This window comes from Neisseria sp. P0008.S002 (assembly GCF_051962805.1).
GTDB classification, from domain to species: Bacteria; Pseudomonadota; Gammaproteobacteria; order Burkholderiales; family Neisseriaceae; genus Neisseria; species Neisseria perflava.
Genome location: NZ_JBQCUY010000008.1, coordinates 57,672 through 114,831 on the forward strand (window position 1 = coordinate 57,672; position 57,160 = coordinate 114,831).

Below are 57,160 nucleotides of genomic sequence, written 5' to 3' on the forward strand. Positions count from 1 at the left end.
CAGACGGCCTGACAGATTTTATCGCTTGAGTTTTTCTGTAAAACCGCTATAATGCGTTTCTTCTATGGCGGGTCTCCCCGCATGGTAATTCGGAACACCGGGTCAGGGGCGGAAGCCAGCAGCCCACTCTGATGAGCCAGTGCCGGGGGTTCGGCTCGCCACCTTATTCAAAAATGCCGGAGATGGTTAAGTCTCCGGCATTTTTCATTGTATAAAGCGTAATAAAAAGGCCGTCTGAAATCTCATTTTCAGACGGCCTTTGAGTTTATGAGCCAGCTATTTATGCTTCTTCTGATTTTGTATTGGGCAAAACGCAGTTCAGGATAATGGCCAATACGGCGCATAAACCTACACCGGCGAAGCTCAAAGTACCTACTTTGATAATCATGCCGCCGATACCTGTCGTCAATACGGAACTGACGATAACCAGATTTTTCGGCTGCATCAAATCGACTTTCGCATCAATCAATGTTTTGATGCCCAAAGAGGCGATTGTACCGAACAGCAGCAACATAATGCCGCCCATAACCGGCATAGGAATCGAAGCCAAAAACGCGTTGAACTTACCGAAAAATGCCATGAAAATCGCAAAAATTGCCGCCCAAGTCATGATAACGGGGTTGCTGTTTTTGGTAATCATCACCGCGCCGGTCACTTCACCGTAAGTGGTCACAGGCGGGCCGCCGATCAAACCGGCCACGCACACGCCCAAGCCGTCGCCGGCGAGGGTTTTGTCCAAGCCCGGGTCTTTAGTGTAGTTTTTGCCGGTTACATTACCGATGGCCATAATGCCGCCGATGTGTTCGATGGCCGGGGCGATGGCAACGGGCAACATAAACAAGGCAGCCTGCCAGTTGACTTGAGGCGTTTCAAAATGAGGGACGGCAAACCAAGGAGCGTTGATGATGGCGCTGGTATCGACCAAGCCCATGATCAAAGCCAACACATAGCCTGAAGCCACGCCGATCAGAATCGGAATCAGCTTCATCATTTTGCTGCCGAAGACAGAAACAATGACGGTTACCGCAAAGGTAAAGCCGGACAGAATCAGCGAGTCGATATAGTCGATGACCTGTTTTCCATCCGCCTGACCCATGGCCATGCTGCTGGCTGCAGCGGCCACGGACAAACCGATTACCATAATCACCGGACCGATAACCACGGGCGGCAACAGCTTGTGTACCGCATCTAGACCGCGCCATCTAATTAGCGCGGCAAAGACAAAGTACATGAAACCTGCCGCAAACAGGCCGAACATGGTAGAAGGCAGGCCCCATTCGCCGATGGAGTAGATAATCGGTGCAATAAAGGCAAAAGAAGAGCCGAGGAAAATCGGCACTTTACGTTTGGTAACCAATTGGAACAACAAAGTGCCCAAGCCTGCGCCCAATAATGCCAAAGCCGGGTTCAGTCCCGTCAGAAGCGGCACAAGCACCATGGCACCGAATGCGACAAACAAAATCTGCGCACCGGCTACCGCCGTTTTAAGCTGATTCATAAAAGCTCCGAAGAAAATTCAAATGGCGCAGATTATACTGATTTATCCTAATTGTGAACATTTATTTACAAAAGGCCGTCTGAACATATGTAACGATGACACCTGTTCAGACGGCCTTATTCGATAGCGAATTGTTAATAACTTATCAAAATCGATTAGGAAAATTTTCAGCCGCGTGTTTCGCGCCAAACCAAATAATCGCGCAGGGGTGGCATGGGCGGATTGATGCAGTGCGGACAGATGCCGGTTGTGTCTTCATCGTCGCTGTCGATATGGTAGTCGTTTGGATCGAAGCGCACCTGCTGCATCACAGCTTGCGCCAATGCTTGTTCCTGTACGACATCAAATTCAAATTTTTCCAAAATCTCATTCAATAGGCAGATTTCGCCGTCGCTGAAAGATTCGCTGTGTTTGACAATGAGGCGTTGATAATCTTTATTGCTGATTTTTTCGTGAAGTAAATTGGTCTGGATAGTCATGATTTTATTGTTGAAATAAGATGGTTAAGGTGCGGATTATAGCGGATATCGTGTCGGCTGTTTCAAAGGGCGTCTTTAAGTTGACGGGCTTTGGCGAATGTGGGGATAAATCTGTTCAATTCAATATTGACTGCCTGAAAATCGCGGCTATCAAAAAAATCGCCGATACGTATGGTTTTTCCCTGATAATCGAAAGACCATGCACCTTGTACACATTTTTGGATACGTAAAATATTGGGGACATTGTGAATTTTTCGTTTCATACCATTTTGGTAGAGGTTTTCGTTTGGCAACCTCTGTTTCCTTCCTTGTGCAACAGGAGCTTGGGGAATATGGTCACGAGAATGCCATTCGGAGATTTCTGACAACGGGAAACTACGCCAACGCCCAATGGAAAACAAGGTATAACCATGAGACAGCGTATGGTTACGGATCTTGATGTTTTCACGTCCGAAAAGTTGCCAAAGAAGGCCGTAAACAAGTGAACCGACTAAGTAGAAAGTAAAAAGTAAAGGGATGAGAATGGCTTCTAAATTAGTGAAATAGTGCTCTTCAAGGTAAAACGGCGCGATGCATGTAAGAACAAAGGAAAACATAAGAAATACCGCGGTAAAACCGATTTCCTGCGAGTCATGTACAACACGAGCAGATACGGCAATGCCGTCGGGCATGCGTTCGATTTTATAACGCGAAGATGCCATCAATAGCCTCCTATTTTTTCAGCCTGATACGCTTTTTGCAGCGGCCTAATTTGCGCCAAGCGGGCATGATCGATTTGTTCGGCAATTAAATGGGCTTTGCCTTGTGCGCGGCACTCGGCGGCAATTTTGCCTGCATCTACTTGATTGGCGGCCTCAAGTAAGGCCAGCCAGTGTTCACGTTGCGGATAAGGCGTGTTTTCAAGATTCAGACGGCCTTGTTTGTCGGCCACGCAGACGTTTAAGGCCGTCTGAAAACGTTCGGGGCGGCGGAATGCGTCGGTTTTTTTCAAAACATTCAAAATAGTTTTACTTTTGAACTGCCCGACTTGATGGAGCATGATGTGCCAACGGCAGACGAGTTCGGCAAGCTCGGCGCAGTGTTTGGGCGCGCGCAGGCGTTGATTGACTTCGCGGACGGGTTCGACGCCGTTAAGGTCGTGTCCGTAGTGTTTCGGCAGTATATCGGCCGGTGTTTTTGCCTTGCCCAAGTCGTGCAATAAGGCAGCATAGCGTTCAGCGAGGGACAGGTTCATCTCGGCGGCTCGTTGTACAACCATCAGCGTATGAATACCGCTGTCGATTTCGGGATGATAGTCGGCGCGTTGCGGTACGCCGAAAAGGGCATCGACTTCTGGCAGTAAAACTTTGAGTGCGCCGCATTCGCGCAAAACTTCAATCATTCGGCGCGGATTTTTCTCCATCAAGCCTTTGGCCAATTCCTGCCAGACACGTTCGGCAACCAAGGCATCCGCTTCGCCGTTTTCTACCATTTGCCGCATCAGCGACATGGTTTCATCGGCAATTTGAAAACCATAACGCGCGGCAAAACGGGCGATACGCAAAATCCGCACAGGGTCTTCGGCAAAGGCAGGCGAAACGTGGCGCAGGATGCCGGCCGCCAAATCTTGTTGTCCGCCAAAAGGATCGATGATCGTGCCGTCTGAATCCTGAGCCATGGAATTGATGGTCAGGTCGCGGCGCATTAGGTCTTGTTCCAGCGTAACGTCTTTATCGGCATGAAAACTGAATCCGGCATAGCCTTTGGCAGTTTTACGCTCGGTACGGGCGAGGGCGTATTCTTCGTGGCTGTCCGGGTGGAGAAAGACGGGAAAATCCTTGCCAACAGGTTGATAGCCTTGAGCCAACATGGTTTGCGCATCTGCACCGACGACTACCCAGTCGCGGTCTTTGACGGGCAGGCCTAAAAGATGGTCGCGGACAGCGCCGCCGACAAGATAGGTTTTGATGGTTTGTGTATTCATATAAAAATCGAACGATATAAAAAGGCCGTCTGAAAAGCCGTATTGGGTTTTCAGACGGCCTGAGTCAGAACGCTATTATGACGCTTTAGGTTTGTTGCTGTCGATAATCTTCAGTCCTGCGGCGACAACAAACCATATCGTTATGCGGCATATCCTTTATAATAAGCCCATTCAAATACGGAGCGGCAAATAATGCAGACTTGGCACGAGGCAATTGGTGCGGAAAAAGAAAAGGCGTATTTTCAAACGATTTTGGAGAAGGTGCGCCATGAAAGGCAGGCGGGGATAACCGTTTATCCGCCCGAGCGCGATGTATTCAATGCCTTTCGGACGACTGAATTCGGAAATGTAAAGGTAGTGATTTTAGGGCAAGACCCGTATCACGGTGCGGGTCAGGCGCATGGTTTGGCGTTTTCCGTCCAGCCTGAAATTGCGGTGCCGCCGTCGCTGGTCAATATTTATAAAGAGTTGGCGACGGATATTGAGGGTTTTCAGATTCCGCAACACGGCTATTTGCAGCATTGGGCGGAACAGGGCGTGTTGCTGTTGAACACGGTATTGACTGTCCGTGCCGGTTCAGCGCATTCCCATGCGACTTTTGGCTGGGAGGCGTTTACCGATGAAGTCATCCGACAATTGGATAAGGAACGCGAGCATTTAGTCTTTATGCTGTGGGGCAGCCATGCGCAGAAGAAAGGCGCGTTTATCGACCGCAATCGCCATTTGGTGCTGACCGCGCCGCACCCTTCGCCTTTATCGGCATATCGCGGCTTTTTTGGCTGCAAACATTTTTCGCAGGCAAACGCTTATTTGCAGGCACATGGTTTAGAGCCGATTGATTGGCAGGTTTAAATAAGATGAAAGGCCGTCTGAAAGCAGATTTTCAGACGGCCTTATGCTTTAGTCTCAAATCGAATATTCAATCAGCTCGTTTTGAGAAAAGACATAAACCTGTTTCGGAATCAGCCTCAATTCTTTGCCTTCGGCGATTTGGTAACGCGCGGCATCGCTGCCTGCCAGCGTGATATGCACGTCTTGTTTGTCGTGTTTTACCACAATATGCGTCAATGCGCCGACGGCGTGGATTTTTTCGATTTTGGCGCGGATCATCGGGGTTTCGTTTTCGGCGGCAAGCTGCCATTCGTGCGGACGGATGTAGCCGATAGCGGTTTGTTCCTGCCATTTGTAGTGCGTGTCCAATTTCCACGCGAAGCCGTTGTAATGCCAGATGCCTTTTTCGATTCTGCCTTCGAAGGCGTCGGTTTCGCCGAGAAATTCGGTAACGAAGGCGTTTTCAGGTTTGCGGTAAATGGCTTCGGCACTGCCGGTTTGCTCGATTTTGCCGTGGTTCATGACGACGATTTCGTCGGAAACTTCAAGGGCTTCTTCTTGGTCGTGCGTCACCAGAATGCTGGTTACGCCTAGGTTGTGATGGATGTCGCGCAGCCAGGTGCGCAATTCTTTGCGCACTTTGGCATCCAGCGCGCCGAAGGGTTCGTCCAAGAGCAGAAGTTTGGGTTCGACGGCGAGGGCGCGGGCGAGGGCGATGCGTTGGCGTTGGCCGCCGGAGAGCTGGTGCGGATAGGATTTGGCGAGTTGGGAAAGCTGCACGAGTTTGAGCAATTCTTCGACTTTGGCGCGGATTTGTTCTTTGGACGGGCGTTCGGACTTGGGCAATACGGTCAAACCGAAGGCGACGTTGTCAAACACGTTCATGTGGCGGAAGAGGGCGTAGTGTTGGAATACGAAGCCGACTTTGCGCTCGCGCACATGCTTGGCGGTTACGTCTTGGCCGTCAAAGAGAATTTGGCCGCCATCGGCGTTTTCCAGTCCGGCGATAATGCGCAGGAGCGTGGTTTTGCCGCAGCCGGATGGGCCGAGCAGGGAAACGAGTTTGCCGGTGGGGACGTTGAGGTTGATGTTTTTCAGCGCGTGGAACGCTCCGAAGTGTTTGTTTAGATTTTGAATAGTAATGCTCATGCTGCGTTCCTTTCAGCGGCGGCGAGTTTTTTGTCTTGTAATTTTGTGATGATGTTTTGCACCAGCAATGTGGCCAAGGCTAAAAGTGCCAATACGCCGGAGAGGGCGAATGCGCCGGTGAAGTTGTATTCGTTGTAGAAGATTTCAACCAAAAGCGGGATGGTGTTGGTTTCGCCGCGGATGTGTCCCGATACCACGCTGACCGCGCCGAATTCGCCCATCGCGCGGGCGTTGGTGAGGATGATGCCGTAGAGCAGCGCCCATTTGATGTTGGGTAGGGTAACGCGCCAAAACATCTGCCAGCCGCTTGCGCCGAGTATTAGCGCGGCCTGTTCTTCGCTGTCGCCCTGCGCCTGCATTAAAGGAATGATTTCGCGCGCGACAAAGGGGAAGGTAACGAACAGCGTCGCCAAAATAATGCCGGGGATGGCGAAGATAATCTGTATGCCTTGCGCTTCAAGCCAGCCGCCCAATGCCGTATGCGTGCCGAACAATAAGACGAACATCAAACCGGCCACCACGGGCGATACGGAAAACGGCAAATCGAGCAGGGTGGTCAGCAACTGCTTGCCGCGAAAGTCGAAACGGGTCAACAGCCACGCCATCGCCACACCCAATACGGCATTGATAGGAACAACAATCAGAGCGGTAATCAGGGTTAATTTGATGGCAGACCATGCTTCGGGATCGGTCAAGGATTGCAGGTATAAATCCCAACCGCCTTTTAAGGCCTCGTAGAATACGGCAACCAAAGGCACGACCAGCATCAGCAGCAGAAAGCCCAAGGCGGTAGCAGTCAGCAATACGCGCAGCCAACGCGGTTCGCTCAGGTTTGGATTGGTAGAATGGGTTTTCATGTTAGTGAAGTCTCTATTTATTCTTGTATCCGTTTAGGCCGTCTAAAAAATGTTTGCTTGATGTTTCAGACGGCCTATTGTTTGTTAAACCTTCGCTCCGGCACGGCGGCTCAAAGTCCATTGCATAATGTTTAAAATCAGCAGGATGACAAACGAAATCATCAGCATAAACAGAGCAACGGCAGACGCGCCCTGAGCATCGTATTGCTCCAGTTTGCCGGTAATAATCAAGGGCAGGATTTCAGACACCATCGGAATATTGCCCGCGATGAAAATGACCGAGCCGTATTCGCCGGTAGAGCGGGCAAACATCATGCCTGCACCGGTCAACAAGGCCGGTGTGATTTCAGGCAAGAGAACACGGCGGAACGTAGTCCAACGGCTTGCGCCCAAAGTTGCCGCTGCTTCTTCATACTCGCCCGACAATTCTTCCAATACCGGTTGTACGGCGCGGACGATAAAGGGCAGGCTGACGACAATCAGCGCAATCCAAATACCGATGGGCGTAAAGGCGATTTTGATACCCAAAGGCTCGAAAAAACGGCCTATCCAGCCATTGGGCGCATACAGGGTTGCCAACGCAATGCCTGTTACCGCTGTCGGCAGCGCAAACGGCAAATCGACCAAAGCGTTTACCAACCCTTTGCCCGGAAATTCATAGCGCACCAATACCCAGGCGACCAACGTGCCGAACACGATATTGGTTAACATCGCATAAAACGACATCCGCAAGCTCAGCCAGACGGCCGCCAAGACATTGGGTTCGGTAATCGTGTTCCAAAATCCGCTCCAGCCGATTTCTGCTGCTTTGGCCGCCATCATCGCAAACGGCAAAACCACCAAAAGCGACAGGCATAAAACCGTCAAACCCAAACTGAGCTTGAAACCCGGCAATACAGAAGGCGTTTTGAGTAACAACATAATGGCAACCGTCAGAATTTAATACACGCTTACTTTAACAAGGCAGTCTGAAAACTGGAAAGAATGCTTTGTTTGGTATAAAGACGATTTTGTTATATTGAAGACATGAAAAGGCCGTCTGAAAACCAAATTTCAGACGGCCTTGCTGGTGTGGTAAGGATCAATAGGCAACAGGATCTTGAGATGCAGGCTGGTGTTGCGCCGCGTCATAGTTTTCCTGAGCCGAGCGGACGGCTTTTTCCAAACCCTTGATCCGTTCGAGATAGCGGGCATAGTTGCGTTCATTGCCATAACGCACTTTTTTGCCTTCTTCCAAGTTTTTCTTGGCGGTATCCAAAGCACGCTTGGCTGCGCCGACGTCAGCCGGATTGACCGGGGCGACAGCTTCTTCCGCTTGCTCGGTTTTGCTTGGGGAAATTGGCGTTGCCGGTGTTGAAACAGGCGCAGAAGTATAGACGGACGGTTTGCCGATATTGCTGGCTTTGCAGTTTTTGCCGCCGGCTTGGGTATAGACTTTGCGGCCGGCAGAATCGGTACATTCAAAAATAGGCGCGGCGGAAATTGCAGTTGTCAAAGTGAGTAGTAATGTACTGATCCAAATTTTGTTCATTTTTATTTTTCCTTAAAACCATTTCCACCAAACAAGCAAAGCCGCAATCATGATGATGTTGGCGAAGAGGATGGGCTTCCACTGTCTGGGCGCACGTCGTAATTCAGCGCCAGATCGTGTGCGGCGGATATAGAAAAACGGGCTGAGCAGCATGGAAGCGGCGCATACCAAAATAATCACGGCGTAATAGATTTTGTGCGTTTCCATATTGTTTCTCCGTTTCAGACGGCCTGAAATGCTGCCTACAACGCATTTTTGCGTGAAGCGCTGTCTGTTTTTATCTTGCATAGGCATTGGGCACACTTGCTATGGCCTCAATCCTGAGGTCTTTGCAAAAATATGCTACAATCGCGTCCGATTATAACATTCTATTTATAAAGGTTTTACGAATAATGATTTCTACCAACGGCATCACCATGCAGTTCGGCGCAAAGCCGCTGTTTGAAAACGTATCCGTCAAATTTGGCGAAGGCAACCGTTACGGCTTGATCGGCGCCAACGGCTCAGGCAAGTCCACCTTCATGAAAATCCTCGGCGGCGATTTGGAACAGACTGCCGGCGAAGTAGCGATTGAAAACGGCGTGCGTTTGGGTAAATTGCGCCAAGACCAGTTTGCCTACGAAGACATGCGCGTGCTGGACGTAGTGATGATGGGCCATACCGAAATGTGGGCGGCGATGACCGAGCGTGATGCGATTTACGCCAACCCCGAAGCTACCGAAGACGACTACATGAAAGCCGCCGAACTGGAAGCTAAGTTTGCCGAATACGACGGCTACACTGCCGAAGCACGCGCTGCCGAATTGTTGAGCGGCGTGGGCATTTCCGAAGATTTGCACAATGCGACCATGGCAGAAGTCGCCCCGGGCTTCAAGCTGCGCGTATTGCTGGCGCAAGCCCTGTTCTCCAAGCCAGATGTATTGCTTTTGGACGAACCGACCAATAACTTGGACATTAATACCATCCGCTGGTTGGAAGGCGTGTTGAACCAATACGACTCCACCATGATCATCATCTCGCACGACCGTCACTTTTTGAACGAAGTCTGCACACACATGGCGGATTTGGACTACAACACCATCACCATCTATCCGGGCAACTACGACGACTATATGCTCGCTTCTGCCCAGTCGCGTGAGCGCGCCCTGAAAGACAACGCCAAAGCCAAAGAGAAGCTGCAAGAGCTGCAAGAGTTTGTCGCACGCTTCTCTGCCAACAAATCCAAAGCCCGTCAGGCAACCAGCCGTCTGAAACAGGCAGACAAAATCAAATCGGAAATGGTCGAAGTCAAACCTTCTACCCGTCAAAACCCATATATCCGTTTTGAAGCCGACGAAAAAGCCAAGTTGCACCGTCAGGCTGTGGAAGTTGAAAAACTGGCCAAACGCTTTGAAACCCAGTTGTTTAAAAACCTGAACTTCATCCTTGAAGCAGGCCAACGCCTTGCCATCATCGGCCCGAACGGCGCGGGTAAATCTACCTTGCTGAAACTCTTGGCAGGTGCATACAACCCCGAATATTCAGACGACCTGTTGCCGGACGAAGGCACCATCAAATGGGCGGAAAAAGCCAGTGTCGGTTACTATCCGCAAGACCATGAAAACGACTTCGACGTTGATATGGATTTGACTGAATGGATGCGCCAATGGGGCCAGGAAGGCGATGACGAACAAATCATCCGCGGAACTTTGGGCCGCTTGCTTTTCGGCAGCAACGATGTCGTGAAAAAAGTGAAGGTTCTCTCCGGTGGTGAAAAAGGCCGTATGCTTTACGGCAAACTGTTGCTGTTGAAACCCAATGTCTTGGTTATGGACGAACCGACCAACCACATGGATATGGAAAGCATCGAATCCTTGAACATGGCGCTGGAAAAATACAACGGCACGCTGATTTTTGTCTCGCACGACCGTCAGTTTGTATCTTCATTGGCTACCCAAATCATCGAATTGGATGGCAAAGGCGGATATGAACACTACTTGGGCGATTACGAAAGCTATCTGGAGAAAAAAGGTTTTGTTTAAATCTTTACCAACAATCTAATAAGGCATTGAGATGCCGTCTGAAAATTTCTATATTTTCAGACGGCATTTTCTTTTCAAAATTAAACAATAGTATATTGAACTTTTATGCCAAAATTATGACTAATAAAAGCCTTTTACAAAAGAATAATTCAATATTACGATATTTTTGAAGGAATATATTAAATGGTAAACATTAAAACAGCAGTACCCAATGCCTCTCAATATGGTGCCAAACTTGGCTATACGACTTATGAGGCAGAACAAAGTGAACTGAAAAACGGCGTTGTTAAAAATGCCTCTTCTTCAGAGGCAGAACGCGCAACTGCCCGTGAAGCAAGCGGTCAGGCATATGTTGATTTGCCTACTAATGCATCTGTGTCATTTATTGCACAAGCAGATGCCAATGCCGTAACCATCCGTTATACCGTTCCTGACGGTGAAAGCGGTAAAGTTGAAGTCAAAGTCAATAATACAGTGATCGGTACTTTGGATTTGTCTTCCAAATCTAACTGGCAATATTTGGATAACTATACATATCATCCGAATGACGATATTAAAGTTCATGATACGCCTGCGGCAGATAGGCTTGCCCGCTTCCAATTTGACGAAGTCAGCCAATTATTTAAAGATGCCCATATCAATAAAGGAGATACAGTTACCATCACTAATCTCGACAGCACGCCCGTAGGCATTGACTTGATTGATTTGGAAAAGGCATCGGATGCCATTAGACAGCCTGAAAACAGTGTCAGCATTACTGATTTCGGCGCAATTGCCAATGACGGCTCGGATGATTACCAAGCATTTATGGCTGCGATTGAATCTGCCAAAGCGTCTAAAAAATCTGTTTACATTCCTGAAGGTCAATTTGATTTTTCACGACCGATTTCTCTTTATGTTCCTGATGGTATTAAGATTACCGGTGCAGGGCAATGGCACACTAAGTTACATTTTTTGAATACAGAAGCTGCTAAATACGATGATAAGGGTTATGCGAGCGGTGGCGGTGGTATTACTTTTGAACCCGGTAGTAAAGATATAGATTTGGGCAATCTCTCTATGGATTCAAATCTAAATTCAAGACATGATGAGAAAGCCAATTATAAAGGGATATCCGGCACTTTAGGTACTGGCTCTTCTATTCACGATATCAAAATTGAACATTTTGAAGTAGGTGTATGGATTGGGGATTATTCTAAAAACAAACCTTTAAATTACACTGATGGTTTGACTATCTCCAATGCCATTATTCGCAACAACTTTGCAGACGGCGTTAACTTTGCGCAAGGTACCAGTAATTCTACCGTTATCAATTCCAATATCCGCGGCAATGGTGATGATGGCTTAGCAACATGGTCAAGTCATCATGAGAATACCAATGCCCATGTTGCTGAAAATAACCACTTTTTAAACAATACCGTTGAATTAGGCTGGCGTGCGGCAGGTATTGGTATCTTTGGCGGCAAAGGTCATGAAGTAGCCAATAACCTTATCAAAGATAATGCCAATTGGGGTGGCGTACGCTTAAACACTGTATTCAAAAACAGCCATAATTTTGATTTCAATGATACGGGTATTTCCGTTCACGATAACTTACTGGTAAACAACGGGACTAATGCCGACACATATGGTCGTGTTAAAGGTTCTATCGATTTGGAAGAAGGCAGGGATTATGCTACTCCCGAAAAAGATATTTTGGGAGAACTCAACAATATCAAAATTGAAAATAACACTATTGTGAATAATCTTTCCGACCAAGAGATTACCAAAACCCGTAATCCTAAAGAAGGCAATATTCCGGAGCCTGTAAACGAGACTACATTAACCATCGAAAATAATCATAGCCTTTCGGTAGCAGAAAATACTTCTGCAAAAAATGTAGCGGAAATAGATGATCACAGTCTTACCCAAGCTGCGAATCATTTAGGTGCTGATAATATCATCACAATTACAGACAGCAGCCATGCTCTTGTCAGCGGCGGCGATGGCAATGACCGTATCAGAGGCGGTTTGGGCAATGATACGATTAACGGTGATTCAGGTAATGACATTATTTTTGGCTATGATGGAAACGATCGTCTCAATGGCGGTATGGGTAATGATTCTATACATGGAGGTAACGGCAACGATACTTTATGGGGTGAAAGTGGCAATGACCGTTTGAATGGCGGCGATGGCAACGATGTTTTATTTGGCGGACAAGGAACCGATTACTTGGTAGGCGGTAAGGGTGCCGATACTTATGTTTTCAGCCTTGGAGAAGGTAAGGATACGATTACCGATAATGTGGGCGAACATAATGCACTGCAATTTGGCCAAAATATCTCTGTTAATGACCTGCATATTGATGCCATCACTGATGTTCGAGGCAATATCGATTGGAAAATTACCGTTAAGGGATCAGAAGGGGACAGCATTACCATCAATGACCAATTCGTTTCCGGTAACACTAACAATGCCGTGATTGATACCTTCCGTTTCGATGAAGGCACATTGAGCCTGCAAGAGTTGATGGGTAGGTTGTCAGGTAATGACAATATCAGTAATTTGTCAGACGTCAATACGCATACTGACCGCATGAGCTACTCGTCTGTCGATACGGTTGATGTTCACGATGACACAGCATCTACCGCCAACGCTGGAATTATCTAATTAGCTGTCTTTTAGGCTGAATAAAGGCCGTCTGAAATCTGGCAAACAGGTTTCAGACGGCCTTTTTGTGGCTTATTTTGTTATGGTTGATTGTTTAACTGAATAAACCTTTAAACCACAACACAATCGCGTCCCACATACGGCGCAACCAGCTGCCTTCTTCCACGCCGGTTAGGGCGACGACGTCTTTTTCGGCAATGATTTTGCCGTCTTTCATGACTTTCAGTTTGCCCAATACTTGACCTTTTTCAATCGGGGCGAGGACGGGCTGAAGCGTTTCTAAGATTGGTTTGACGTTTTTGCCGGTATCGTGGGGAATGGTAATGTAAACATCGTCCAAGAAACCGATGTCTACGGCTTTGGTGCTGCCTTTGTAAACTTTGACTTGGGAAATCACTTCTCCGCCGTTGTAAAGTTTAGGCGTATCAAATGCCTGCAATGACCAGTTGAGCAGTTTGCTGCTTTCGCTTGCGCGCGCTTCGGTGGATTCGGCACCGGCAAGGATGGAAACAATACGGCGGTTGTTACGTTTGCTGGAAGCAGCAAGATGATAGCCTGCGCCTTCAGAATAGCCGGTTTTCAAACCGTCGATACTGCTGTCGCGATAGAGCAGAAGATTGCGGTTGGGCTGCTCGATATTATTGTATTTGAAAGATTTATTTGCAAACAAAGGATAGTATTTCGGATAGTCGTTGATCAGCGCGGCTGCCAAAATGGCCAAGTCGCCAACGGTTGAAACATGGCCGTTAGAAGAAATGCCGGTCGGGTTGTTGAAGTGGGTGTGCTTCATGCCCAAGCGTTTGGCTTCTTCATTCATTTGTTTGACGAATTCATCGATAGAGCCGTTACCGATGGCTTCTGCAAGGGTGATGGCGGCATCGTTGGCCGATTGGATGGTTGTCCCCTTAATTAAGGAGCTGACGCTGACAGGCACTTTTGGGTCGAGGAACATACGCGAACCTTCGACTTTCCATGCGGCATTGGAAACGGTCAGCATTTGGCTTGCTTCAAGTGTACCGTTTTCTAATGCTTTAAAGGCAAGGTAGGCAGTCATCATTTGCGTCAACGCGGCAGGTTCGATAGGCGCGTCGGCATTGTTGGATGCCAAGGTTTGCTTGCTGTGCAGGTCGGTAACGATGTAGGCGGTTGCCGCGATTTCCGGAGGCGTTGTCGGACTGTTGATGCTGTGCAACAATGGCTGCGGCTGTGCCTCGCCTTGTACGGCAGGTGCGGAGGCAACCGGGTCGGCGGCAAGGGCGTGGGTATTCAGGAGGGCAGCAAAAATTAAGCTAAGTAGCGTTTTTTTCATCATTGTTTGTAAATTTGAATATGGGTGGATACTGTTATCGAGTAAACAGTTTGGCATACTAAATAGATAGTAAGCGGACATTATACCGTTTCATTCAGGCTTTGCTAAGATTTTTCTTGCCTTCAGACGGCCTCAGGGGTATGGTTTTAACTTTTTCCTCAGGCCGATTCGGCCGAATGACAATTTATTTTCGAACACTGAATACCATGAACCATCCTCTTCCTCTTTCCGATTATCTGACCCGTATTTTGACCGCTTCCGTTTATGATGTAGCCGTAGAAACGCCTTTGGATTTGGCACGCAGTCTGTCAGGCCGTCTGAACAATCAGGTTTTGCTCAAACGTGAAGATTTGCAGCCGGTGTTTTCGTTCAAAATCCGCGGTGCGTACAACAAAATGGCGAAGCTGCCGAAAGAAGCTTTGGATTGCGGCGTGATTGCTGCCAGCGCGGGCAACCATGCGCAGGGTGTGGCTTTATCGGCGCAGTATTTGGGTTGCCGCGCCGTCATCGTGATGCCGGAAACAACGCCTAAAATCAAAATTGACGCGGTAAAGAGCCGTGGCGGCGAAGTGGTATTGAAAGGCGTGTCTTACAATGATGCCTATGATTATGCGATGGAGTTGGCCGAAAAGGAAAAGCTGACTTATATTGCGCCTTTTGATGATCCGGATGTGATTGCCGGCCAGGGAACCATCGGCATGGAAATCCTCCGTCAACACCGCAATATCAATGCGATTTTTGTTCCGATTGGTGGAGGCGGCTTGGCAGCAGGCGTAGCGGCGTTTATCAAACAAGTTTGTCCTGAAATTAAAGTGATTGGCGTGCAAACTGATGATTCTTGCTGTATGAAGCAATCGGTTGAGGCAGGGAAAATCGTACATTTGAAAGATGTCGGCCTGTTTTCAGACGGCACGGCGGTTAAAGTGGTGGGCGAGGAAACCTTCCGCCTGTGTAAAGAGCTGTTGGACGAAATTATTACGGTCAATACGGATATGTTGTGCGGCGCGATTAAAGATATTTTTGACGATACGCGTAGCATTACTGAGCCTGCGGGCGCATTGGCTCTTGCCGGCCTGAAGGCTTACGTTGCGAAAAACAATATCCAAGGTCAAAATTTGGTTGCCGTCACCAGTGGCGCCAATATGAACTTCCACCGCTTACGCCACGTTTCGGAGCGCAGTGAGCTGGGCGAGGGCAACGAAGGTATTTTCGCCGTTACCATTCCCGAAGAAAAGGGCAGCTTCCTGAAGTTTATCAATTTGCTGGGAAGCCGGAACATTACTGAGTTCAACTATCGCTACGGCAGCGATAAAAATGCGCATATTTTTGTCGGCTTGCAAACCGCCGGTGCGCAAGACTTGGCCGTCATCAGCAAACAACTGGCTGACGCAGGTTTGCCCAATGTCGATCTGACCAATGACGAAATCGCCAAAATCCATATCCGTTACATGGTCGGCGGACGTACGGAAAAAGTATCCAGCGAACGCTTGGTCAGCTTTGAATTTCCGGAGCGTCCCGGCGCATTGTCCCGCTTCTTGAACCATATGCGCGCCGAATGGAATATTACTTTGTTCCATTATCGCAATCATGGTGCGGACTACGGCCGTATTTTGGTCGGTATCGATGTACCTGAAAGCGACAATGAAGCCTTTGCCGACTTCTTGGAGAGCTTGGGTTATGTTTATAAAGAAGAAACCGATAATCCGGCTTATAAACTTTTCTTGGCTTAATCAGTAAGATAAAAGGCCGTCTGAAAAATTTCAGACGGCCTTGTGTTTTATGTTCGGCTTTATTTTTTACGGAACACCAAGTCCCAAACGCCATGACCCAATCGTTTGCCTCGGGCTTCAAATTTGGTTTCAGGACGATAATCGGGCGTAGGGGCGTAATCGGCAGCCGTGTTTTGCAAAGCGTCGAAACTGCTCAAAACCTCCAGCATTTGCACGGCGTATTCTTCCCAGTCGGTCGCCATATGGACATAGCCGCCGCTTTTGAGTTTGGGCAGCAGCTTTTCAACAAACGGCACTTGTACCAAGCGGCGTTTATTGTGACGTTTTTTGTGCCAAGGGTCAGGGAAGAAAATATGAATGCCGTCTAAAGAACCGTCTTCCAGCATCTTTTCCACTACTTCCACCGCATCATGACGCATTACGCGGATATTGGAAATGTGTTCTTCCTCAATCAGCTTCAAGATATTGCCGACGCCCGGGCCGTGAACATCAATTGCTAAAAAGTCGGTATCGGGCAGACGTTTGGCGATTTCCACTGTCGCGACGCCCATACCGAAACCGATTTCCAAAACTTTAGGATTATCCCGGCCGAATGCGCGGTTCAAATCCAAAGGAGCTTCTTGGAAGTCCACACCAAATTGCGGCCACATTGTATCGATGGCGCGCTGTTGGGCAGCGGTCATATGGCCTTGACGCAAGACGAAACTGCGGATGCTGCGTTTGTGTTCTTCAGGAACGGTATTTTCGGGTGTATTTTCTGGAATGTTTTCGGACATGTTGTTTTAAATCAGTGAGAAATCAAATAAAAAGGCCGTCTGAAAAAATCAGACAACCCTGCATATAAATCGGCGTGATTATAGCGAATAAACGCTTTTCCTGAAACCTTTTAAAAAGAAGGTTTCAGACGGCCTTTTTAAGACAATACCGGTTGCGGTACTTTGTGTTGCACCGCATAAACCGCAGCTTGGACGCGGCTGCTTAGATTCAGCTTGCGCAATAGGTTCTGCACATGCACTTTGACGGTTGACTCAGCCAAGTTTAAATGGCGGGCAATGATTTTATTGCTGTGTCCGGCGGCAAGGTAGCCCAAGATTTCCATTTCGCGCGGGGTCAGCTGCGCCAGCAGGTGGTCGGAGCGTGAAGGAGAAGGGGAAATCAGCGATTGCACCAAGCGGCTGGTCATTTCTGGAGAGAAGACATTGTCGCCATCGACGGCTTTGCGAATGCTTTCCAAGAGGAAGTCGGCGTTGATGTTTTTCAGCAAAAAGCCTTTTGCACCCATACGCATACATTCGGTCAAGTCGTCGCTGTCTTCGGAAACGGTCAGCATGATGACGGTCAGTTGAGGATTGATGCTCAAAATTTGAGCCAGTGCTTCGCGGCCGTTCATGACCGGCATATCCAAGTCCAACAAAACTACGTCAGGCTTAAGCTGTTCGACCATTTTTACGCCGGCCAGGCCGTCTGAAGCTTCGCCGACGACTTCAAAATCGGGCTGGCGGGAGAGCAGGGCTTTGATGCCGCTGCGAAATAGGGTGTGGTCGTCAATAAGGGTAATTTTAATCGTCATGATGCTGTTCTCATTTGTTGCGGCAAAGTCAGCATAACCGCCGTACCTTGCCCAATCTGCGATGTAATGGCCAATTCTGCGTTAATCCGTTGGGCCCGTTCCTGCATAATGCCCAAGCCGACATGTTCGCCTGAAGGCCGGTTTGATAGATGTTCTTTATTAAAGCCTGCGCCGTCGTCCCGAATCGTCATGACAAAATCGCCGTGGTTGGCAATTTCGACGCTGACATGTTGCGCACGCGCGTGTTTCCGGATATTGGACAGGCTTTCCTGCAAGATGAAGATGATTTGCAAGTGTTCATCATAATTTAATGCCTGTCCGTCGTCCTGCCATTTTAAATCAACCGGGATACCAGTTTGCCGTTCAAAACGCGCCAGCAGCGATTCTACCGCTTCGGGAAAATCTTTATTACTGATTTTGGTGCGGAAATTCATCAAAAGTTCGCGGACGTCTTCGTAGCATTCCTGCACGCCGTCTTTGATGAAGCCGATATTTTCTTCGGCCTGCTCGCGTTGGTCTGAAGCAAACGCGCTTTCCAGCATTTGTACCTGCAAATTCAAAAAGGTCAAAGCTTGCGCGATGCTGTCATGCAAACCTTGCGCAATCAAGTTACGCTCCTGTAAAACTGCAAGCAGGCGGCGCTCTTGTTCCATGCGGTTGCTGGCGATGGAAATGCCCAGCTGTCCGCTTAAGGTATGCAGCAGTTTTTCGTCTTGCTCATCAGGCATATGGCCGTCTGAAAAATATAGGGTCAGTACGCCGAGTTGTTCGTCTTGATAAACGATCGGAAATTCTACACGATTTCCTTCTTCGGTTTCACCGACGCTTGCCGCCAAATCAGAACGTTTCCGTTCCTCATCGGAAAGATATACCGTACCGCCCAAAGCGGAAAACGCCGGCAGAATCTGAGCCAAAAATTCTTCTGCGGCCTGTTGCGGCGTAAAGGTTTGGTGCAGGTTGCGCGTAGTCTGGTAGAGCAGGGTCAAGTCACGGTTTTGCCGGGCCAAGTCTTGGGTTTGTTGGGCAACCTGTCCTTCTAAATCCGTATAAAGCGTTTTCAGACGGCGGCTCATTTGGTTGAAGCCCTTGCTGACTTGGGAGAATTCACGAATTTGGTCTGTATCGATTTGTACCCCGAAACGACCTTCGCTGATGGTTTCTACCCCGTCGCGCAATTTTTCCAGCGGCCGGATGATCCACGAATAATGCCAAACAATCATCAAGCCGGCAGCCACTAAAATCATCAACATCATCGCCATTTGAAAACGGCGCAGCCACAAAGTATTTTGCTCGTTGGCGTTTTCCATCGCCTGTAAAAACAGCTCGATATTGCCGGCAAAACGGTATAAGCCGATTTGGGTCGGCCGCTCGTAATGTTGCAAAGAAGGCTTGATGTTGGATTCCCAATCAATTAACAGCATCGATTGGATCAAATCGTAAGCCAGCGGCATTTGTGACGGAATCAGCGGATGAATGGCATCGCTTTGCGTTACATTGGCCAGCGTACGTTCAAATTCTTTGATTTGGTTGTCAATTTGAGCATTGGGCGTACGGACGCTTGCCATATAAGCCAAGCGATACACCTGCATTTTCAAGCTGCCCGCATCTTCAATCGTTTTGGCCGCGCTTTCCAAACGCCAAGAAAGCAGCAGGGTAAAGGCAATCGACAAAAAAGCCGAGCCGACCCATAACACAGTCAGCAGTTTTAAACGCGAGGACAGGCTCAGGCCGTCTGAAGATCCGGAGAATAAACGCATAAAGCACGCAGGAAGACTAATCCGATAATCTTATAAAAATATCATTCTTTCGGCCTATAAACAACCTGTCTAAAATAATTGTATGGTTATGATAAGAAAAAACAGGGGTTTAATGTAAAATCATGTTATGATAAAATTCATCTTAAGTGAATTAAATCACAAAATCAGGTTTTAGACGGCCTGAAGCCTTAAAACTTATTCCATAAATACAACATCTCGAATAACACTTACGCACTCTGCTTTGCAAAGGACTACCAAAATGAAAATTTTTGCACTGATATTGGCCGGCGGGCAGGGAAGCCGGATGGGAGGTGTCGATAAAGGGTTGGTGCAGTGGCACAACAAAGCCTTGATAGATCACGTTATCGAAAAAATCCGCCCGCAAGTCAGCCATATCGCCATCAGTGCCAACCGCAATCTCGAATCCTACGCCCAACGCAGCGCGCACGTTTTCTCCGATGCGCGCCAATGGCAACATTACGGCCCTTTGGCCGCCTTGTGTACCGCCGCCAACGATTTACAAATTGCTACTGCCGATTGGCTGCTCATCGTATCTTGCGATATGCCGCGGATGCCGGAAAATTTGGTGTCCCAATTTGAAACCATCGCGCGGCGCACGCCATTGTGTAATGCATTCTATGTGGAGACCTCTGCCAGACCGCATTACAGTGTGATGTTCATCCGTCCGCAAATTCTGCAAAGCACCGTGCCATACCTTTATTCAGGAATGCGCAGCATCCGCGGCTGGCTGCAACAACAGCGCGCGCGGGTTGTCCATTTCCCTTATGAGCAGGATTTTATCAGCTACAACACGGAAAACGATTTGGCCCAGCCTTTGTAGTTGGGTCAGTAAGGGGACTAATGTTTAGGTAGAGATATGCTAACTTGATGATTATTTAATATCTTTCAATAGGTAATAACTATCTTGTAATTAGTTCCCTTAGAAATTCATCAATCCGTATATTTAAATAAAATATACGTTCTTCGTTAAAATAAACTTTGGCTTTTTCCCTATCGACTGTTTCTTTTAGGTCATTTAGTCTGCCTAAGTCCAAATTTTCGCTGGTATATTTTCTTGTCAACAGTGTACGTAGTAAATCTCCATCTAGCCCTAAATCTTTAATTATCTTTAGCACCTTATCATTGGCATCGTTTTGTTTATACGTGGTGATGTAATCACTTAATGCTAAATTTGGATCAAGCTTGATATCGCCGGATTGCACATCGTGTAAAAACAACTCAGCAAATTTTTGATCTTCTTTAGAAAGCGTAGCAAAAGAGTGGTGTAGCTCCTCAAGTGCAGCAGCTTCTTCTATGCCGCCGATGGTTTTAAGCCATTTTTCAAAACGGGCATTCATATAATTTTGATCAATTTTATCGGTTTCGATTTCGTTGATGTGCGAACGCAAATCAAACGGCACATCATCGCTACCGCCACCATTGCCTGAACTTTCTTTAAACAAATCTTTATAACGAGCCAGCAGTTTATCGTAGGTCTCTTGATCGAAATTGAGTGTGGCAGTGATCACGCTGTCGTCTTCCTGTACCACGTCATAGCTTGATTTTCCCCAAGAAAAACCCAAGAGCCGAGCAGCTTGTAAGTGCTCATTGAGCTGATTGAATAGTTTGACAAACTTTGCGCATGAGGTTGTATCATCAGGGTTTTTTGAAAAATCCTCTAATCCTGCCCATTTGAAAATATCGGCAATATCGGAAAAACAGACATTCATTTTGTCGATAACCTTATCTAAATTATCGACAAACAGCCCCATAGGACGGTCGCCCGAATAAAGTTTTACGGCTCGCTCAATATTGCGTTGCATCGTATGCGGCTTGCGGTAATAGCGGATTAAACCAAAAGGCTTATCGGTTTTGTCGCATACGCGGTTAGTGCGGGAAAACGCCTGAATCAAGTTGGCGTAATCCAAAATTTTGTCTAGATAGAGCGTATTGAGCCATTTGCTGTCAAAGCCTGTCAGCATCTGATCGACCACAATCAACAAATCCAGCTGCTCGTCGGGCTTGATTCTCTTATACGCATTGATATGCGACAACCTATCCGACAAATCCGTTTTAAATCGGGAATAAGTGGCATAGCCGAAGCTTGTGCCGAACTGGGCGTTGTAATCTTCCAAAATTTCGGCAATCCATATTTCCTTGTCGTTGCCTTGCCCATCGTTAAGTATATTCGGATCGAAAAGGGCGGTCAGTTTCGGCAAGGAATTTTTAGCTTCCTCAGAATTTCCGACTTCCTCAGCAATTCTGATTTTCTCAGCAATTCTGGCTTTAATTAGGCGGTAATAATTGACCGCTTCGGGAATAGAGCTGGTGGCAAAAATGGCATGATATTTTTTGCCTTGGCTGAGGCGTGGCCAATTATCCAGCATGTCGTCGATCACTGCATTCACATGTTCCGGCGTTTGATATTGCACATTGGGTATATAATCTTCAATGCCTTTTTGATATTTGCCGTCTGAAGTATATTCTCCCGCCATCGGCACATCATTCATAAATTGATTGTAGATTTTTTTCTTTTGGTCATCGGCAAATACTTCGCTTTCATCTGTTGCTTTGGCTTCTTGCAAAGCGACAGTTCTGCGTAAATCGCTGTCTTTAAAGGTACGGATATGGAAGGGGTGAAAGCCCAGCACATTTTCATCACGAATGCCGTCTGCAATGGAATAGCGGTGCAATTCATTACCGAAAACCGTGGCAGTGGTTGAATTTTTCTTAGCGTTTTCTTCTTCAATCGGCGTGCCGGTAAAGCCAAAGAAAAGTGCATTGGGGAAGGTATGCTTAATGGTGAGCAACATATCGCCAAAAGTAGTGCGGTGGGCTTCATCAATGATAAACACCAAACGTTTACCACTGATTTGCTCGATATCAGCCTCATTTACCCCTTCTTACGCCTTGATATTACTCATTTTTTGAATGGAGGTAACGATTAAGCGGTCGCGGTCTTGTTTGCTTTTCAGCTTGGCGAGCAAAATGGCGGTGTTTTCCGTTGCCTGCACATCATCTTTACTATCGGCAAAATTCTGATATTCCTCCAGCGATTGCTTGCCCAACTCAATACGGTCGAGCAAGAAAATCACCTTATCCGCATCTTTGCGGCGGCTGATTAACTGCGCCGATTTAAAACTCGACATCGTTTTGCCCGATCCTGTGGTATGCCAAATATAGCCGCCGCGCTGATTGCCCGAAGTCCAATCTGTCTTTGCCACCGTGTCAGCAATCTTGTTGACCGCATAATACTGATAGCTGCGCAACACTTTCAGCTGCTCGTCTTTCGCATCGGCAATGGTGTAATCGCCGATAAACTGGTGCGCCATCGGAATCGAGAGGAAATGCGTCGCTACCTTATCCCAATCGTTCATATACACATTATTGAAATCCGCCCAACGGAAGTAAAACGCAGGATTTAGTGGACCGCCGGTATTGGCAAAATAGCGGCATTCTTCCGGCGTCATCGCCACAAACACCTGCACCAGACTAAAAATGCCCGAAAACGCGCCTGTCTCATGGTATCGCTCAATTTGTTTGGTCGCTTGGCTGATGGGCACGCTAGAGCATTTCAGCTCAATATGGAACATCGGCATGCCGTTGATTAACAGCATCAAATCGCCGCGCTGCTTAGGGTATAAATCCGAGCGGTGAGAAAAACGAGGTTGTTGGGCAATTTGATAGCGGCTTTTGCCGGCAGAAATTTCCTCACGGTCGAAAATATCCAACGACACTTCCTTGCCGAAATGACGGCTTTCCTCATTTTCACGCTTGATGGCCACCGTTTTGCCATTGATAAAGCCGTTTAGCGCATAAGGCGTTTTTAATGCCTGCACCTGCTCCAAAATCTGGTTCATTTCCGAGCGAATCAACGGCACATCGAGCTTGTCGATATGTTGGTTGGTTTTATTCAAATGCTCCTGCCAGTTGGCAATCAACTTTTCTTCGGTAGGATAGCGCAACACTTCCTTTTCCCAGCTTTTGGTGCCAAGCAAGGCAATCAGTGCGTTTTCAAAATCAGCTTCTTTATTAAACATTCTTTTTCTCCGTAAGGGCGCTACTACAATTTTTCAGACGGCCTCAATCATGGGCAGGAACACCGCCCTATACCAACATCGCCGCCAACAGCCCTTTTTTGAGTTGGTTTAATTTTTCGACTTCTGCCGACTGTAAGGCAATGGTTTCGTCCAGTTGGCGGAAGAAAGTACCGATGGCGGTTTGTTCTTCCGGATTTTTAGGAATTAGAATTTCTTGTTCATTTAAATCGCCAATACTTAAGTTTCCAATTGCTCCATTCCCACCTGCTACGAAAATGCGAATGAAATCTAAGTACCAAGCAGAACTTATTGAGGCATTTAAAAAATAAGGATTTTCTGTTTTTGCTAAAAGCATAAAACCACCATGAACGGCTGGTCTAGATGTTTTAATAATTGCGTGTTTACCAACTAAACGAGAAGAACCATTTGCTGCCGTAATTAAAATATCTCCATTCTGAACTAAGGGAATGTTTACCGCACGTTTGCATACAAAAACATCATCATTTTTTTCAATATAATTTTCTTCATCAATATTAGAGGAACGCAAAACACGAATACCATTTGGGGAAATATCTAATGGTGAATATGTTAAACCTCTACGTAGTTCAGCTATATCACTGAATTTCCTACATTCCCACTCACCCTCAAACCCTTTAAAGCGGATTTTCGGTATTTTTTCACCGTTTGCGGGGAACATTTTTGCCAGCATTGCCTTTTTAAGCTGACGGCTTTTTTCCAATACCGCACGGCTCTCGGCGATTTGGCTGTCTAAGCGACGGAAAAACAAACTGAGGTGGGTTTGTTCGGGAAGAGACGGTAAAGTGATTTCCCGGCTTTTCCAGTCTTCAACATTGAAAACCATTTTTTCAATATCTACACCGTAAGAGCTTAATAAAAACTTGCGGTACATACTTGGCGTTCGAGAAACAAGTGTAAGAAATTCTGTTCTTACATCGTTATTACTAACAACAACCAAATATTCATTCGATACAATGGCATTATCTAACTCAGAAGGAACAATGCCATTGGCACCATGAATAATCTGACGCTTGGAAATTAAATAATCGTTCGTTTTTAATTGGCTATAATTTTTAACTAAAATATCTTTCCCCAATAAATATCCACGAGAAACGACACCTTCGTTGCGGCGTTTTACGGTAACAAGCTGGTATTTTTCGCTATCTTCTAAATAAATAGAACGACGTACTTCACTCAATATCTCGCCGATTTTTTTCTCTTCCCACGCCCCCGCAAAACCCTGAAACCGCAAACGTGGCTCTTGTTGCTTATTCATTTTTCCCCCTTAGCCTTTCAAAATCTCCTGCCATGCGGCAATGCCCTGCAAATCAAACTCGCTGCCGGTGAGTTCGTCCATCATTTGCGCCAGTGCGGCGGCGCTTTCCTGTTTACGCTCGCTGATGTGCTGATAGGTGTCGGCATATTTGTCGCAAAGTGCGGTCAGTTTTTGGCTGAATTGCGCCAGCATGTTTTCAGGCAGCCTGCACATCGCCTCATTAAGCGGAACAAACCATTTTTGGCGGAGCAAATCGAGGGCCTCGGCATCATCCAGGGCTTCAATGGTGGCTTTGGTTTTGCTGTGGAGGTTCGCTGAGTCGGTTTTAATCTGGGCTTTTATTTCTTTTTCTTCCTCCAATAATGCTTGAACTGTTAATAGTTTGTTCTCTAAGCTATCTTCGTCAAATTCATAACCGCTACGCAAAGATTTTAAATATGCATTCACTTTCGCTTTTGCATAAGTGCCATCTTTTGAAGCTTCAATATTTTCCCAATTTACAACCGTATTTTCTTGAATAAACACTAATTTTTCAGCTTTTTTAGCCTTGTTTGACAATAATTCTAGGTAATTTTCCAATGCGATTGTTTCTTCTGTTGTAACGCTTGCATAAATTACTTTGAAATAAGCAGCAATTTCTTTAGCAATAAATGCATCATTATCGTCATTGACATAAGGTCCACTTTTTTCTTCTTCGCTCAAATCATCTAAAATACTCTGTAGTTCGGCGGTGATTTCCTCTAAGCGATTTTCTTTGGCTTTCAGGTTTGTCAATTCCTGCGGTAATTTGACGGCTTGCACCAATTCAAATGGCAGAATATGCCCTACCCAGCCGTCTTGTACTTCGGCTTCTTTTTTGGTTTTGCTGTCTTTTTTCAACACCATAAATGGATCAACCTGCTTAATTGCTTGTTTGCCTTCGGTTTGAATCATCTCCAAATCGGCGGCAATGCCTGCCACATCGGCGCGCCATAGGTCATCGAGTTTTTGATAGGCGGTATAAAAATCCAATAAGGGCATTGCCTGCACTTTTTCCCGAATGAGTTCGGCGAGTTGCTGCTGGGTTTGGGAGATGTTGAGCGTTTCCATCGGCTCAATCAGCAGGGTTCCCAAGCTGGCAGTGAAATCGGCAAAGTTTTCTGCAAATTGCGCTTGGTAATGCAGCACGCTGGCGTGGCTTTGCATGGCGGCTTTGAGATTGTCGGTTTTCGGCTGCACATAAGGTGTGCCGTTATCGGTAAACAAGGCCGTCTGTAAACCGTCAAAGGCTGCCCAATAGTCTGCAAATTGTGCCAGCTCGGCTTTGGGAATGCCGCCGTGTATGGTGGCGAAGATATCCCATTGCTCCGCCGGCTCCGCAGAATCGACGTAGCGCGGAATATTGAGGTTGTAGCCGTTTGCCACAATTTCGGCTTTCGGCACAATGCGGGAGAATTTAGGTAATTCCCGACGATGGGTCACGCAATCGACAATGCGCTTGATGTCGCTTGCTTGCAAATGGTTGTTTTTTCCTACTTTGATGAAATGCTTGGAGGCGTCAATCATCAATACGTCGTTACGTTCGCGCTCTTGGCGTAAAACGATAATGATGGTGGGAATGCCAGTGCCGAAAAAGATATTGGCAGGCAGACCGATAATGGCATCAATATGATTGTATTCAATCAGATTTTTTCGGATTTTCTCTTCTTCTCCGCCCCTAAAAAGCACGCCATGCGGCAAGACGATGGTCATGATGCCGTCGGGCTTTAAATGGAAGAGGTCGTGCAATAGAAAGGCAAAATCGGCTTTTGCCTGCGGGGCGACGCCAAAACGTTTGTAGCGGATGTCGCCTTCTTTGTCTTTGGGATTCCACGGCTGGGAATAGGGTGGATTGGACACTACGGCATCCAGATACAGCGGTTCGCCTTCCAGCGGCCAGTCGTCTTCTAATGTATCGGCATTGCGGGTGAAAATATTGCTCGGCAAAATGCCGCGCATGACCAAATTCATGCGCGTGAGGTTGTAAGTGTTTTCTTTTAATTCTTGGGCGTAATATTTGATGCTGTCGGCGCTTTTGAGATGTTTGGCAACGCTATGGCCGATGTTGATCAGCAATGAACCTGAGCCGCTGGTCGGGTCGTAAATGCTGATTTCTTCACGATCTTTGAGATGGTCGGCAATGATTTCAGACATCAGCAAAGATACTTCGTGCGGCGTATAAAATTCGCCCGCTTTTTTGCCTGCGTTGGCAGCAAACATACTAATCAGGTATTCATAAATAAAGCCCAATACGTCATAGCCCTGTTTACCGTCCATCGAAATATCGGCAATCAGTACAAAAAGGTCTTTCACTGCATTGGTTTGGTTGGTGGCGCCATCGCCCAATTTGCTCAAACCGGATTCTAAGGTCTTGAAAATACCGTCAAAAACAGTGGTGTAATTGTCGGCAATATTGCGACTGAAAGCGCTCATTGCCGTACGAACGTGGGCAATATTGAAATCCGAGCCTTGGGCTAACCAAGTTGAGAATAGGTGTTCGTAGCTGATGAAATAACCGAGGTTTCTTTTGATATGGTTGACAAGCACCCCGTTAGATTCGGTAAGCTCATCGGCAAAATTTGATTTTTCTAAGCCTTGTTCAAGGGCAAATTTCTCCAGTTTGTCGGACAAAAATTTGTAGAAAATAAAGCCTAAGATGTAGTCTTTGTATTCGTTCGCTTCAATTTTGGAACGCATTTTATTCGCAGATTGCCAAATTTTGGCTGCAAGTTGTTGTTTATTCATTTTTTCTCTTATTGGTTTTTGATTTTATACATATTGCGGTATTTATGATTGCTAGGTGCAGACTTAGCTATGATAAACCATCAACACGGTGTTTACATAATTTACATCGTAGAGGGAGTATGATTCATCGATGCAATGAAAAATGGTAGGAAAGCTCACATTACACAAAGGCCGTCTGAAACTCAACTTTCAGACGGCATCTTGTATCCATATAAGAGCCGCTATCTCTATTGGCGAGGATGAGATTGAGCTTGTAATCTTTGAATATATCAGACGGTTTTAAAACTCAATTAAATAATGTTCGGATTTAGCACCAAATCATATTCGCCAAACTTTGGAAATAGAATTACCTTATCTTTTTGGGGATATAATTCTGTTTTTTCATATCGCTCATTATTAATAAAATCTTCTTTCAAGATATAGCAGTCATCCGTATTTTCATTGAAGAAATAAGTATATCCTTCTGCTAAGTCATGAGATTCCAAAGTTATATAATCTCTCCATACAGCCATAGAAAGAAAATAATATTGCGAATTAGAATATTTTTGAAATTGATGGGTTAAATAATCCCTTCCAAATTTATCGAAAAAATTTACTGAAAAAAACCTACTTCCTCTCGTAAAGTAATTACATATTCAGGTTGTTTCACCGAACCTATTACGGTAGTATATAACTTCCCTTTAATATGTTTTTCCTCAGCTTGTTTCTCAGAAAAAGGCTTATGAAGTTCCTTATAACCATAAGACCACTGCTCACAATAAAAAATATCTTTCTTCATTTGTAAATCCTTCCTATTGTATCCCTAATGCTAACATTTTCTTCTAATGATTAAGATAGAACAAGCGTTTGGATTTTGAAGACGATTTATAAAAACTCTTTGAAATCTCTCTACTCTTTGAAAAAGGAAAAAGGCCGTCTGAAAAGTACAGGCTGCTTTTTGGGTTTTCAGACGACCTCAAAAGTAGCCTGCACTCAGGTATCTTGGATTGACTAACGCGAGCTATCTGCCAAATACTTTCCGCCAGGCATTTGGATTGATTTTAAATTTGGCTTTGAACTGCAAACGTAGGTTTGCCGCGCTGCCGAAGCCGCTTTGTTCGGCGATGCGTTCTATCGGCAAATCCGTATTTTCCAATAAATCCTGCACCTGCCATAGCCGCTCTGTTGTGAGCCACTCACCGAAATTCATACCTGTGGCTTGAGAAAAATGGCGGATAAAGGTTCGGCGGGAAACAGCTAATTTTTTTGCCAAATCGTCCAAGCGGTATGGGGTGGCAAGGTTTTGGCGCAGTTCGTCCAATAAGTGATTGATTTTGTCATCGGCTGTACGACGTTCGACAGGTCGGTGGATAAACTGTGCCTGCCCGCCTTCGCGGTGTGGTGCCGCAACCAAGGTACGGGCAAGGTCGTTGGCAACGGTTGCACCATGGATTTTACGGATGAGGTAAAGGCAGCAATCCAGCCCGCCCGCCGCACCTGCCGATGTTAAAAAGTTGCCGTCTTCCGCATATAGGCGGTTGGTATCCAGATGAATTTTAGGGAAACGGCGGACAAAGTCGTCTTCGGCAAGCCAGTGGGTGGCGGCGGTTCTGCCGTCTAAAAGTCCTGTGTAGGCAAGGGCGTAAGTGCCGTAACATAGTGCGGTGATATGCGCGCCACGTTGTACTGCTTTCTGTAAATGTGCGCTTAACTCGGGTGTCGGGGCTTCTTCAATATTGCGCCAGCCTGCGATGACGATGATGTCGGCTTCTTCCGTCAAATCCAATCCGCCGTGTACGGGAATGCTTGCACCCAGTGCCGTGATAACGTCTTTGCTATCATCGGAACAGATTTTCAGGTCAAAGAGCGGATTGTCCCGATAGGTCGTCTGAAAAACAGAAAAGGGAATGTTGAAGACAAAATCATTCATGCCCGATTGAGCATATAGCACGATTTTTGGGACAGTTTGATTTTGGCGAAACTCGTTACGCTCGTTTTCAGACGACATTTTGGCACTATCCTTGCGTTTGTTGGCAATATTGCCTATTTTAGCCGATACACCTGCTGTTTAAAATACGCTACATGATTTTTTAAGGAGCAACATCATGAAATTCAAGCAATTTATTCTTGCCACTGTTTTGGGCGCGACAGCCTTTTCCGCTTGGGCAGACGATTCATACCAACATATCCGTAACGCTACCGCCAAAGTCGAATATGCGGGGCAGACGTTTTTGATTGACCCATTTTTCGCCCCCAAGCATTCCATGAACGGCTTTGCCGGTACGTTCAATAACCAAGCCAAAATGCCGCTGGTCGGGCTTCCGATGAGCGTGAATAAAATTTTGGACGGTGTGGATGCAGTTGTCGTTACCCATACTCACGAAGACCATTGGGACGAAACCGCCGCACGTTCCATTCCGAAAAACCTGCCCGTATATGTGCAGCACCAAGCCGACGCGGCAAAAATCCGCAGCCAAGGCTTTACTGATGTACGCGTGTTGAACGGCAGCACTGTATTCAACGGTGTAACCATCAGCAAAACCGGCGGCGTACATGGTACAGAAGCCATGTATGCCAACCCTCAGCTAGCCGAAATCTTAGGCGATGCAATGGGTGTGGTATTTCAAAGCAGCGGACACAAAACCGCTTATATTATGGGTGATACTGTGTGGACGGCAGATGTAAACAAAGCATTGAACCGCTACAAACCCGATTATCTGATTATGAACACGGGCTACGCGCTGATTTCAGGCATTTCAGACGGCATTATTATGGGGACGGCTGATGTATTAAAAGCCAGCCAAGTCATGCCTAAAGCCAAAATCATCACCGTACACATGGATACCGTGAATCATACCGCCGTCAGCCGCACCGATATGCGTAAATTTATACGCGGTCAAGGCATTGAAAGCCGTGTGAACGTTCCGGAAGACGGAGAAATCCTGAAACTGGATTGATAAACGGCTCATTATCCTAAAGCAGCCTGTACCTTGTTTTTCAAAGTGCAGGCTGCTTTATTTTTTCGCGGCTTTTGTTAAACCGTCTAACCATGCTTGATGGCCGTTTACCATTGGATTTGGCACAGTTACTGCCAAGCCTTTGGCGAGTTTGCCGATTTGGCTTTCTTCGGTTAATACACGCACGCGGTTGTTAGGCAGGCTTTCTAAAATCCAAGCGCCGAAAATTAAAGTGGTGGTGCTGGCGATTAACGAAAGCATCGTACAAAATCAGCTTGAACAGCAGTAAATTGACTTTGCGGTGGTTACACTAGACTTCCAAGCACCGGATATTCATGCAAAAAATCTGTATGATGAACGCTATATTTGTGCCGTTCGCCACGATCACCCAATAGCCCAACAAACAGAACTTACCCTTGAGCAATTTTGCCAGTTAGAACAAGCCTTGATTTCCTATCATGGCGGTAACTTCAGCGGTGTTATTGACCAAGCCCTGAAAGCGATGGGGCTACAAAGAAATGTCAGTCTATCGGTACAAAACTTTATTGTTTTGCCTGAATTACTAGAACAAAGCGATTTATTGGTAGTCCTGACTGAACGTTTAATTAGCAACTTGCCCAATCTCAAACGCTTTGAGCCCCCCCTTGAAATTCAAGGTTTTACCAAAACATTGATTTGGCACGAACGGACACATAAAGATCCTGCGTATCGCTGGGTTAGAGAGCTGATTGAAAAGGCTTATTTGGTTGAAGGAAGATAATGAATGCTAATGATAGGTATGATAAATTTCCCTTTATGGTCTGTAAAAGCGTGCAAGCCAATGTACTTTTAAAAGATGCAGTAAAAAGGCATAATTGAAGCTCTCATTTTTCAGAATTATTTGTTGTAGGAGCAAAAGATGAATATTTTATTACTAGACGGTGGTAAAAATTTCGGACATTCGCATGGTGAGTTAAACCACACGCTTCATAAAAAAGCGAAAGAAGTTTTGACCGTACTTGGACACAATATACAAGAAACCGTGATTGATGCCGGCTATGATGTTGAAGCAGAAATCGAAAAATTCTTATGGATGGATGCCGTGATTTGGCAGATGCCGGGCTGGTGGATGCACGAACCTTGGACAGTGAAAAAATACATAGACGAAGTATTAACCGCCGGACACGGCAAGCTTTACCATAGTGATGGTCGCCATCGTGTCAATCCGACTGAAGGCTACGGCACAGGTGGTTTGTTGCAAGGTAAAAAACACATGCTCTCGCTTACTTGGAATGCCCCGATTGAAGCCTTTACTCGCGAAGGCGACTTCTTCGAAGGTAAAGGTGTGGATGCTTTATACATGCACTTCCACAAACTCAATGAGTTCATCGGTTTGACCCGTCTGCCAACATTCGTATGTAACGATGTGATTAAAAATCCACAAGTAGAACAATATTTAGTAGACTATCAAGCATACTTGGAAAAAGTATTCGGCTAATGGCAAAAAAGGTGGGTAAAAATGCCCACCTTTTTTATTATTGATGAATAGTTGTGATCATTGTAAATGAGCCACATCGTTAAGTTGCTCAATATGAAAACCGCTTTCACTATCGTATTTCACAATACTGATCGAAGTATTTAACAATGACACGGATTTACCCTCATCACGATGGTTTTCCCAAGTCGCTCCGCCTAGTAAGGATAATAAAAGCCGCAAGGTATGGCCATGTGATACCACTAAAATATTGGCTCCCGATTGATGTACTTTAATGATATCGCAAAGGGCGTCCATTGCACGTACTGCTAATTGTTCAAAGGTTTCGCCACCATTGCTTAATGCTTTATAAGCTGCCGGGTCATTGGTCAGTTGTTTAAATTCGGTTAACTTCCGTAGGTCAGTGATCTGCATACCTTCCCAACTTCCAAAAGATTGCTCATTTAGTCCACAGTGCTGAAAAAGAGGAATAGGACGCTGACCGATAATATGGCCAGCCGTATCAATGGCACGTTGTAAAATGCTGGAATAAGCAGCGGTAAATTCTACTTGTTGTAGCGCCGCCCCGGTTTTCTGAGCTCCTGTAATTCCTTGTTCGGTCAGTGGTGAATTGCCTGATCCCTGCAAAAGCTCTTGTTCGTTCCATTGGGTACGGCCATGGCGAATAAAATAAAAAGTGAGTTGTTTTGACATCATAGTTCCTTGGAGATCTGGAAGTATAGGGTATAACTAACTTATGATGCAAAGGCCGTCTGAAACGATAATTTCAAACGGCCTTTTACTTTAACGTGTACCGTTTAGATACGGTCGTGCTTGGAGGATAACAAGCTTACCATTGTCAAACGCCCATTCGATATCCTGCTCGCCATTGGCAAATAGCTGTTTGATTTGTTGGCCGGTTTGGTCAAGGCGACGGATTTGTTCTTGATTCATCACATTGCCACTGGTTACAGGCACCTCCCGTACTCCACCATTTTTATCCAGTTGCAACGCTGTGGTTTCATTAGAGGAGCTGAGACGTTGTACAGAATCATTGCGACGGTTATAGACCACCTGTTCGGCTACCCGTTTGCCTTCAACGACACGAATACCCAACCCGCGTTTGGCGGCAATGTAGGCGCTATTTTTCTGAGCAATATCATAAGGATTGATGGTAACCAACACGCCGGAGAGATCTGCATTGATGCTTTGTTGCACAAAGACACTCATTTTCACGCTATCGTGAGGCAATCCGGCAATACGGCGGGCTTCGTATGCACTGTAATTGAAAACAGAAGCCCAAGATTGCTTCACTGCTTCGGCCAACGCGTTTTCATCGGTAACATTTGGCACGGTGGTGTACAGCCCTGCGCCGCTGAAATTGGGTAGGTCTTCGGAATTAGAGGAGCTGCGGACAAACACGCCTTTGCTGTTTAATTGATTGCGCCATTGCTCAGCCCATTTATGTTTCCATTCCGACGGGATTTCGGCATCGGTAATTTTTTTCTGCAGCGTGAGTAAAGCAGTACGGCGCTTGCGGTTGTCTCCATCACTTTGTGTTTCGATTTGGGCCAGTGTTGTTGCATTAATACCCAGCCTATCCATCATGGCTTGATAATAGGCAAACGGAATGCAGAATCCGTCAGGTACATTACTACCTTTAATATGGGCGCGGATATGACCGAGGTTGGCAGCCTTACTGCCGCAGTAACGGCTGTCATCACGGCGCAGGTTTGACAAAGCCCTAAGGCCATAATCGGAAACATCAGGTTGGGGCAGGGTAAGGCCGTCTGAAAAGCTTTTACTGGTAGTGTTCCGGTTGGTTTGGACAATTCGGTATTGCTTAGCAGTCGCTTCAAATTCGATACGACGGCCAATATATGGGGCTAGGATTTTTTCTGCGTCTTTAAGGTAAATATTGGGAATCCCCCAGCCGCGTGCCAATACATTCACATGCGATAGTGCAGTAGATGGTTTCTCGCTGATAATCCCTGCCACAGGTGGCAGCTCTAGGGGAACCTCTTTCAAAATAATAATATCGTCGGCGCCAACATTATGAAGATCATCTTCTTTGACAATAACGCGTAATGTACCTATCGCTTTACCTTGGTTTAGAGGCAGGTAGGGGAAATTTTTAATCAAACTTTCTTGGGTAATAAAAGGAACTTTGCTTTGCTCGGCAACGGTTTCCTGCCATAAAGAATTGGTTTTATAACGCAACGGAGCGTAGAAACTGTCTTTCAGACGGCCTGCCGCCAATTTCAACAATTCAGGTGTGATTTTGTCTCCTTCCCAAAACTCATAAACATATTCTTGAGTACTATTCTGCCAACTGATAGTACCCAACAGATAACGCCGGTTAGGACTACGGTATTGTTGATTCAATTCAGTTTTTGACAGCATGGGTTTCAAGATGGTAGCCAGATAGTGCTCATGCAGCCGAAATTTGGGAGTATTGATGTAGTCTGTACGGTTATTATTTTCACGATCGATGAGGAAAAGGATATGAGGAATTTCATATTCACTACCTTGCTCATAAATACGCGACAGTAAGTCAAAATCAGCTTGGTTTTTGATTGCAGATAATGCAGGAATTTGTGTTTTAACTGGGGTGGCTACAGTTTGACGCTTTTCAGACTCGTAATTAAGAAGGCTTACGCGCCGTTGGTGCAGCCATGTCGGCTGTCTCAGCTTCAGGACGGCACGCTGAAAGTAAAAACAATATTGGGAGGTAAAAAGCAGGCTTCATGATGTTATCGGTTATCTAAATCAGATGAAAAGAAATATACCTATGGTAAAAATCTAGGGGCTGACGTAGATTAGCGGTTATGCTAGGCTACGAAAATGCAGATAACCAATTGTAAATTAAGCAAGAGAGTTCAAAAGAAACTACTTGAATTTTTTGTACTCCAAGTTACCGCCCGTTCCGCTGCCGATATTTTGGGCATTCAGCCCAACTCCGCTATTCTGTTCTACCGCAAAATTCGTATGGTTATCAGCCATTATCTGGCCTTGGTTGCCGATGAGGTTTTTGAGAGCTCTGTTGAGCTGGACGAAAGTTATTTCGGCGGAAGGCGTAAAGGCAGACGTGGTCGCGGCGCAGCAGGAAAAGTAGTTGTCTTTGGCATCCTGAAACGCAACGGACGGGTCTATACCGTTGTCGTAGATAATGCCAAATCTGATACTTTGATGCCTGTTATCAAACAGAAAATCATGCCGGACAGCATTGTTTACACGGATAGCCTGAGCAGCTATGACAAGCTGGACGTAAGCGGTTTTATCCATTACCGTATCAACCATTCCAAGGAATTTGCAGACCGTCAGAACCACATTAACGACATTGAGAATTTTTGGAATCAGGCAAAACGCGTCTTGCGTAAATACAACGGAATTGATCGCAAATCCTTCCCGCTGTTCTTGAAAGAATGCGAATTTCAGTTTAACTTCGGCACACCGTCTCAACAGCTTAAAATTCTGCGGGATTGGTGTGGAATTTAGGGCTAATCTACGTCAGCCCCATTATTTATCCAGCTACGTCATACTATATTTTGCGTTTTTGAAGTGGTTTTAGTGCTATCTTGTGGTTTCTAAACTTGCAAAAATCGCCTATTTATTTTATAAATGCAAACCATTTTTATTCAAATAATAAGGTTGTGTAATGAAAAAGAAAGCGATTGCCTGTGTAATAGGGGCGGTTTTTTCCGGACAGTTATATGCGGCTCAGATGCCGGTGGCTCAGGCAGAAATAGAGCCTGTGGTGGTTACGGCCGACCGTAATGCGCAAACCTTGGATAAAGCGGCGCCGAATGTGTCGGTTATCGGACGCAAAACCTTGAATCAAGCCTCGGCACAGAATTTAGACGATATCGTGATGTATGAATTCGGCGTCAGCGTGCCGTCAGACAACAATCGCCGCGGTCATGCGGGTATCAATATCCGAGGCATAGACGGCAACCGCATTCTGATGATGGTGGACGGCGTACGCATTCCCGAATCTTATGCAGGCGGCGGTTCCAACGGCGCGATTTCGGGACGCGATATGGTCGAAAGCGACACGCTCAAGCAGGTCGATATTGTCAAAGGCCCTTATTCCGCGCTGTACGGTAGTGATGCGCTTGGCGGCGTGGTGAACATGGTGACGCTCTCACCGAGCGATTTTGTCGATGCGGGCAAACGCGGGTATTTCGGTTTAAAACACAGCTACCGCGGCCGTGACCGCAGCCATGGCGTGACGGCGACTGTGGCAGGTTTCCATGAAAACGCCGAAGGTCTGCTGATGCTGACGCGCCGTCAAGGTCATGAAACCGAAAACATGGGCAGCGATACCAGCTACTCGACTGCGCGTACTGCCACCAACCCTCAGAAAAACAATGCCTATAATATCTTGGCGAAAGGCAATATCGGCAACGAACGCCACCGCTTGGAAACTTTGTACGAACAGTATTACCACGCCAACGATACCGTATTGGCAAACGGCTTGGGTTCGCAATCGCGCGGGCCGGTAACCATCGCAACATCTGAGAGCAACGCCCGCGACCGTATCCGCCGTCAACGTATCGAAGCAGGCTACCGCTACACTGGCGAAGGCCGTCTGAAAGAAGCCAACCTGACTGCCTATCAGCAAAAACTGCGTACGGAAGACGATGCCGTCGATGCGAGCATTACGCGTATGGGCACGCGCCAATTAGGTAACTCGACCCGTTATTCCGACTACGGTTTCAATCAGACCATACGCGGGCTGAACGGACGCAGCGTATGGGAATTTGACGGCGCGGTCAAACAAACCGTCGTTGCCGGCGCCGAATACAAACACACCGAGACCGCCCGTCCGCGCGACAGCCTGACAGTGGACAATCTGACCGGTGCCGTCAGCAAAGTTTATGCAGGCAGCACCTATCCGAATAAAACTTTCCCCGACAGCAAGCGCAAAACGTTCAGCGTTTACGCACAAGACAGCCTGACTTTCGGCAACGGCATCGTCCTGACACCGGCCTTGCGTTACGAAAAAGACAAGCTGAACACTTCGACCGATCAAGCCTATCTCAACGCCAACCCCAGCGGAACGGCGACGCGCTTTAGCGATTCCGCGTTTACACCCAGCCTGCGCCTGAGTGTACCGATGGGTGAGCAGTTCACCAGTTTTGCCACTTATTCCCAAGGCTTCCGTACGCCGCCGTTTGACAGTGCGACCATGGCGTTTGCCAATACGACCTACGGCTATGCCGTCATTCCCAATGCCAACCTCAAATCCGAACGCTCCAACAGCTTTGAATTGGGGATGAAGTTCAAAAACGAACGCACCCGTGCGCAAGTTACCGCGTTCTACAACCGTTATCGAAACTTCATCGACCGCACCGAAGTCGGCACTGCCTCCATAGGCGGTCGCCCGATTATCCAGTACCAATATCAAAACCTTGATCACGTCAAAACCTACGGTGCCGAAGCCTCTGCCGCCTACAAATTCCTGCCGGGCTGGCAAGTCTCCGGCAGCATCGCTTGGATGCGTGGCAAGCAGCAAGACGGCACGCCGCTGGATTCCGCCTACCCGCTCAACGGCGTTTTGGGCGTGGACTACGCGCAAGAAAAATGGGGGGGCGATACCAAACTGCGCTGGTCGAAAAAACACAGCCGCGTCAGCAGCGACAGCATTTTCCAAGCGCCGGGCTACGGCGTATGGGATGTCGGAGCGTGGTACAAGCCGTCTAAAAACGTCGAAATCGGCGCGAACATTTACAATATCGGCAACAAAAAATACTGGCAACACGCAGACGTCGCCGGCATGAGCCGCTCAAGCGTGATGGATTTGTACACCGAAACCGGCCGCAATTTCGCCGCAACCGTACAACTGAAGTTCTAATGTGATTTAACCGTTTTCAGACGGCCTGAGAAAGCGAGCAGGCCGTCTGAAAGCATTCGACAAGGAAAATAAATGAAACTCAAACTCCTTCTGCTTTCCGCACTTATTTCGTTGACCGGCACTGCACACGCGCAACGCATCGTCGTGTTGACCCCCGATACGGCAGACATCGTTGCCGCGCTCGGCGCATTGGACGAAATCGTCGGCCGCGATCAGACCGTTCAAAATCCGGCATTGAAAAACAAGCCCAGTATCGGCATTCATCGCCGCCTGACGGTTGAACCGATTGTGGCCGCCAAACCCGACATCGCCATCGGTTCATGGATGGCGCAGCCTGCCGATATTTTTACCCACCTGCAAAAAGCAGGCATTAAAGCCGTCAATGTTGCGCCCGATGACAGCATCGCCGCCTATCCGCAAAGTATCCGCAACATCGGTCAGCTTATCGGTAAAAGCGCGCAGGCGGATAAGTTGGCCGGTAAGTGGCAGGCGGATATGAAACAACAGCCTTCCAGCGGCAAACGCTACCTCTTCAGCTACGACGGGCGCATCGTATCGGGCAAAAACACTGCCGCCGACGAAATCATCCGCCGCGCCGGCGGTATCAATGCCGCAGCCGCCATTGACGGTCTCAAACCGATGACGCGTGAGGCATGGATTGCGGCCAAACCCGATATCATCATTATTGCCGACCACAACACCGCTATGATAGGCAACGTCAAAACCTTTGCCGCACGCCCCGAAATCGCCGGCTCGCCTGCCGCGAAAAACGGCAAGATTTATTTGTGGAAGGCCAACGATATGTTCCGTTATGGTCTGGATACGCCACAAGTGATTCAGCGTTTGCATGGTTTGGCGAAATAAACGCACCTGTTTTGAAAACTCTGCCCGATTTTTGTTTTCAGACGGCCTCGATTTGTTCCTTCTTGTTGAGTAGGAAGCAAAACGGTTGTCTTAAAAATGCCGTCTGAAACCGTCCCTCAATCCGCTTAAACCGCATGATGTCATGAAACCGCATATCCTTACCCTCTGCCTGCTGCTTACTGCCGCCGCCGTTTATTTGTGCTGCGGCATCGGCTTTGGCGCGTGGGAGTCGCCGTTGGCGATGGATGAAACCGTCCGCCAAATTCGTTTACCACGCATCTATACCGCGCTTTTGGTTGGAGCCGGTTTGTCCGCTTCGGGGGCGGCATTACAGGCTTTATTTGAGAACCCGCTGGCCGATCCGAGTTTAATCGGGACGTCGGGTGGGGCGGCCTTGGGCGTAATTGTGTTATTGGCTTTGGGCGGTGGCGAGATGGGTGTGCCGGGCGCAGCTTTTCTCGGTGCATTGGGTGTGTGCCTGCTGATTTTGGCGGTGCATAAACTGCTCGGCGGCGGTACTTTGGGATTGCTGGTGTTGGGGTTTGTGTTGAGCGCGTTTTCGGGCGCGGTGGTCAGTATGATTTTGTTTTTATCTGACGATTTGGTATTGCGCAGCGCGACCACATGGCTGTCGGGCAGCCTTGCCGAAGCCGGTTTCTCATCGCCTGTCGCGGCAATCGCGGTCATGTTGCCCGGTTTTCTGATTTTGCTGTCGGCAGGCAGGCGGCTGGACGTTTTGATGACGGGCGAAGACACGGCTGCCAGTATGGGGGTGTCGGTCGGGGCATTGCGTGTGCAAACCGTAATCGGCGCGGCATTGATGACGGGGGCGGCGGTATCGCTTTCGGGCATCATCGGTTTTCTCGGCATGATGATCCCCAATGTGCTGGCGCAAACCGTCGGCGGCAGTCGCCGCAAACTGATTACGCTGTCGGCTTGGTTGGGCGCAGTATTTTTGATGGTGGTGGACGGCGCGGCGCGCTGGCTAACATACCCTGTCGATCTGCCGGTTGGTATCGTGATTGCCTTATTGGGCGGACCATTTTTTATGTATTTGTTTATCAAGCCTTTGAAAAGCCGTTGATGCCTAAACAGGCCGTCTGAAACTTCATTGCACCATATCTTTTGCCATGCATACCTTATTTCAAATCCGTAATCTTTCCGTCCGCGTCCAAGACAAAACCCTGCTTGAAATCGATCAACTGGATATACCTTCGGGCATGACCGTCATTATCGGCCCGAATGGTGCGGGTAAATCTACTTTACTGCGTGCCTTAATCGGGCAAACAGGGCAGGGGAAAATCACTCTTTTCGGTGAGGCCATTGCGCCGCAAATCCGTGCGGGCAGGGTGGCATGGGTCGGGCAGCATGGCCGTTACAATATGCCGATGACCGTACGCGAATACATTGCGTTGGCGTCATTCGTACAAAAAGGCCGTCTGAACCATGAATGGTCGGACGAGTTGCTCGATTATTTTGATTTGACAGCATTGGCGGATAAGCGTATCGGCAAGCTCTCAGGCGGCGAACAGCAACGCGCCAACATCATCCGCGCCCTGTTGCAAAATGCGCCGGTCTTGCTTTTGGACGAACCGTGCAACCATCTCGATATCCGCCACCAACACCGCCTGATGCAGTATTTGGTCGGGCATTCAAGCCGTGCCTCATCAATAATGGTATTGCACGATTTAAACCTCGCCGCGCGTTATGCGGAACATATTATCTTGATGAATAAGGGAAAAGTCATTGCATCAGGCAAGGTGGGCGAAGTGATGCGCCCCGACTTGCTTGAATCGGTTTACGGTTGGCAGATACGCCGTTGCGAAGATGAAGCAGGGTTTTATTTCAGAAGCTGAGCGCCAACAGGCCGTCTAAAAAACGATAAAGAAAATTTATTTTATCGTTCAAAAATCAAACGAGATGGGAGGATGTTCCTGACTTGAAGAACCAAATTTTACACATTTCACAAGTAAAATGCCGATTTCCATCAAATAGAAATACATTTAATTATTTATAGAATACAATATTTTAAAATAATACTGATTTTTAATTACTCAAAATTATTGACAAGAAAACGATGATGGTTATTTAATATATCAATCTTATTAATAATTTTTATTAATCATTATCATGGTACAGCAGCTTGTTTGGACTCCGAAACAATCCGCGCCCAAGGCATTTCCCGAACGTCAGGCATTGATGCCGGTTTGGGGCGGCGTTCCAATGCCGCGTCCCCAATGGCAGAACATTTGGAAGAAAAAGCTTCCCCATGCCACCGATGTGGACGCGCTTGCTTATCTGCATATTCCATTTTGCGCCAACCATTGCGTTTTTTGCGGCTTCTACCGTAATGCGTGGAAGGACAGCCAAAGCAGCGTGTACACCGACAAAATTATCGAAGAAATGGCCACTGAAGCCGAAGTCCGTACAGGCGAGGGCAAAATCCGAGCCGTTTATTTCGGGGGCGGTACGCCGACCGCGTTGCTTACGGAAGACCTCGTCCGCCTGATTCGTGCCTGTTACCAATATCTGCCGCTTGCCGAAGATTGCGAATTCACCATCGAAGGGCGCATGAGCCATTTCGATTTGGAAAAAGCACAGGCCTGCATCGAAGCAGGCGCCAACCGAATCTCCATCGGCGTACAAACTTTCAATACCGCCATCCGCCGCCGTCTCGGCCGCAAACACAGCGGCGACGAGGCGTTTGAATATTTGGCAAAATTGTGCGAACTCGATGCCGTGATTGTGGCCGATTTGATGTTTGGCCTGCCCAATCAAACCGATGACGTTTGGCAAAACGATATCGCTCGCGCCGCCGAGCTGCCCCTGTCCGGTTTGGATACGTACGCGTTCAACCTTTATCCCATGCTGCCCATCAACCGCATGATTGAAAAAGGCGCATTTCCGACACCGCCGGGTTTCGATATCCAGGCAGACCAATATGCCTACACGGTTGAAACACTGCTGGAAAAAGGCTGGGAACAAGTCAGCAACAGCCACTTCGCCTATCCTGGCCGCGGCGAGCGCAACCGCTACAATACCCTGATCAAATCCGACATTCCCTGTTTGGCGTTCGGCTCCGGCGCTGGCGGTAACTTCGGCGGTTTCAGCTATCAGGTGCAGGGTGATTTGGAGAGTTATCTCGCCACGCCGAAAGGCGAGAAAAACATCGCATTTATGAGCGGCCATAGTCCAAATAAAGCACTGCTCAGCAAAGTCCAGCACGATATTGAAACAGGCCGTCTGAATCCATTATTGTTTGACGGCAATAAAGCAGCGCAAAAGCTGATTGCCCAATGGCAGGAAATGCAGCTTTTTAAAGAACCCGATTCAGACGGCCTGATCCGTTTGAATACCAGCGGCCGTTATTGGTCGCCCACCCTTATCCGCAAACTCATGCTCACTCTTCCGACTCAAGAAAAGGATCAAACCATGCAAAAACTTTCATCCGAACAACAAATCATGTTGCGCCAATCATTGGAAAAAAATCCCGGCCAAGTGCTCGAAATGCTCGCCGCGCAAAACCAATGCAGCTTTGAAGACGTCATCCGCTGCCTGCCTGAAAACTGCATCCGCCAAACCGAAGGCAGCCGCATCGTCGAAATCCTCCAAGCCGTCGCCGCATGGGATGAATCCGTTACCTTCATCGCCCACACCCCCGATGCCATCGTCGAAGTCAGCGGCAAACTGCCTAACGGCAAAGTCGGCCGCGGTTTCTACAACTTTGACCATCCCGAAACTGATGGCGGCGTACACGGCCACATCTACTATGAAAACTGCGCTTCCATCTACCTTTTGGAACGCCCGTTCATGGGTAAAGCCACTTGCTCGCTCAACTTTATCAACCGCAACGGTGGCGCCATGTTTAAAATTTTTGTCGGTCGCGACGAAGCAGGCGAGTTGAAACAACATCAAATCGAAGCCATGCGCAAATTGTTTGATGCCGCTTAAACGGTTTCAGACGGCCTGAAAATCCGTTCCTTGCCGCGTAGAGGAGCGGATTTTCTAACAATAAACATCTACCATACAAAGGAGCCCCAAACATGCAACTCATCTTCGGAGCCAACGGCCCGTCCGGCCGCGCCTATATCCGCACATTGACTGACTCAGCCGATACCGTCGCCGTATTAAGAAAGCCGTCTGAAGACAGTTTTTTTGTCGAACACAATATTCAAACCGTTGTCGCCGATGCGCTTGATGCCGACGCGCTCGATAAAGCGTTGGCACAATACCATCCTGATACCGTGATCAGTTTTGTCGGCGGCAAAAACGAAGAGGGTATCCGCAGCGATGCGCTGGGCAATATCAACATTATTGCCGCCACGAAAGCCGCCAATCCGCAAGCCCGCTTTGTACTGATTACCAGCATGGGCTGCGGTGAACAATGGGACATGATGAGCGAGCCGTTCAAACAGGCACTAGGTGAAGCCGTCCGTGCCAAAACAGAAGCCGAAATCTATCTCAAACAAAGCGGTTTGATTTGGACCATCCTGCGCCCCTGCGGCCTTGCCGATGGCGAAGATAATGCCTATACCTTGACACAAAATGCCCAAGAAATTCCGCAAAAATACATGACGCGCAACGGCTTGGCCGCTGCCGTTGCTGCCATTGTCGGCCAAGCGGACAGCAAGGGCGAAACGTATAGCGTTGGTGCGGCATAACCGGATTGAATAGATTGTCCACTTTCCATTGTTAAAGTTGGAGTAGGTAATTGATTAGTAGCCGATCAAATAATAAAGGATTTGCTGAGAAAAGACTGGGAGATATAAATAAAAGGCCGTCTGAAACATTTCAGACGGCCTTTGATTTTTTACTTTATTCTCCAAATACTGCCTGATCGAAACGTTCAATATAGGCGACTAAATTTGCTTTGGTTCTTGCATATAGCGCAATTTCAGTGTCGATGGGGGTAAGAATCAGGTTTGCAACAACAGGCACGATGGCCACATCAACGGAGGTTAATTCTTCGCCGAAAAAGTAGCGTTTTGTGCCTAAGTAGTTGCTAATGGCGTCTAAATCTCCTTTTCCGAAGGCGTAAATATCAGATTGTGTGTGTCTTCCGATACCATGTCCGTACATTTCTTTTTTCGCGTTTTCCTGTAACACAGCAAAAATCGCTTCGGCTTGTTCGGTCGGCATGCCATCAAACATTGCCTTCATCATAAATGGTTTGCTGAGAGGATCGACGAAACGGTTATATACGACCATCCAATATAAATGTTCTTCTGTCATACGGCGAAAGGCTTCAGCAATCGCTTTTTGTTCAGGCGTTAAATGTTTATCTAAATCAATGCCGTAGGTTTCGGTTAGATAACGCTGAATGAGAGAGCTATCAGGGATCAACTTCTCGCCATCCTGCAATACCGGAACTTTGCCTTTAGGCATTTTGCTGAGATCGGCAACATATTCTTTTTCGAAATCTAAGCCGGATAAACGCAGCATCGCTTCAGTTTTCCAAGCGAAAGGTGATGAACTGCGAATTTTACCTTCACCGGGTAAAGTAAATAATTTAAGCATTTTGTTTTCCTTTCATTATTTGTTATTCAAATACGGTTCTACAATAGTCCAAACAGCCGGGAAGTTCAAGACAAATACCGGATGTGGCGCATTAGGGATAACGGATAAATCGGCATTCTGTGTCATGCGATAGGCGTTGATGACTGTATCCAAGGGTGCATTGGCATCGTCTTCGCCAACCACAAACAACACCGGCGATTGGATCTTACCAAATGTCTCTTTGCCAACTTGGGTGTTGTCATAATTTTTCTGCGCATTGTCAAACCACGTTGCCGTTTGTTGTAGGTTGGGGCGAATGCTTTGTTGCATTTCCCAATAACTTGGATCTAACTGGCGGATTTGTTCATAGCTTGCACGTTTATTTCCCCCGCCTTGAATAAAACCACGTTTCCATTCGCCGGCACCGATAGCAATAATTTTGGCTGCCTGTTCGGGATAATCGGCAGCAAAGGTGAGGGCGGTATAAGCGCCGTCTGAAAAGCCGAGCAAATCCACTTTACCGTTAATTTGTGCGGCTTTTAATACGGCAAGCACATCAGCCGCTTTTTGTGCATAAGTTGGCGCAACACTGCCGACTTCAGATTTGCCATGACCGCGTGTACTGATGGCGATGACTTCATGATTTTGGCTTAAACGGTCAATAAACTCGCCCATTTCAGCTGTTGAACCCACTAATCCGCCATGCAAAACAATTACAGGTGAGCCTTTGCCATAGCGTTCAAAATAAATTTTCGCCCCATCACTTGCCGTCGCATAACGACCAACTTTTTCATTGTTCCCATAAGGCACTTGGCTATGGTAGGCAGTTTCATTTTGTCCAAAATAGCGCAACGGTTCACCGGCAAAACTGCTCGTTGCAAGAGTGGCGAAAAGTACGCTAAACCCTAATTTTTTAAATGCTTTCATGCTGTTCTCCTGAGTAAAGTGCGGTCGTTTTTTTAGGGTTTTGATGATACGCGCAGGTTACATGTCATATTCGGGTTTACGTAACAGGTTCTCTACATTTGGCTCAATTTCTTTGTCCCAAACCTTTTCTTTCCATTCATCATCCGGAATTTCAGTGTAGGCAATAGTGATGAATTCTGCAGGCGTGTTTAGACGCTCGCTGGCAAAAGCCGTTAAATCATCTGCAAAGGCTTGCAATTCCTGTTCAGACAGGTTCTTTGGACAACATTTGATATTGATATGTGGCATAAAGTACTCCTTGCTTCATCTGTTTGTAATGAAATATATTGTATATTACTTTAATTAACTTGATAATCTATCAAATTAAATAAACAGTTTTAAGAAAGGCTTTATAATGGAGCAATTCAAACTTATCTATATTTTTGCCACCGTGCTGCAATACGGCAGTATGAATGCCACCGCGCCGCATTTGGGCATGACCGCCAGCGCAATCAGTCAAGCCATTCGCAAGCTGGAAAATCATTACGGCGTCAAATTGCTTAACCGCACCACACGCAGCCTCACGCCGACGGCAGAAGGGCGGCAGTTGCAGCAATACGCCCGTCAATTAACCGACTGGCACGATGCCGTTGAGCGCGAAATGGGTATTTTGCAAACCGAACCGGAAGGTGAAGTCCGCATCAGCCTACCGACCGGTTATAGCGCGGTTGAACCGATGAAACGTACCGTGCAAACCTTACGACATCGTTACCCAAAAATTCGCTTAATACTCAATGAAAACAACCGCTTGGTGGATTTGCAAAACGATACCGATATCGCTATCCGCGTTGTTTTACATCCTGACGATCCCGACAGCATCGCGCGCCCGTTGGCACAATGGCAAACCTTGATTTGCGCTTCACCAGACTATTTGCGTGAACACCCCATTGCCCAGCCGCAAGATTTACTCAATGCCGACTGGCTTAATCACAATAGCAATGTCCTGCTACACGCATTCAAGTGTTTAGGGCTACCGGAAACGCTGCCCGAAAATCGCACCGATTGCCCAGATTCTTCACTGGTCGCACGAGAATATGCCTGTGCCGGCATGGGGTTGGCGGTGTTGCTTTCTGGCGATGTGGCGCCTTTGATAGAAAATGGTCAGTTAAGCATTGTATTACCTGAACACACACTTCCCACCCGCACCCTTTATGCCACCACCGCACATCGCACCCAATCAGCAAAAGTACGCACCGTATTGGATTGCTTAATGCGTTGTTTTGGTGAAGAAAAGGGATTGATAAAAAGTGCTGGAAATTGACCGCACTTTGTTATTAAAAAGGCCGCCTGAAATTTCAGACGGCTTTTACTTTTAACGCATCCACAATCAACTTAAACACATTGGAATGCCCGCGGCGGCTGGGGTAATAGAGGTAAAGCGGATCGTAAGTGATGGCATACTCGGGTAACAGCTCAACCAACTGCCCAGAATGGAGTGCGTCTGCGGCGATGATATGTGGCAGCCAAGTGATGCCAAGGCCGTCTGAAACGGCTTGCAGACGCAGATGATTGTTGATGGAAAACTGCGATTTTGGTGTGAACGTAATCAGCTCTTTTTTGTATTTGAATTCCCACTGCATCTCCGTGCCGTGTTCAGCGGAGAGTTTTATGCCGATAAGGCGGTGCTGTTGCAGATCATCAATATTTTTCGGTGAGCCGTGTTGTGCCAAGTAATCGGGCGAGGCGACCAACGCCATTTTGAACGGCACAGAAATTGGTACGGCAATCATCTCTTTCGCTACCTTGTTACCTAACCGAACGCCCATATCAAATCCTTCTTTCACAATATCTGCCCAACGATCGTCCACCACGATTTCCAAGCGGATTTTCGGGTATTGGTTCAAAATCGGCTTTAATTTTGGATACAACACGGCTTCCGCTGCCATCGACGGGGCGTTGATGCGAATCAATCCCGATGGCGTATTCAAAAAATCATTTAATGCATCGACTTCTTGGTTTATGGCTTGATAAAGCGGGAAAAGTTGGTCGAAAAGCTGCTGCCCGGCTTCGGTCAGCGACACATTGCGTGTAGTGCGGTTGAACAGACGCAAATTTAGCCGCGTTTCTAAATTTTTCATGCTATGGCTCAGCGCCGAAGAAGAAATCCCCAAAAGCTGTCCCGCTTTTACAAAACTCTGTGTTTGCGCCAACGTCAAAAAATAATTCAGTTCGTTAAAGTTCTGCATTTTCTCTTTAAACTCTCTTTTATTAGTGAATTTAATTCATTGCATAATAAAGCCAAACCCTATTGATCTCAATAAAAACAAATCATAAAATGACTGCACTTTCATGATAGTAAACAGAAGACAATATCCGTAAACATCACATCCTTTTTTTACCTTTTTTATAAATTATTTATTCTAGGAGTAAAAATGAACATTTTATTATTAAACGGTGGAAAAGAATTCGGCCATTCGCATGGTGAGTTAAACAACACGCTTCACAAAAAAGCAAAAGAAGTTTTGACCGCACTTGGACACAATGTAAAAGAAACTGTGATTGATGCTGGCTATGATATTGAGGCAGAAATCGAAAAATTCTTGTGGATGGATGCCGTGATTTGGCAGATGCCTGTTTGGTGGATGCACGAGCCTTGGACAGTGAAGAAATACATAGACGAAGTATTTATCGCCGGACACGGCAAGCTTTACCACAGTGATGGCCGTCATCGTGTCAGCCCGACCGAAGGCTTCGGTACAGGTGGTTTATTGCAAGGCAAAAAACACATGCTTTCGCTTACTTGGAATGCGCCGATTGAAGCGTTCACCCGTGAAGGCGACTTCTTTGAAGGCAAAGATGTGGATGCTGTGTACATGCCTTTCCACAAACTCAACGAGTTCATCGGTTTGACCCGTCTACCGACATTTACATGTAACGATGTAGTTAAAAATCCACAAGTAGAACAATACTTCGCAGACTACCAAGCACATTTGAAAAAAGTGTTCGGTTAATGATAAAACATCAACTTGAAGCGGTGGGCTTTTGCCCACCATTTTGTCAGTCGCTAATTGGTACGAAATATGGCAAATCCGTGGCGCAGGTGATTACCCGCTGGCTGGTGGAACGTAGCATCATTGTATTGGCAAAATCTACCAAACCCGAACGTATGGCGGAAAACCTGAATGTCTTTGATTTTGCCCTCAGCGATGAAGACAAAGCCGAAATTGCCAAACTGGACGGCACGTTTGCCGCCATCGTCAATCACGACACGGTGGATAATTTGAAACGCATCTCCGCGTGGAAAATGGGCGTATAAGTGTAGCGAAAAACCATCTGTAATTCATCATATGAAAGGACAAAACATGATTAACGGGTTAGATATCGAACGTTTCCGAACTACCATGGCAGCGGTTGAAAACGACCATGCAAAAGGCAAGGCAGTATTACGCGCCGATTCGCGCTGGGTATCCGGCACGAAGAATGAAATCTCCGTGCGCCGCTTCCCTGCCTTTACCACAGACGAACCGAAAAACATGGGCGGTGAAAACGCCGCCCCAAATCCGGTGGAATACCTGATCAGCGCTGCGGCAGGCTGCTGCTCCATAGGTTTCGAGTTGCAAGCAGCATTGGCAGGCGTGAAACTGGAACAGTTTGAAATATCCGCAAGGGGCGGTATCGACATGGCCAAACTGTTCGGCATGGAAGATGGCTACGGCGGACTGGATAATCTGGTGCTAACCATAAAAGTAAAAGCCGACGCCGACCTTCCTACCCTGCAAAATTTCGCCGACCGCTCAGCCGCCACCTCCCCAGTGTTGAACAGCCTGAAAGCGCGGGCAAAAGTGGTTGTGGAAAAAATCTAGACGACTCAAAACGTTTTCTTGTTTTCATTTCGTTAAAAGCCCCTTTTCTGGACAACTAGAAAAGGGCTTAATCGCTCAAAGGAGTACATGGCATGCAACAACTGCACACTTTGAAAGACATCGAACAGGCCATCGCCACATACCCTTTAGTATCACTGTACATCAAAGCCCCAATCTGCGGTGTTTGTACGGTCGTGGGCGCCCAGCTTGACTCAGCTTTGGCGGAGGAAGGAAATGTGTATGCCGTAAAAGCCGATATTGCTGAAATACCCGAAATGGCCGGACGTTTCCACGTGCTGACCGTACCTGCATGGCTGCTGTTTTATCAAGGCAAGGAAGTAGAACGGATGGCCCGCTTCATCCCTCAGGCACAGATGAAGCAGACATTGGCAAAATGGACAAAAGTAGCAGAAAGCGGATATCAGTAACCGGTCTATCAATGTTTCAGACGGCTGCGGTCTTGATAAAGATTTCTTGGTAGGCGTAAAACTCAATTCGGCGGACTTCCAAAAAGGCGGTTTTGACGAAAGCGAATCGGTGCAGGTAGTACAAAAACTGTCAGAAATGGGCATTGATTTTATTAAGGCAGAAATCACCCAATCCTTATGCAACGAGCTCTGGGAAAAACTCGGCAATGGTGAAATCGGCAAACCGATTATTCATCAAGTATTTGATTTTAAATACGTAGCAAAAGCCCATATAGAAATGGACAAAGGCACGCATATTGGGAAAGTGATGTTGGATTTCACTTTGCTCAATCAATAAGGAGTAACACCATGAAACTTTCCATTCTCAATCTTGCCCCCGTTCGTGAAGGGCAAACTTATTTGCAAGCGGTCGATTCGATGGTGAATCTTGCAAAACACGCGGAGCGCATTGGCATTGAGCGCTATTGGATTGCTGAGCATCATAATATGAAAAATTTGGTGAGTTCAGCGACCGCACTTTTAATTCAACATACGCTAGCCAATACGAAGACCTTGCGCGTTGGCTCGGGCGGCGTGATGTTACCGAATCATTCGCCTTATGTGGTGGCCGAGCAATATGGCACACTGGAGACGCTTTATCCAAACCGTGTTGAACTCGGTTTAGGACGTGCGCCAGGAACTGATATGCAAACGGCTGCGGCACTTCGTCGAGGACGAAAAAGTCTGGATTTCCCTGCGGAAATTGCGGAACTTCGCGGTTACTTTAAAGATTCTAACCCTGTTTCTGCATATCCTTCTGCCGGCTTGAATATACCGTTTTATATTTTAGGATCTAGCACTGAAAGTGCCTATCTTGCGGCAGAACTTGGCTTGCCTTATGCATTTGCTTCACACTTTGCGCCACGTATGATGGAAATGGCAGTGGAGATTTACCGCAAAAACTTCAAACCTTCTACCTATCTTGCTGAACCTTATGTCATCTTAGGTGTGAACGCGATTGTTGCAGAAACCGATAACGAAGCGAGACAACTCGCGACGACACAAACACTATTTTTCTTAAATATAGTGACTAATGCGCAACAAAATTTACAACCACCGATGGCGTCAGAAGAAGACGTTTGGAAAGCCCAAATGCATGCCCAAAAGAAACCACACTTTGGCCCAGTCGATTTTGAGGAAATCCCGATTTACAATCAAGAGCGTGCCGTAGTGGAACAAATGACTGCTTGTTCGCTTATCGGTAGTCCTGAAAGTGTGGAATTTCAACTCAAGCAACTGCGTGAACGGGTACATTTTGATGAAATTATGGCGGTGAGTTATATTTTTGATGAACAAAAACAAGCCCAATCTTATACGATGTTAAAATCGATTGTGGATAAGCAATCGTGATAAAAACATGGCGAGATCATCTCGCCATGTTTTATGCCTAAACCATTTTCGACAATAACATCTCCTTCAACTTGTTATACACCCACACCACTCGCTTGGTCATCCACACTTTTGAGCTTATCAATTCCCACCCGCCAATCAATCACAATGTCGGAGTAGGGCTCAAGTGCGGTCAATAATTCAAACAGAATTTCATCGTTATAAGCATTGGCGGCAGGGTGTACCACACCTTGCATTGCTTTTTCTTTTACATTGTTTTTAGCAAATAGCCGTTCGCTTTCCGCCAAATATTGCGTCGCTTTCGGCAAAAATTGTTCGCCAAATTCAGTGAGCTTGATGTTTCGCGTGTTACGTTTGAACAAACTTTCACCTAATAAGGCTTCGAGATCGGCGATCATTCTTGTGACGACTTGAGGCGAAACGGCGAGCCGCTGGGCGGTTTCACGAAAATTAAAGGTTTCGGCAGCGGAGCAAAAATAGCGAAGGGCTTCTAGTTTATTCACTATTATTCCTTTTTTCAGAATAGTTTATTCTTATTTTATTAATTTTTAAGTCAGAATACTAGGGTTATACTGCATCAAAGTGTTGAATGAAGACATTACCGGCCAAGTAAACAAAGATCGTAATGTGCTAACTGGCGACAGCCCGCTGGCATCAAATAATCTTGGAATTTTAGCGGCAGATGCGTTGTTGAAAAAAGTAGCTAGCTTGGGTTAATTCATTCAATCTAGTCCAAACAAAAAAACAGTCCGCAACTTTAAAGTGAAGTTGCGGACTGTTTTTTTTTGTTTTACATCGGTGGTCCGAAAAATAGCCATGGCGAACTATTTATAATGGCTGGTTCTACGATAGCGGTATCAACCAAGAAGGTTGGCGCGGTTGGAAACTGACAGATTCACAAACCGCCGAGCCAAACGCACGCAATATCGTGCTTTCCAAAGGGTCGATGACGTATTACTTTATAACGCCGAAGGCGCAGAAGAGTTCTCCCGTTTCTTTGCGATTCCAGGTTTGAACCACTGTGATGGCAGCGTCGATTTGCGCTTATATAAGTAATTGTACTACTGAAGAAACAGGAGTTAGCAGACTAAAATCGTAGAGTTATGAATTTAACATAATATAAATTAATTTCCTTTTCCCTATTCTTCTACAAATTCCGCTGTTTTGTTCCTATATGTCAAATGAGAATTAATGGTACTCAAGAGAGTGTGCTCATAGTACTCCAATTTTTAGTATAAAATCAATAGGTTTTAAGAGAGATTTGGCTGTAACTCTACCACTTAATTATTGAGTAGTAGTAGGGTTGAGGGTAGAAAACTTATTACGATACTAAGTACCTTCAACTCATAGCATATAGCTAATTTATAAAGGCCATCTGAATATCAGACGGCCTCCTGTCTATTAGAATTTAGACATTGTAAATTTCTTCGTTCTTAACATTTTCTTAAGGCTTCCGCTTCAGTCGTACCCGGAGGGTTTATACCAAAAAAAGCTGAACCATCCTTGTAACTTGAGACAACTAATACGATCGATCTAAAAAAAAACTTGCTCAAACTGAAATCAAAATAAAGCCATCGTTAACACCGAGATTTGGAAAGCTACGTGAAGGCTTTTCAAATAGTACGAAGCATTTTACTTTCAGGACAAGCTTTGAGTTGGAATAGATCATTTGTTCTTATAGATGAGATTTTCAGGTTTTTTGTCGGGAGAAATAAGAAGTTTATCAAGGTATTCGGGGTCATGCCAGTCATCCCAAGGTGCTAGACTAAAATAAGCTTTAATAAAACCATCAATAATAGCTGAACCTTCGGTATTAATACCAATAATATTTCCTTGTTCAATTAAGTCAATATTAGGAAAATATTGCTTCAGTATATTTTTATTTACTATACCTTTTTGAATAATTGGCCAGAATCCTTTATCTAACGATTCTTCAGTAATAAACATAGCAGCAATAATATCGTTTTTATCTATTTTTATATCTTCATATAAAGGAAGGTTTTTTGAGGAAATTTTCATTTTGGTAATTAAGCAGGCTACACCTATCCAATCATATTTTCCAAGAATCTGTCCAACAGCTAAAAAATCATCTTCTATGGGAATGCCAAAATAATCGCCTACCTGCCATTTCTGTTTTTTTCTTGCCATTTTTTAAAGTTCCTTTCTGTAATTCAATAAGGCATGGGAATTTTTCCACCTGCTGCACGGTAGCGAGGTTCAGACATCTGATGACGTTTATTGGCCAAAGGTCCTCCTCGACTCTTGATACCGCCTTGTAATCTAATGTGATCTTCTTCCAATCGGTCTAGACATTGACCAGATTTAGTTTGCCCAAGTAAGGTAAACCTGTGAGTTGCTCTGAATGCTCTATTATGTTCTCTTTGCCTGGCAAAATATCTTATTGAGGATTTGGCTCGGCCTACATATTTTTCGCCAGTTTTAGGATGTGTCCTCAGATAAACAATTCCACAAGTACCTGGCGGACAATAGCAGGGGTCAGTTTTCTCTGATTCTGGTTTGCTACATACTCCTTATGGCCTCTAGAGGCAATTACTGCTGTTGCCGCCTAAAAGGCGGCTCGGATGCCTTGTTCAACATTGTAATAAATTATATTTCATTTGTAGAAAATATATTATCTTCTATATAGCAGTTTTGAAAAGAGCAATTAGATATTAAATTATCTTGTATATGCATTGATCTGAATACACAATTAATAAATGTGCAATTAGTAAATTTTGTATTACAAACTATTGCCGTAATAAAAGAACAATTAATAAAATTACAATTAGTAAAGGAACTATAGCTTATGAAAGCGCCACGAAATGAACAGAAAAAAAATTTAAGACTTCCAATTTCCCTATGGGATATTTCGTATCTGTGAAAATCAATATTATCCATATGGATTAACTGTCTAGAAATTAAGACATCTAATTCTTTTGTTTCGATTTTAATTAGAGACTTTGTAATATTTTTAAGTAATTCTTGAATGTCATTTGATATCATTTTTATTACCACCAATCTATAGGGTCTAGTTGTATATCTCTCAAAGGTATTCTTGGTTTAGATAATGGAGCAGTTCCTGGTGTACTGGCAGGTATTTGATTACACAATAATCCGGCTACCATTCTATGGTTACCATCTACAATAGTATTTCCATCCATTTTAACTGGAGGGGCAATACTACCTTTTTCAATCAATGCTGTGTATCTCGCAGCAGCAGGGATGGAAACACTTTTTTGTAATGTTAGATAAGATGTTTTCGCTGTAACCATTGTTGTCTGCTATTGCATCTAAACATTTCTTACGTTTTTTTTCTTCTTGGCATTTTCCTGTACATGTATCGCTCTCCGATGATGCAACGACACCTGTTGCGGCAGCTCCAAGCCCCCATATGCAATCCATTTAGGCAATGCCGCATCAGTGGGGTCTGGAGTCATTGTATCAATTACAATCATAGACAATGCCCCTTTGGATATGCTAACAGCATTTAATCCCCAAGGATCCATCATATTTTGTATATTTGTCGAAAATTGATAAAAGTTACTTCCACCTCCCAACCCAATCGGATCCTGATTTACAAACCGACCCACATCAGGCTCATAATACCTGAAGAAGTTGTAATGCAACCCCGTTTCACGGTCGCAATACTAGTTCTGTAATCGGAATGGTTGGTATGCGCTATCCGTTACCTTGGTTTCCTCTTTCAGAAGGCACCAGCCGGTGTAGTTGTCGAACCACAAGAGGTTACCGTCCTTATCGGTCATCTCTCTTGGGATGCCGATTTGGTCGCAGTGGAAGTAGTAGATTTGTTGGCGGCTTTCGCCCTCGGCATTGGTGTGGTTGTGTACCTGTGCCAAGGGTTCGTAGCTGTCGGGATCGGTGTAGATATAGGTATATCTGCCGTTCGGGTGGATTTCTTGCAAGAGGTGGCTGCCGTCCCAAACGAAGCGGGTTTGGTTTTCGAGGTCGTTCCCGCTTAAATCATGCTGGAATGATGTTTCTGAAACTTCTTCGTTTTTCAAACAGCCTTTGCCTATCCTTCTGCCCAAGGCGTCGTAGCTGTACACCCAAGTTTCTTTCGTACCGTCTTTTTTAAAGATTTCGGCTTTAACCAGTTGGTCGTGCAGATCGTAGAAGTAGTTCTGCACTTCGCCGTCGGCCAGTTCGCGGTGGATCAGGTTGCCGAGGTCGTCGTAGTAATAGCTGCTGCCGTTGTAGGTTTGTAGGCGGTTGTCGGGGACGGTAGGGCTGTTGTTGTTGGACAGGATATTGTGTGCGGGGTCGAAGGCGAATACTTCGCTATCCGCTTTGGTAATCTGGCCCAGTTTGTCGTATTCAAACCGGGTCGTGCCCGTCCGTTGGTCGGTGCTGTGGGTCAGGTTGCCGGTGCGGTCGTAGCCGTAGCTGCGTTTGACGGCATAAGCCGATGTTACTGCATTTTTCGCTGTTTCGATCTGCGTCAGCTCGTTGAGTGCGGCAATTTGTTTTTTCAGACGGCCTAAGGGATCGAGTTCGTAACGGCTGGCGAGTTTACCCTGTGTGCGGTAGATTTCGCGGTGCAGCCGATCACGTTCGATGTCGGAGATGACTTCGTCGTCGAGGCTGATTTGGTGCAGGTGGCCGCTGCCGTAATACAGGTAGTTGATCTGTCTGCCGTCGGGCAGGACGGTGGCGGTACGGTTGCCGTTGAAGTCGTAGTGGTAGCGGATGCTTTCGGTAACGGGCAGGTACAGCATGTCGTATTGCGCATCGCGCCAGTCGGTTTCGGGCAATCCGTTTCGGGCGTTCTCTTCCTTAGTCGGTACTTTCCATTGGTGCTGGCCGATGATTTGGCCGTTGCCGTTGTAGTCGAAGCAGGTAATGCTGTGGCGGTTGGCGGCACGGACGAGGTTGCCGTCCAGGTCGTATTGGTAAACGGTTTCCTGAACCTTGTCGTTGTTGCGGGCGAGGGTATGGATTAAGCGTCCCAATACGTCGCGTTTGAACTCGGTAATCCGCAACGGGGTTTGGCCGTCGAGGCCGTCTGAAAGCGGGGCGGCTTCTTTTTTGGGGATGGGTTGACCGCCCAGCTGCGCCATCAGTTTGGCGGCAAGGGAGGCGTCATCACCGAATTCGTGCTGCTCGACCAGTTCGTTGCCGGCGTTGTAGCGGTAGCCGGTCAGCTTATGGTCGAAACCGCTTTCTGCAATCAATCGGTCGAGGATGTCGTAGGCAAAGCGGTAGCGCGCACCGTTTTCATTGGTGAGGCCGACTAGGCGGCGGGCTTTGTCGTAATGGTAGCCGAAGGTATGGCCCAGCGCATTGGTGCGTTGGGTCGGCAGACCGTCCTGGCCGTATTCGTAGGAGGTGGTGTGGCCTTCGCCGTCGGTATGGGTGGTCAAACGACCTGCAGCATCGTAGCCGAAGGTCTCTTTGCTGCCGTCTGGATAGAGGGCGAGGGTGAGGTTTTGATTGGCGTCGTAGTGGTATTCGGTGTGCTGTCCCAGCGCATCGGTAATACGCACCAGCTGTCCTTCAGGGGTGTAGGCCAGTTTGGTTTCGTAACCGGAGCAGTCGGTAATCCGGTCGGGCTGATGGTTTTCGTTATAGTGGTAGGCGGTACTGCTGCCGTTCGGATCGGTTACCGACAGCAACAGACCGTTGCCGGCATATTCGAAACGGGTGATGTGTTTCAGCGGGTCGATATAGGCCAATCCGGCCGCATCGCGGATAATGCGTTGGCAGCCAGGTACGCTCCAACCCTCGCCGAGCCAGCCGGTACCGTCTTGGTCGGAATAATAGCTGCGGCTCCATACTAGAGGCAAAATGCCTTCAAAGGCAAAGTCGGTTTCACCCTCCAAAACTTCAAACCGTGTATCGGATTCACCGGCCGACCGGCACCCACTGCACCCTTACAGGACAGACAGGTTTTAGGGGGAAGTCTTTTGCTGAACTTGCCGTTCATATGGAACATATCGCCGGTGCGCACGATATAGCGTTTGCGGATTTTAACCGAGGAAGAATGGCGCATCGGCCAGGCCGGTTTGGTGGCGGTACGGGAAAGTATGCCCTTGCGGCCCGGAAGTTATAAATAAAGTTGGATAATACTTGTTATTTTTTTTTGTGTTTCAACACTAATTTCCTGGTTAAAATTTTGGATTAATTTAAGAAAATCAATAATTAAGTTGATTTGATTAGTGTTAAATATCGTACTTTGGTCTCTTAGGGCAATATATAAAAAGTCAACAACGTAACCATATAAATAGAATTTAGATAAATTAGAAAAAATATATTTTAAACAGCAAGGAGTAAAATATAATATAGCCTTATTAGTAAAGGCTTGCCACTCTAGTGATTCAAGTATTGAGAGAAAATCATCGTATGTTATCTCAATCCAAGTTTTAGTAGATAGTTGCATTATAGAAAATATATAAAAGTTATCACTATCATCAAAACTTATGATGTTATTTTTATCAACTTTAAAAATTGGGAAAGTAGGCTTAATTTTTTCTTCTAGACAATTTCGTTCTTGTATATATTTTACC

53 protein-coding genes, 1 other RNA gene and 5 pseudogenes are annotated in these 57,160 nt (G+C 46.6%); 25 read left to right on the forward strand and 34 right to left on the reverse strand.

The features are described 5' to 3' along the window. Positions 1–66 precede the first annotated feature (66 nt). An RNA gene (gene ffs, locus ACTHSA_RS09400) (signal recognition particle sRNA small type) lies at positions 67–163 on the forward strand. A 117-nt stretch (positions 164–280) separates the two neighbouring features. Here ffs and ACTHSA_RS09405 read toward each other — a convergent pair. From ACTHSA_RS09405 to ACTHSA_RS09420, 4 genes are all read right to left on the reverse strand, one after another. Continuing rightward, complete coding sequence (locus tag ACTHSA_RS09405; protein WP_003679234.1) at positions 281–1,498, reverse strand: uracil-xanthine permease family protein; 1,218 nt, start codon at positions 1,496–1,498, stop codon at positions 281–283. 167 nt (positions 1,499–1,665) lie between these two features. Beyond that, positions 1,666–1,977 carry a hypothetical protein gene (locus ACTHSA_RS09410; RefSeq protein WP_004520589.1) on the reverse strand — a complete coding sequence of 104 codons (312 nt, stop codon included), beginning with the start codon at positions 1,975–1,977 and terminating at the stop codon, positions 1,666–1,668. 62 nt (positions 1,978–2,039) lie between these two features. Beyond that, on the reverse strand, positions 2,040–2,678 hold the full coding sequence (locus ACTHSA_RS09415; RefSeq protein ID WP_004520588.1) for a hypothetical protein: 639 nt from the start codon (positions 2,676–2,678) through the stop codon (positions 2,040–2,042). After that, on the reverse strand, positions 2,678–3,940 hold the full coding sequence (locus ACTHSA_RS09420) for a multifunctional CCA addition/repair protein (RefSeq protein WP_004520587.1): 1,263 nt from the start codon (positions 3,938–3,940) through the stop codon (positions 2,678–2,680). Before ACTHSA_RS09420 ends, ACTHSA_RS09415 begins: the two co-directional genes overlap by 1 nt. Positions 3,941–4,132: 192 nt before the next feature. Between ACTHSA_RS09420 and ung the strand changes: the two genes are divergently transcribed. Further along, complete coding sequence (ung, locus tag ACTHSA_RS09425; RefSeq protein WP_049336116.1) at positions 4,133–4,792, forward strand: uracil-DNA glycosylase; 660 nt, start codon at positions 4,133–4,135, stop codon at positions 4,790–4,792. A 54-nt stretch (positions 4,793–4,846) separates the two neighbouring features. Here ung and ACTHSA_RS09430 read toward each other — a convergent pair whose 3' ends face one another. From ACTHSA_RS09430 to ACTHSA_RS09450, 5 genes are all read right to left on the reverse strand, one after another. Continuing rightward, positions 4,847–5,920 (reverse strand): sulfate/molybdate ABC transporter ATP-binding protein, encoded by a 1,074-nt coding sequence (locus ACTHSA_RS09430; protein WP_049336114.1) that lies wholly within the window; start codon positions 5,918–5,920, stop codon positions 4,847–4,849. Then, positions 5,917–6,777 carry a sulfate ABC transporter permease subunit CysW gene (cysW, locus tag ACTHSA_RS09435; protein WP_049336112.1) on the reverse strand — a complete coding sequence of 287 codons (861 nt, stop codon included), beginning with the start codon at positions 6,775–6,777 and terminating at the stop codon, positions 5,917–5,919. The genes ACTHSA_RS09430 and cysW overlap by 4 nt, the downstream gene beginning before the upstream one ends. A gap of 84 nt (positions 6,778–6,861) precedes the next feature. Next, positions 6,862–7,698, reverse strand: coding sequence for a sulfate ABC transporter permease subunit CysT (gene cysT / locus ACTHSA_RS09440; RefSeq protein WP_003683475.1), 837 nt, complete (start codon positions 7,696–7,698; stop codon positions 6,862–6,864). 160 nt (positions 7,699–7,858) lie between these two features. Next, complete coding sequence (locus ACTHSA_RS09445; RefSeq protein WP_049336110.1) at positions 7,859–8,308, reverse strand: DUF4124 domain-containing protein; 450 nt, start codon at positions 8,306–8,308, stop codon at positions 7,859–7,861. A gap of 12 nt (positions 8,309–8,320) precedes the next feature. Then, the gene (locus ACTHSA_RS09450; RefSeq protein ID WP_049336152.1) at positions 8,321–8,515 is read right to left on the reverse strand and encodes a hypothetical protein; all 195 of its coding nucleotides are present in this window, start codon (positions 8,513–8,515) and stop codon (positions 8,321–8,323) included. A gap of 185 nt (positions 8,516–8,700) precedes the next feature. Between ACTHSA_RS09450 and ACTHSA_RS09455 the strand changes: the two genes are divergently transcribed. After that, the gene (locus tag ACTHSA_RS09455) at positions 8,701–10,329 is read left to right on the forward strand and encodes an ABC-F family ATPase (RefSeq protein WP_070625299.1); all 1,629 of its coding nucleotides are present in this window, start codon (positions 8,701–8,703) and stop codon (positions 10,327–10,329) included. 183 nt (positions 10,330–10,512) lie between these two features. Then, entirely contained in the window at positions 10,513–12,981 is a 2,469-nt protein-coding gene (locus tag ACTHSA_RS09460) for a calcium-binding protein (RefSeq protein WP_070625297.1), read from the forward strand. 94 nt (positions 12,982–13,075) lie between these two features. On the opposite strand, the gene ACTHSA_RS09465 is transcribed toward ACTHSA_RS09460, so the two are convergent. Continuing rightward, the gene (locus ACTHSA_RS09465; protein ID WP_004520574.1) at positions 13,076–14,293 is read right to left on the reverse strand and encodes a D-alanyl-D-alanine carboxypeptidase family protein; all 1,218 of its coding nucleotides are present in this window, start codon (positions 14,291–14,293) and stop codon (positions 13,076–13,078) included. Between the two features lie 203 nt (positions 14,294–14,496). On the opposite strand from ACTHSA_RS09465, the gene ilvA reads away from it, so the two are divergent. Then, positions 14,497–16,020 carry a threonine ammonia-lyase, biosynthetic gene (ilvA, locus tag ACTHSA_RS09470; RefSeq protein ID WP_004520573.1) on the forward strand — a complete coding sequence of 508 codons (1,524 nt, stop codon included), beginning with the start codon at positions 14,497–14,499 and terminating at the stop codon, positions 16,018–16,020. Between the two features lie 59 nt (positions 16,021–16,079). Here the strand turns inward: ilvA and trmB are convergent, their stop codons facing one another. The 3 genes from trmB to ACTHSA_RS09485 all read right to left on the reverse strand — a co-directional run bounded on the left by trmB (position 16,080) and on the right by ACTHSA_RS09485 (position 19,347). Further along, positions 16,080–16,796, reverse strand: a complete 717-nt coding sequence (gene trmB / locus ACTHSA_RS09475) for a tRNA (guanosine(46)-N7)-methyltransferase TrmB (protein WP_039862398.1) — start codon at positions 16,794–16,796, stop codon at positions 16,080–16,082. 137 nt (positions 16,797–16,933) lie between these two features. Further along, a complete protein-coding gene (locus tag ACTHSA_RS09480; RefSeq protein ID WP_004520571.1) occupies positions 16,934–17,590 on the reverse strand; it encodes a response regulator in 657 nt (218 codons plus the stop codon). Continuing rightward, positions 17,587–19,347 carry a histidine kinase gene (locus ACTHSA_RS09485; protein WP_004520570.1) on the reverse strand — a complete coding sequence of 587 codons (1,761 nt, stop codon included), beginning with the start codon at positions 19,345–19,347 and terminating at the stop codon, positions 17,587–17,589. Before ACTHSA_RS09485 ends, ACTHSA_RS09480 begins: the two co-directional genes overlap by 4 nt. Positions 19,348–19,606: 259 nt before the next feature. Here ACTHSA_RS09485 and mobA point away from each other — a divergent pair, with 259 nt between their 5' ends. Then, positions 19,607–20,188 (forward strand): molybdenum cofactor guanylyltransferase MobA, encoded by a 582-nt coding sequence (gene mobA / locus ACTHSA_RS09490; RefSeq protein ID WP_070625295.1) that lies wholly within the window; start codon positions 19,607–19,609, stop codon positions 20,186–20,188. Positions 20,189–20,267: 79 nt separating this feature from the next. Here the strand turns inward: mobA and ACTHSA_RS09495 are convergent, their stop codons facing one another. From ACTHSA_RS09495 to ACTHSA_RS09520, 6 genes and pseudogenes are all read right to left on the reverse strand, one after another. Beyond that, the gene (locus ACTHSA_RS09495; RefSeq protein ID WP_440378876.1) at positions 20,268–21,857 is read right to left on the reverse strand and encodes a type I restriction endonuclease subunit R, EcoR124 family; all 1,590 of its coding nucleotides are present in this window, start codon (positions 21,855–21,857) and stop codon (positions 20,268–20,270) included. 141 nt (positions 21,858–21,998) lie between these two features. After that, positions 21,999–23,387 (reverse strand): annotated as a pseudogene (locus tag ACTHSA_RS09500) (DEAD/DEAH box helicase family protein); the annotation flags it as partial. A 67-nt stretch (positions 23,388–23,454) separates the two neighbouring features. Further along, positions 23,455–24,681 (reverse strand): restriction endonuclease subunit S, encoded by a 1,227-nt coding sequence (locus ACTHSA_RS09505; protein WP_070625290.1) that lies wholly within the window; start codon positions 24,679–24,681, stop codon positions 23,455–23,457. Between the two features lie 9 nt (positions 24,682–24,690). Further along, positions 24,691–27,444: a type I restriction-modification system subunit M gene (locus tag ACTHSA_RS09510; RefSeq protein ID WP_440367104.1), complete on the reverse strand. Its 2,754-nt coding sequence runs from the start codon at positions 27,442–27,444 to the stop codon at positions 24,691–24,693. 290 nt (positions 27,445–27,734) lie between these two features. After that, positions 27,735–28,222, reverse strand: a pseudogene (locus ACTHSA_RS09515) (hypothetical protein). Between the two features lie 222 nt (positions 28,223–28,444). Continuing rightward, positions 28,445–29,431 (reverse strand): GlxA family transcriptional regulator, encoded by a 987-nt coding sequence (locus ACTHSA_RS09520; RefSeq protein ID WP_004520561.1) that lies wholly within the window; start codon positions 29,429–29,431, stop codon positions 28,445–28,447. A 97-nt stretch (positions 29,432–29,528) separates the two neighbouring features. Between ACTHSA_RS09520 and ACTHSA_RS09525 the strand changes: the two genes are divergently transcribed. Further along, positions 29,529–30,380: an MBL fold metallo-hydrolase gene (locus tag ACTHSA_RS09525; protein WP_004520560.1), complete on the forward strand. Its 852-nt coding sequence runs from the start codon at positions 29,529–29,531 to the stop codon at positions 30,378–30,380. 57 nt (positions 30,381–30,437) lie between these two features. Here the strand turns inward: ACTHSA_RS09525 and ACTHSA_RS09530 are convergent, their stop codons facing one another. Further along, complete coding sequence (locus ACTHSA_RS09530; protein WP_004520559.1) at positions 30,438–30,641, reverse strand: hypothetical protein; 204 nt, start codon at positions 30,639–30,641, stop codon at positions 30,438–30,440. A 40-nt stretch (positions 30,642–30,681) separates the two neighbouring features. On the opposite strand from ACTHSA_RS09530, the gene ACTHSA_RS09535 reads away from it, so the two are divergent. Next, positions 30,682–31,140 (forward strand): LysR substrate-binding domain-containing protein, encoded by a 459-nt coding sequence (locus ACTHSA_RS09535; protein WP_004520558.1) that lies wholly within the window; start codon positions 30,682–30,684, stop codon positions 31,138–31,140. 138 nt (positions 31,141–31,278) lie between these two features. After that, the gene (locus ACTHSA_RS09540; protein WP_004520557.1) at positions 31,279–31,857 is read left to right on the forward strand and encodes an NAD(P)H-dependent oxidoreductase; all 579 of its coding nucleotides are present in this window, start codon (positions 31,279–31,281) and stop codon (positions 31,855–31,857) included. Between the two features lie 57 nt (positions 31,858–31,914). On the opposite strand, the gene ACTHSA_RS09545 is transcribed toward ACTHSA_RS09540, so the two are convergent. Further along, the gene (locus ACTHSA_RS09545; RefSeq protein ID WP_039862396.1) at positions 31,915–32,547 is read right to left on the reverse strand and encodes a histidine phosphatase family protein; all 633 of its coding nucleotides are present in this window, start codon (positions 32,545–32,547) and stop codon (positions 31,915–31,917) included. A gap of 90 nt (positions 32,548–32,637) precedes the next feature. Next, positions 32,638–34,236 carry a PEP/pyruvate-binding domain-containing protein gene (locus ACTHSA_RS09550; RefSeq protein WP_224783357.1) on the reverse strand — a complete coding sequence of 533 codons (1,599 nt, stop codon included), beginning with the start codon at positions 34,234–34,236 and terminating at the stop codon, positions 32,638–32,640. Positions 34,237–34,677: 441 nt separating this feature from the next. Here ACTHSA_RS09550 and ACTHSA_RS09555 point away from each other — a divergent pair, with 441 nt between their 5' ends. From ACTHSA_RS09555 to ACTHSA_RS09585, 7 genes are all read left to right on the forward strand, one after another. Further along, positions 34,678–35,331: an IS1595 family transposase gene (locus ACTHSA_RS09555; protein WP_004520552.1), complete on the forward strand. Its 654-nt coding sequence runs from the start codon at positions 34,678–34,680 to the stop codon at positions 35,329–35,331. 160 nt (positions 35,332–35,491) lie between these two features. Further along, the gene (locus tag ACTHSA_RS09560; RefSeq protein ID WP_004520551.1) at positions 35,492–37,690 is read left to right on the forward strand and encodes a TonB-dependent hemoglobin/transferrin/lactoferrin family receptor; all 2,199 of its coding nucleotides are present in this window, start codon (positions 35,492–35,494) and stop codon (positions 37,688–37,690) included. Between the two features lie 72 nt (positions 37,691–37,762). After that, positions 37,763–38,554 (forward strand): heme/hemin ABC transporter substrate-binding protein, encoded by a 792-nt coding sequence (locus ACTHSA_RS09565; RefSeq protein WP_004520550.1) that lies wholly within the window; start codon positions 37,763–37,765, stop codon positions 38,552–38,554. A gap of 142 nt (positions 38,555–38,696) precedes the next feature. Further along, positions 38,697–39,638, forward strand: a complete 942-nt coding sequence (locus ACTHSA_RS09570; RefSeq protein ID WP_070625283.1) for a FecCD family ABC transporter permease — start codon at positions 38,697–38,699, stop codon at positions 39,636–39,638. Between the two features lie 46 nt (positions 39,639–39,684). Next, entirely contained in the window at positions 39,685–40,410 is a 726-nt protein-coding gene (locus ACTHSA_RS09575) for an ABC transporter ATP-binding protein (protein ID WP_004520548.1), read from the forward strand. Positions 40,411–40,684: 274 nt separating this feature from the next. Further along, positions 40,685–42,505 carry a heme anaerobic degradation radical SAM methyltransferase ChuW/HutW gene (gene hutW / locus ACTHSA_RS09580; RefSeq protein WP_440378875.1) on the forward strand — a complete coding sequence of 607 codons (1,821 nt, stop codon included), beginning with the start codon at positions 40,685–40,687 and terminating at the stop codon, positions 42,503–42,505. A 92-nt stretch (positions 42,506–42,597) separates the two neighbouring features. Next, positions 42,598–43,215, forward strand: a complete 618-nt coding sequence (locus tag ACTHSA_RS09585) for an NAD(P)H-binding protein (protein ID WP_070504912.1) — start codon at positions 42,598–42,600, stop codon at positions 43,213–43,215. Positions 43,216–43,369: 154 nt separating this feature from the next. Here the strand turns inward: ACTHSA_RS09585 and ACTHSA_RS09590 are convergent, their stop codons facing one another. Genes ACTHSA_RS09590 through pptA form a run of 3 tightly spaced genes read right to left on the reverse strand, consistent with a single transcriptional unit; the run spans position 43,370 to position 45,265 of the window. Further along, a complete protein-coding gene (locus tag ACTHSA_RS09590; protein WP_004520545.1) occupies positions 43,370–44,071 on the reverse strand; it encodes a glutathione S-transferase family protein in 702 nt (233 codons plus the stop codon). A gap of 15 nt (positions 44,072–44,086) precedes the next feature. Further along, a complete protein-coding gene (locus tag ACTHSA_RS09595; RefSeq protein ID WP_049336078.1) occupies positions 44,087–44,977 on the reverse strand; it encodes an alpha/beta fold hydrolase in 891 nt (296 codons plus the stop codon). A gap of 57 nt (positions 44,978–45,034) precedes the next feature. Beyond that, a complete protein-coding gene (pptA, locus tag ACTHSA_RS09600; protein ID WP_004520543.1) occupies positions 45,035–45,265 on the reverse strand; it encodes a tautomerase PptA in 231 nt (76 codons plus the stop codon). A 106-nt stretch (positions 45,266–45,371) separates the two neighbouring features. Here pptA and ACTHSA_RS09605 point away from each other — a divergent pair, with 106 nt between their 5' ends. After that, on the forward strand, positions 45,372–46,277 hold the full coding sequence (locus tag ACTHSA_RS09605) for a LysR family transcriptional regulator (protein ID WP_004520542.1): 906 nt from the start codon (positions 45,372–45,374) through the stop codon (positions 46,275–46,277). Between the two features lie 34 nt (positions 46,278–46,311). On the opposite strand, the gene ACTHSA_RS09610 is transcribed toward ACTHSA_RS09605, so the two are convergent. After that, positions 46,312–47,202 (reverse strand): LysR family transcriptional regulator, encoded by an 891-nt coding sequence (locus tag ACTHSA_RS09610; RefSeq protein WP_440367090.1) that lies wholly within the window; start codon positions 47,200–47,202, stop codon positions 46,312–46,314. Positions 47,203–47,388: 186 nt separating this feature from the next. Between ACTHSA_RS09610 and ACTHSA_RS09615 the strand changes: the two genes are divergently transcribed. From ACTHSA_RS09615 to ACTHSA_RS09640, 6 genes are all read left to right on the forward strand, one after another. Then, positions 47,389–47,967, forward strand: a complete 579-nt coding sequence (locus tag ACTHSA_RS09615) for an NAD(P)H-dependent oxidoreductase (protein WP_070625281.1) — start codon at positions 47,389–47,391, stop codon at positions 47,965–47,967. Then, on the forward strand, positions 47,967–48,272 hold the full coding sequence (locus ACTHSA_RS09620) for an aldo/keto reductase (RefSeq protein ID WP_070625280.1): 306 nt from the start codon (positions 47,967–47,969) through the stop codon (positions 48,270–48,272). The genes ACTHSA_RS09615 and ACTHSA_RS09620 overlap by 1 nt, the downstream gene beginning before the upstream one ends. A 46-nt stretch (positions 48,273–48,318) precedes the next feature. Beyond that, on the forward strand, positions 48,319–48,819 hold the full coding sequence (locus tag ACTHSA_RS09625; RefSeq protein ID WP_249967795.1) for an OsmC family protein: 501 nt from the start codon (positions 48,319–48,321) through the stop codon (positions 48,817–48,819). Positions 48,820–48,911: 92 nt separating this feature from the next. Then, complete coding sequence (locus tag ACTHSA_RS09630) at positions 48,912–49,247, forward strand: thioredoxin family protein (RefSeq protein ID WP_070625278.1); 336 nt, start codon at positions 48,912–48,914, stop codon at positions 49,245–49,247. Between the two features lie 46 nt (positions 49,248–49,293). Continuing rightward, positions 49,294–49,584, forward strand: coding sequence for a hypothetical protein (locus tag ACTHSA_RS09635; RefSeq protein ID WP_004520535.1), 291 nt, complete (start codon positions 49,294–49,296; stop codon positions 49,582–49,584). Positions 49,585–49,595: 11 nt separating this feature from the next. Further along, positions 49,596–50,636 carry an LLM class flavin-dependent oxidoreductase gene (locus ACTHSA_RS09640; RefSeq protein WP_004520534.1) on the forward strand — a complete coding sequence of 347 codons (1,041 nt, stop codon included), beginning with the start codon at positions 49,596–49,598 and terminating at the stop codon, positions 50,634–50,636. A gap of 74 nt (positions 50,637–50,710) precedes the next feature. On the opposite strand, the gene ACTHSA_RS09645 is transcribed toward ACTHSA_RS09640, so the two are convergent. Then, positions 50,711–51,139, reverse strand: coding sequence for a LysR family transcriptional regulator (locus tag ACTHSA_RS09645; RefSeq protein WP_004520533.1), 429 nt, complete (start codon positions 51,137–51,139; stop codon positions 50,711–50,713). 79 nt (positions 51,140–51,218) lie between these two features. On the opposite strand from ACTHSA_RS09645, the gene ACTHSA_RS09650 reads away from it, so the two are divergent. Beyond that, the gene (locus ACTHSA_RS09650; protein WP_004520532.1) at positions 51,219–51,353 is read left to right on the forward strand and encodes a hypothetical protein; all 135 of its coding nucleotides are present in this window, start codon (positions 51,219–51,221) and stop codon (positions 51,351–51,353) included. 162 nt (positions 51,354–51,515) lie between these two features. Further along, the gene (locus ACTHSA_RS09655; protein WP_157749784.1) at positions 51,516–51,692 is read left to right on the forward strand and encodes a tannase/feruloyl esterase family alpha/beta hydrolase; all 177 of its coding nucleotides are present in this window, start codon (positions 51,516–51,518) and stop codon (positions 51,690–51,692) included. 609 nt (positions 51,693–52,301) lie between these two features. Here the strand turns inward: ACTHSA_RS09655 and ACTHSA_RS09660 are convergent. From ACTHSA_RS09660 to ACTHSA_RS09690, 7 genes and pseudogenes are all read right to left on the reverse strand, one after another. Beyond that, complete coding sequence (locus tag ACTHSA_RS09660; protein ID WP_004520529.1) at positions 52,302–52,784, reverse strand: hypothetical protein; 483 nt, start codon at positions 52,782–52,784, stop codon at positions 52,302–52,304. Between the two features lie 459 nt (positions 52,785–53,243). Next, a complete protein-coding gene (locus tag ACTHSA_RS09665) occupies positions 53,244–53,639 on the reverse strand; it encodes a pentapeptide repeat-containing protein (protein ID WP_079453688.1) in 396 nt (131 codons plus the stop codon). 5 nt (positions 53,640–53,644) lie between these two features. Continuing rightward, a complete protein-coding gene (locus ACTHSA_RS09670; RefSeq protein WP_141744544.1) occupies positions 53,645–53,908 on the reverse strand; it encodes a hypothetical protein in 264 nt (87 codons plus the stop codon). A 201-nt stretch (positions 53,909–54,109) separates the two neighbouring features. Beyond that, a pseudogene (locus tag ACTHSA_RS09675) lies at positions 54,110–55,714 on the reverse strand (RHS repeat-associated core domain-containing protein); the annotation flags it as partial. A gap of 636 nt (positions 55,715–56,350) precedes the next feature. Beyond that, positions 56,351–56,476 (reverse strand): annotated as a pseudogene (locus ACTHSA_RS09680) (DUF6531 domain-containing protein); the annotation flags it as partial. Beyond that, positions 56,431–56,646, reverse strand: a complete 216-nt coding sequence (locus tag ACTHSA_RS09685; RefSeq protein WP_079453697.1) for a hypothetical protein — start codon at positions 56,644–56,646, stop codon at positions 56,431–56,433. The gene ACTHSA_RS09685 and the pseudogene ACTHSA_RS09680, both read right to left, overlap by 46 nt. 54 nt (positions 56,647–56,700) lie before the next feature. Then, positions 56,701–57,160: pseudogene (locus ACTHSA_RS09690) on the reverse strand (hypothetical protein); the annotation flags it as partial.

Excerpts from the sequence above, each read along its gene's own strand:
- ACTHSA_RS09405 (WP_003679234.1), bottom strand. The coding sequence starts at position 1,498 with ATGAATCAGCTTAAAACGGCGGTAGCCGGTGCGCAGATTTTGTTTGTC.
- ACTHSA_RS09410 (WP_004520589.1), bottom strand. The coding sequence starts at position 1,977 with ATGACTATCCAGACCAATTTACTTCACGAAAAAATCAGCAATAAAGAT.
- ACTHSA_RS09415 (WP_004520588.1), bottom strand. The coding sequence starts at position 2,678 with ATGGCATCTTCGCGTTATAAAATCGAACGCATGCCCGACGGCATTGCC.
- ACTHSA_RS09420 (WP_004520587.1), bottom strand. The coding sequence starts at position 3,940 with ATGAATACACAAACCATCAAAACCTATCTTGTCGGCGGCGCTGTCCGC.
- ung (WP_049336116.1), top strand. The coding sequence starts at position 4,133 with ATGCAGACTTGGCACGAGGCAATTGGTGCGGAAAAAGAAAAGGCGTAT.
- ACTHSA_RS09430 (WP_049336114.1), bottom strand. The coding sequence starts at position 5,920 with ATGAGCATTACTATTCAAAATCTAAACAAACACTTCGGAGCGTTCCAC.
- cysW (WP_049336112.1), bottom strand. The coding sequence starts at position 6,777 with ATGAAAACCCATTCTACCAATCCAAACCTGAGCGAACCGCGTTGGCTG.
- cysT (WP_003683475.1), bottom strand. The coding sequence starts at position 7,698 with ATGTTGTTACTCAAAACGCCTTCTGTATTGCCGGGTTTCAAGCTCAGT.
- ACTHSA_RS09445 (WP_049336110.1), bottom strand. The coding sequence starts at position 8,308 with ATGAACAAAATTTGGATCAGTACATTACTACTCACTTTGACAACTGCA.
- ACTHSA_RS09450 (WP_049336152.1), bottom strand. The coding sequence starts at position 8,515 with ATGGAAACGCACAAAATCTATTACGCCGTGATTATTTTGGTATGCGCC.
- ACTHSA_RS09455 (WP_070625299.1), top strand. The coding sequence starts at position 8,701 with ATGATTTCTACCAACGGCATCACCATGCAGTTCGGCGCAAAGCCGCTG.
- ACTHSA_RS09460 (WP_070625297.1), top strand. The coding sequence starts at position 10,513 with ATGGTAAACATTAAAACAGCAGTACCCAATGCCTCTCAATATGGTGCC.
- ACTHSA_RS09465 (WP_004520574.1), bottom strand. The coding sequence starts at position 14,293 with ATGATGAAAAAAACGCTACTTAGCTTAATTTTTGCTGCCCTCCTGAAT.
- ilvA (WP_004520573.1), top strand. The coding sequence starts at position 14,497 with ATGAACCATCCTCTTCCTCTTTCCGATTATCTGACCCGTATTTTGACC.
- trmB (WP_039862398.1), bottom strand. The coding sequence starts at position 16,796 with ATGTCCGAAAACATTCCAGAAAATACACCCGAAAATACCGTTCCTGAA.
- ACTHSA_RS09480 (WP_004520571.1), bottom strand. The coding sequence starts at position 17,590 with ATGACGATTAAAATTACCCTTATTGACGACCACACCCTATTTCGCAGC.
- ACTHSA_RS09485 (WP_004520570.1), bottom strand. The coding sequence starts at position 19,347 with ATGCGTTTATTCTCCGGATCTTCAGACGGCCTGAGCCTGTCCTCGCGT.
- mobA (WP_070625295.1), top strand. The coding sequence starts at position 19,607 with ATGAAAATTTTTGCACTGATATTGGCCGGCGGGCAGGGAAGCCGGATG.
- ACTHSA_RS09495 (WP_440378876.1), bottom strand. The coding sequence starts at position 21,857 with ATGAATGATGTGCCGATGGCGGGAGAATATACTTCAGACGGCAAATAT.
- ACTHSA_RS09505 (WP_070625290.1), bottom strand. The coding sequence starts at position 24,681 with ATGAATAAGCAACAAGAGCCACGTTTGCGGTTTCAGGGTTTTGCGGGG.
- ACTHSA_RS09510 (WP_440367104.1), bottom strand. The coding sequence starts at position 27,444 with ATGAATAAACAACAACTTGCAGCCAAAATTTGGCAATCTGCGAATAAA.
- ACTHSA_RS09520 (WP_004520561.1), bottom strand. The coding sequence starts at position 29,431 with ATGTCGTCTGAAAACGAGCGTAACGAGTTTCGCCAAAATCAAACTGTC.
- ACTHSA_RS09525 (WP_004520560.1), top strand. The coding sequence starts at position 29,529 with ATGAAATTCAAGCAATTTATTCTTGCCACTGTTTTGGGCGCGACAGCC.
- ACTHSA_RS09530 (WP_004520559.1), bottom strand. The coding sequence starts at position 30,641 with ATGCTTTCGTTAATCGCCAGCACCACCACTTTAATTTTCGGCGCTTGG.
- ACTHSA_RS09540 (WP_004520557.1), top strand. The coding sequence starts at position 31,279 with ATGAATATTTTATTACTAGACGGTGGTAAAAATTTCGGACATTCGCAT.
- ACTHSA_RS09545 (WP_039862396.1), bottom strand. The coding sequence starts at position 32,547 with ATGTCAAAACAACTCACTTTTTATTTTATTCGCCATGGCCGTACCCAA.
- ACTHSA_RS09550 (WP_224783357.1), bottom strand. The coding sequence starts at position 34,236 with ATGCTGTCAAAAACTGAATTGAATCAACAATACCGTAGTCCTAACCGG.
- ACTHSA_RS09555 (WP_004520552.1), top strand. The coding sequence starts at position 34,678 with ATGCAGATAACCAATTGTAAATTAAGCAAGAGAGTTCAAAAGAAACTA.
- ACTHSA_RS09560 (WP_004520551.1), top strand. The coding sequence starts at position 35,492 with ATGAAAAAGAAAGCGATTGCCTGTGTAATAGGGGCGGTTTTTTCCGGA.
- ACTHSA_RS09565 (WP_004520550.1), top strand. The coding sequence starts at position 37,763 with ATGAAACTCAAACTCCTTCTGCTTTCCGCACTTATTTCGTTGACCGGC.
- ACTHSA_RS09570 (WP_070625283.1), top strand. The coding sequence starts at position 38,697 with ATGAAACCGCATATCCTTACCCTCTGCCTGCTGCTTACTGCCGCCGCC.
- ACTHSA_RS09575 (WP_004520548.1), top strand. The coding sequence starts at position 39,685 with ATGCATACCTTATTTCAAATCCGTAATCTTTCCGTCCGCGTCCAAGAC.
- hutW (WP_440378875.1), top strand. The coding sequence starts at position 40,685 with ATGGTACAGCAGCTTGTTTGGACTCCGAAACAATCCGCGCCCAAGGCA.
- ACTHSA_RS09585 (WP_070504912.1), top strand. The coding sequence starts at position 42,598 with ATGCAACTCATCTTCGGAGCCAACGGCCCGTCCGGCCGCGCCTATATC.
- ACTHSA_RS09590 (WP_004520545.1), bottom strand. The coding sequence starts at position 44,071 with ATGCTTAAATTATTTACTTTACCCGGTGAAGGTAAAATTCGCAGTTCA.
- ACTHSA_RS09595 (WP_049336078.1), bottom strand. The coding sequence starts at position 44,977 with ATGAAAGCATTTAAAAAATTAGGGTTTAGCGTACTTTTCGCCACTCTT.
- pptA (WP_004520543.1), bottom strand. The coding sequence starts at position 45,265 with ATGCCACATATCAATATCAAATGTTGTCCAAAGAACCTGTCTGAACAG.
- ACTHSA_RS09605 (WP_004520542.1), top strand. The coding sequence starts at position 45,372 with ATGGAGCAATTCAAACTTATCTATATTTTTGCCACCGTGCTGCAATAC.
- ACTHSA_RS09610 (WP_440367090.1), bottom strand. The coding sequence starts at position 47,202 with ATGCAGAACTTTAACGAACTGAATTATTTTTTGACGTTGGCGCAAACA.
- ACTHSA_RS09615 (WP_070625281.1), top strand. The coding sequence starts at position 47,389 with ATGAACATTTTATTATTAAACGGTGGAAAAGAATTCGGCCATTCGCAT.
- ACTHSA_RS09620 (WP_070625280.1), top strand. The coding sequence starts at position 47,967 with ATGATAAAACATCAACTTGAAGCGGTGGGCTTTTGCCCACCATTTTGT.
- ACTHSA_RS09625 (WP_249967795.1), top strand. The coding sequence starts at position 48,319 with ATGATTAACGGGTTAGATATCGAACGTTTCCGAACTACCATGGCAGCG.
- ACTHSA_RS09630 (WP_070625278.1), top strand. The coding sequence starts at position 48,912 with ATGCAACAACTGCACACTTTGAAAGACATCGAACAGGCCATCGCCACA.
- ACTHSA_RS09640 (WP_004520534.1), top strand. The coding sequence starts at position 49,596 with ATGAAACTTTCCATTCTCAATCTTGCCCCCGTTCGTGAAGGGCAAACT.
- ACTHSA_RS09660 (WP_004520529.1), bottom strand. The coding sequence starts at position 52,784 with ATGGCAAGAAAAAAACAGAAATGGCAGGTAGGCGATTATTTTGGCATT.
- ACTHSA_RS09665 (WP_079453688.1), bottom strand. The coding sequence starts at position 53,639 with ATGATATCAAATGACATTCAAGAATTACTTAAAAATATTACAAAGTCT.
- ACTHSA_RS09670 (WP_141744544.1), bottom strand. The coding sequence starts at position 53,908 with ATGGTTACAGCGAAAACATCTTATCTAACATTACAAAAAAGTGTTTCC.
- ACTHSA_RS09685 (WP_079453697.1), bottom strand. The coding sequence starts at position 56,646 with ATGCGCCATTCTTCCTCGGTTAAAATCCGCAAACGCTATATCGTGCGC.